Below are 57,671 nucleotides of genomic sequence, written 5' to 3' on the forward strand. Positions count from 1 at the left end.
CGGCGGCCTGCTCAATCTGCTCAAGCGGCGCAGCGCGGCATCCCAACCGACATCACACGGAGTTTCTTCATGCTAGATCCCGTCACCCTGGCGGTCCTCAAAGGACGGCTGGAGCAGATCGCCGACGAAATGGACGCGACGCTCTACCGCAGCGCCTTCAATCCCATCATCGCCGAGGCGCACGACGCCTGCCACGGCATCTACGACGCCGCGACCGGCGCGACCCTCGTGCAGGGCAAGTCCGGCCTGCCGGTCTTCGTCGGCGCGATGGCCTTCGCCGTGCAGGCGGCCGCACGCACGGCCGCCGAGCGCGGCGGCATGATCGACGGCGACGTCTGGCTCTTCAACGATCCGTACGAAGGCGGCACGCACGCGAACGATTTCAAACTCGTGCGTCCCGTGTTCCGCGACGGCAAGCTCTATTGCTTTCTGGCGTCCGCCGCGCACTGGCACGACGTGGGCGGCGCGGTGCCGGGCAACTACAACCCGGCCGCGACCGAATGCTGGCAGGAAGCGGTGCAGATCCCGCCGGTGCGCATCGTACGGCGCGGCGAGCTCGACGCGGACGTGCTCGCGATCCTCAAGGCCAATACCCGTTTGCCCGACAGCCTTTGGGGCGATCTGAACGGGCAACTCGCCGCGCTCGAACTCGGTGCGAGGCGTCTGTCCGATCTGCTCGACGAGTATGGCGACGGCACGGTGCAGGACGCGCTGGCGCAATTGCGCGAGCGCGCCGTGAAGCTCATGCGCGCGCACGTGGCCGCGCTGCCGGATGGCGAGTACGTCTATCAGGACACGCTCGACAACGACGGCGTGCGCGACGAGCCGCTGACGATCGCGCTGCGCATGCGCGTGGCCGGCGAGTCGCTCACGCTCGATTTCACGGGGACGTCGCCCGCCTGCATGGGGCCGGTGAACATCTCGCGCGCGACCGCCATCGCGGCGTGCTACGTGGCGCTCAAGCACCTGTTCCCGGACGTGCCCGCCAATGCCGGTGTGCTCGACGCGGTACGGTTTGAGCTGCCCGACGGGTTGCTGATCTCGGCGCAACGCCCGCGTCCGGTGGGCGGCTATACCGAGACCATCCTGCGCATGATCGACGTGATCTTCTGTGCGATGGCGCAAGCCGCGCCCGAGCGGGCGATGGGGCAGGCGTACGGCACCATCAATGCGCTCTCGATCGCCGGCTACCGCACCGACCCGGCGCGGCGCGGTCAGCGCTGGGTGATGTTCAGCTTCTTCGGCGGCGGCCACGGCGGACACAGCGACGGCGATGGTCTGTCGCATGGCAACGCGCCGATCTCGACGGCCACCATTCCCCCGATCGAGATTCTCGAAGCCGCGTATCCGGTGCGCTTCACGCAGTGGGCGCTGCGCCCCGACTCCGCCGGCGACGGACGGCATCGCGGTGGCCTGGGCGCCATCTACGAAATCGAACTGCTCGAGGACAGCGCGGAAGCGTTCGTGTTCGGCGAGCGCGGACGCTCGGCGCCGCAAGGCATTGCGGGTGGCGCGGCGTCGGTGCCCAACGTGTTTCGCTATCAGAACGACGGCCAGTGGCATACGCCGCCGATGGCTTCGAAGATGCTCGGCATCAAGCTCGCGCGCGGGGAGCGCGTGCGGCTCGAGACGCCGGGCGGGGGCGGCTACGGCGCGCCGGCGGCGCGTGACGCCGCGGCACGCGCGCACGACCGCGCGATGGGATATGTGACGACCGGCGCGAACGACGCGCGCGAGAAGGAGCAACAGGCATGAGCGAAGCATCAACGATCGTCGGCGTCGACGTGGGCGGCACGTTTACCGATTTGTTCGTCCTCGACGAAGCCGCCGGCGTGGCGCGTATCGTCAAGGTACCCTCCACGCGCGGCGAGGAAGCACGCGGCTTCATGAACGGCATCGAGCGTGTCGACACGCAGGGACGCGGCGCGGGCGGTATCGCCACGATCGTGCACGGCACGACCGTGGGCACGAATGCCCTGCTCGAGCGCAAGGTGGCACGCACCGGCATTATTACCACGACAGGCTTTCGCGACGTGCTCGAAATGCGGCGCCGCGATCGCCCGGCCACCTGGGGCCTGCGCGGCAACTTCACACCCATCGTGCCGCGCGACCTGCGTCTCGAGGTCGATGAGCGGGTGCTGGCCGACGGCACGGTCCATACGGATGTAGACATTGCCCAGGTGGAAGCGGCCGCGCGCGAGTTGCTCGAGGCGGGCTGCGATGCCGTGTGCGTGTTCTTCGTCAACGCCTACGCGAATCCGGTCAACGAGCAGCGCGCCGTGGCCGCGGTGCGGGCGCTGTGGCCCAACGGCAACGTGACGGCGGCGACCGAGGTGCTGCCCGAGATTCGCGAATTCGAGCGATGCTCGACGGCCACGCTCAACGCGTCGCTCCAGCCGGTGGTGGGCAGCTACCTCACGCGTCTGGAGAGCGACCTGAAGGCGCGCGGCTTCGGCGGCGAACTGCTCGTGGTACAGAGCAACGGCGGCATCATGTCGCGTCAGACGGCGTGCGACGTGCCGGTGCGCACGGCGCTCTCCGGGCCGGCTGCCGGCGTGATCGCCTGTGCGGCCATCGCGCGGGCCGCGGGCTTCGCCAACGTGGTGACGGGTGACATGGGCGGGACGTCGTTCGACGTGTCGCTCGTGGCGGGCGGCGAGGCGTCGCTCTCGGCGCAGACGTCCATCGAATTCGGCATGGTGGTGCGCTCGCCGATGATCCAGATCGAGACGATCGGCGCCGGCGGCGGCTCGATCGCATCGGTGGATGCGGGCGGCCTGTTGCAGGTCGGTCCCGAATCGGCGGGCAGCATTCCCGGCCCGGCGTGCTACGGACGCGGCAACACGCGACCGACGGTGACCGACGCCAACGTGCTGCTCGGGCGCATTGCCGCCGACCGGCCGCTGGGTGGCGGTCTGCTCGCGAAACTCGACGCGAGCCTTGCCGCCAGCGCCATCGACGAGCATGTGGCCAAACCGCTCGGCCTCGACGTGTACGCCGCCGCCGAGGCGATGCTCACCGTCGCCAACGCCAAGATGGCCGGCGCCATTCGCCTGGTGTCGATCGAGCGCGGCCACGATCCGCGCCAGTTCGCCTATATGCCCTTCGGTGGCGGCGGCGCGCTGCACGTGTGCGCGATGATGCGCGAAGTCGGCACGACCACGGGCATCGTGCCGCGCTACCCGGGCGTGACCTCGGCGCTGGGCTGCGTGATCGCCGACATGCGACATGACAGCGTGCAAACGCTCAACCAGCCGCTCGCCGCGCTCGATACGGCAGATCTCGTGGCACGCGTCGAAGCGCTGGCCGAGGCCTGCCAGGCGCGCCTCGACTCCGCCGGCGTGCGCTTCGAAGGCGTGCGCGAGATCGTCGAGCTCGACATGCTCTACGTGGGCCAGAGCCATACGGTGCGCGTGCCCGTCACGCGCGAGCAGCTCGATCGCGACGGCATTGCCCGGGCGTTCGAGACCGCGTACCGCGACGCCTTCGGTCGCGCGCTCGAGGGCATTCCGGTGCGCATCATGAACCTGCGCTACGCGCGCATCGGCGTGCGCCCGAAGTTCGACCTGGCCGTGCTCGCGCCGCAGGCCGGCGCGATGCCCGAGTCGCTCGGCACACAGCGCGTCTATCACGCCGGACAGTGGTGGAACGCCGCACGCTACGCGCGCCTGGACTTGCCGGTCGCCGCTACCGTGGCCGGCCCCGCGATCCTCGAGCAGTCGGACACCACGATCTGGCTGGAGCCAGGGTTCTCGGGACGCGTCGACGCCCTGGGCAACCTGCTGATCACGCGCGACGCCTGAGCGGCGTGCGCACAACGGAGTTTGCAATGACACAAACGACGTCCGGGCTCGACGCGACGCGCACCGCGCTTGTCATCGTCGACCTGCAGAACGACTTCATCGCGCCGGGCGGCGCCTACGACCGGGGCGGGGCGGCCACGCGCGAGGCGCAGGCATTGCCCGCGCGTGTCGCGCCGGTGGCCGCGTCGCTCAAGGCGGCCGGTGGCTTCGTGGCGGCGAGCCAGTTCACGCTCTGGCCGGATGCGTCCGGCGAGCCGATGATCTCGCCGCATCTGCGGCAGTTGCGCCCGTTCCTGCGCCGGGGCGATTTCGTCGCCGGCTCGCCGGGCCATGGCACGGTCGCGCTGCTGGCCCCGCACGTGGATGTCTCGGTGTGGAAGGTCGCCTATTCGGCGTTCTTCAACACGCAGCTCGACTGGGTGCTTCGCCGTGCGGGCATCGACACGGTCGCGGTGTGCGGCATCGTGACGAACGGCGGTGTCGCCAGCACGGCACGCGACGCGCACATGCGCGACTATCGCGTGCTCGTGCTCGGCGACGGTTGCGCCGCGCCCACGCCTGCCATGCACGACGCCGCACTGGCCGACCTTCGCACCGTGGGCGAGATCGTGACTTGCGAGGCCTTCGCCGGCCTGATTGCAGGATGAGCGGCGCGGCTTCGGCGAGCGCGCCCGTGATTCGGCGCGGACAGCCGCCGGTGGACGATCTGCCGCAGGTCAGCGTGGTGATCGTCGGCGCCGGTGCTTGCGGCCTGAGCGCCGCGCTGATATTGCAGGATGCCGGCGTCGATTGCGTGGTGCTCGAGCGCGACGCCATGCCCAGCGGTTCGACGGCGCTCTCGTCCGGCTTCATTCCGGCCAGCGGCAGCGAGGTGCAGCGCACCGCCGGCATCGACGACAGTCCCGCGCGTTTCGCGGCCGACATCATGGCGAAGACCGATGGCACCGCTGCGGCCCATCTGGTGCGCGCCTATACCGAGGCGTCGGGTCCGGCGATGGATGCGCTTGCCCGGCACGGGCTGACGTTCGAGATCCTCGATGGCTTTCTGTATCCGGGGCACTCCGTGCGGCGCATGCACAGCCTGCCCGAGCGCACTGGCGCGGCGTTGATGGCCGCGCTGGAACGCGCCGTGCAGGCAACCGACGCCGCGATCCTTACCCGAACCCTCGTGCGCGAACTCTGGGTCGACGAGACGGGGCGGGTGCGGGCGGTGGGCGGCGTGCGTCCCGACGGTGCCATGGAGTACCTCGGCTGCGACGTCCTGCTGCTTGCCTGCAACGGCTTTGGCGGCAACGCGGCGCTGCGTGCCGAATGGCTCCCCGAGATGGCCGATGCGGTCTACGGCGGCCACGAGGGCAACGATGGCAGCGCCTTGCTCTGGGGGCGCGCGCTGGGCGCGGCCCAGGCCGACCTTGGCGGGTATCAGGGGCACGGGTCCTGGGCGAGTCCGCACGGCGTGCTGATTTCCTGGGCCGTCATCATGGACGGCGGTGTGCAGATCAATCGCGAAGGGCGGCGGTTTCACGACGAAACGCACGGTTATTCGGAAGCGGCGGTGCATGTGCTCGCGCAGCCGGGCGGCATTGCCTGGAACGTGTTCGACGCGCAAACGCTGGCGCTGGCGCGCACGTTCCCCGATTTTCAGGAGGCAGAGGCCGCCGGGGCGCTCAGGACATGCCCCGACGTCGAGGCCCTCGCGGCGACCATCGGCTGCGAGGCACACGTGCTGCGCGCCACGCTCGACAGTGTGGCGCCGGGCGTCGCGGCGGCCGACGGGCGCCGCTTCTCCCGCGCGCTCACGGCTCCGTACTACGCCGTGAAGGTCACCGGCGCGTTGTTTCACACGCAAGGCGGGCTCGACATCGACGCCCACTGCCGGGTGTTGCGCCCGGACGGCACCGCGCTGCCGAACCTGCTCGCCGCTGGCGGCGCGGCGCGCGGCGTATCGGGCAACGCGGTCTGGGGCTATCTGTCGGGCAACGGGCTGCTCTCGGCCGTCGCGGGAGGCTTCATCGCCGCGCACACGGCGATCGATGCGCTCGCCATCTCGCCAACTTCACAGGAGATTTCCCCATGACGACAACGTCGTCCCTGAAGGCGCGCCTGAACGAGGGCGTGCTGCTCGCGCCGGGCGTCTATGACGCACTCTCCGCGCTGATCGCGGCGCAGACCGGCTTCGAAGCGCTGTATCTGTCCGGGGCCTCCATTGCCTACACGCGGCTCGGGCGCTCCGACATCGGGCTGACCACCTACCCGGAAGTGGAAGACACGGTCGCGCGTATTGCCGAGCGGGTGTCGGTGCCGGTCATCGTCGACGCCGATACCGGCTTCGGCAACGCGCTGAACGTCAAGCGCACGGTGCGGGGGTTCGAACGCGCCGGCGCGGCCATGATCCAACTGGAGGATCAGACCTTTCCGAAACGCTGCGGTCATCTCGACGGCAAGGGCGTGATTCCCGCACAGGAAATGGCAGGCAAGATTCGCGCGGCGGTCGATGCCCGTCATGACGCGAACACGTTGATCCTCGCGCGCACCGACGCGATCGCGGTGGAGGGGCTGGAGGCCGCGCTCGATCGCGCCGAGCAGTATCTGGCGGCCGGTGCCGATGCGCTGTTCATCGAGGCGTTGCGCACGACCGAGCAGATGACGGCGGCATGCGAGCGTTTTGCCACGCGCGTGCCGTTGCTCGCCAACATGGTCGAGGGTGGCAAGACGCCGGTGCAAAGCGCGCAGGCGCTCGCCGACATCGGCTTTCGCATCGTCATCTTCCCGGGGGGCACCGCGCGCGCCGTGGCGCATACGCTACAGGGCTACTATGGCAACCTGCTCGCGCAGGGCACCACCGCCGCGTGGCGCGAACGGATGCTCGACTTCGACGGCCTGAACGCGGTGATCGAAACCCCCGCCTTGCTGGCCGACGGTCGGCGCTACGAGTAACAACGTCTTCCCGGCGCGCCGAGCGCGCCGGGGGGGGAGGCCGTCGCGGGGTCAGACGACGCCGTCGGCGCGCAGCCGGGCGATCCGCTCGGTGTCGAAGCCCAGGCGCTCGCGAAGGATGTCGTCGCTGTGCTGCCCAAGCGTGGGTGGCGCGGTGCGCGCCTCGGGCGGCGTCTCGCTCATCTTCATCGGACTGGCCACGAGCCGGGCCGTGCCGCCCGACGGGTGCGGCAATGCCACCTCCATGCCGCGGGCCTTCACCTGGGGATGCGCGAAGACTTCCGGCAACGTGTTGATGGGCCCGCACGGCACGCCCAGCGCCTCGAGCTTGTCGATCCACGCATCCTTGCCGAATTTGCGCACCATCTGTGCGAGCAGCGGCACCAGCACCTCACGGTGACGCACACGTGACGGATTGGTCGCGAAGCGCTCGTCGTCGGCCAGCGCGGGCTCGCCGCCCGCTTCCACGAACTTGCGGAATTGTCCGTCGTTGCCGACCGCGACGATGATCCAGCCGTCGTCGCCGGTCTGGAACGTCTGGTACGGCACGATGTTCGGATGCGCGTTGCCCCAGCGCACCGGCGCATTGCCGCTGGCCAGATAATTCGTGTTGAGGTTGGCGAGCATGGCGACCTGCGTGTCGAGCAGCGCCATGTCGATGTACTGGCCCACGCCGGTGCGGTCGCGGTGCGTGAGCGCGGCCATGATCGCGAGACTCGCATACATGCCCGTCATCAGGTCCGCAATGGCGACGCCCGCCTTCTGCGGACCGCCGCCGGGCAGCGCGTCGCGCTCGCCGGTCACGCTCATGAAGCCGCCGATGCCCTGAATAATGAAGTCGTACCCCGCGCGCGAGGCGTGCGGGCCGGTCTGGCCGAAACCGGTCACCGAGCAGTACACCAGATCGGGCTTGACCGCCTTGAGCGACGTGTAGTCCAGGCCGTACTTCGCCAGTTGACCGACCTTGTAATTCTCGACCACGACATCGCTTTGCGCCGCGAGTGCCCTGACGATCGCCTGGCCCTCCGGGCGCGAGATGTCGAGCGTGAGCGAGCGCTTGTTGCGGTTCGCCGCCAGGTAGTAGGCGGCTTCGGCGGTGTCGCGGCCCTCGGCGTCGCGTTGGTAGGGCGGGCCCCAGCTGCGCGTGTCGTCGCCCACGCCGGGGCGTTCGACCTTGATGACGTCGGCGCCCAGGTCCGCCAGATTCTGCGTGGCCCACGGCCCGGCCAGCACACGCGAAAGGTCGAGCACCCGGATATGACTCAGCGCACCCATCGTTCGTTATCTCCTTCGTGTCGTTGTCGGTCCCGCAATGCGAATTCAGGAAAATCACATGCGGAACGATGTTTTGCAATGCGGAACTTGTGACGCAAAGTCTACGGCGTCGCGGGGTGCGCTGACCAGCGTCGTTTCGCACTGCGGTTGGCGCGGCGACGCGGTGGGCGGGCCGATTTCCCGTATAATCAAAAGTTTGCAAAATATCCCGCCAGACGCCTTGTCTGGCCCGGTCCCCACGCTCTCACGCACGCTATGAAAGTCGCAGACATTCGGGAAAAATTCCTCAACTTCTTCGAGTCGAAGGGGCACACCATCGTGCGCTCGTCGAGCCTCGTGCCGTCCAACGACCCCACGCTGCTGTTTACGAACTCCGGCATGGTGCAGTTCAAGGACGTCTTCCTCGGTCTCGAGACGCGTCCGTACAAGCGCGCGACCACGGCCCAGCGCAGCGTGCGCGCCGGCGGCAAGCACAACGATCTGGAGAACGTGGGCTACACGGCACGTCACCACACGTTCTTCGAAATGCTGGGCAACTTCTCGTTCGGCGACTACTTCAAGCGCGAAGCGATCCAGTATGCGTGGGAGCTGCTCACGGAAGTCTACAAACTGCCCAAGGACAAGCTGTGGGTGACCGTCTACAAGGAAGACGACGAGGCTTACGACATCTGGGCGAAGGAAGTGGGGGTGCCGACCGAGCGCATCATCCGCATCGGCGACAACAAGGGTGCGCGCTACGCTTCGGACAACTTCTGGCAGATGGCCGACACCGGTCCGTGCGGCCCGTGCTCGGAAATCTTTTACGATCACGGTGCCGATGTGTGGGGCGGCCCGCCGGGATCGCCGGAAGAAGACGGCGATCGCTACATCGAGATCTGGAACCTCGTGTTCATGCAGTTCAACCGCGACGAGCAGGGCAACATGACGCCCCTGCCCAAGCCCTGCGTGGATACCGGCATGGGGCTCGAGCGTATTGCGGCCGTGCTCCAGCATGTGCACAGCAACTACGAGATCGATCTGTTCCAGCACCTGATCAAGGCTGCCGGGCGTGAGACCGGCGTGACCGACCTGAGCGCGAATTCGCTCAAGGTGATCGCCGATCACATCCGCGCCTGCTCGTTCCTGATCGTCGACGGCGTGATCCCGGGCAACGAGGGGCGCGGCTACGTGCTGCGTCGTATCATCCGCCGCGCGATCCGCCATGGCTACAAGCTCGGCTGCAAGACGCCGTTCTTCTACAAGCTCGTGCCGGATCTGGTGGCCGAGATGGGCGTGGCCTATCCGGAACTGGCGCAGGCGCAGCAACGCGTGACCGACGTGCTCAGGCAGGAAGAGGAACGCTTCGGCGAGACCATCGAGAACGGCATGGAGATTCTCGAAGGTGCGCTTGCGGATCTGGCCAAGCGCGGCGTGACCACGCTCGACGGCGAACTCGCCTTCAAGCTGCACGACACCTACGGCTTCCCGCTCGACCTGACCGCGGACGTGTGCCGCGAGCGCAGCATCACCGTCGACGAAGCCGGTTTCGACGCTGCCATGGCGCGCCAGCGCGAACAGGCGCGCGCGGCCGGCAAGTTCAAGATGGCGACCGCCCTCGAGTACACCGGCGACAAGACGCGCTTTCAGGGCTACGACACGCTCGCGCTCGAAGGCGCGCGGATCACGGCGCTTTACGTCGACGGCACGAGCGTGGGCAAGCTCGCCGCGGGCCAGCAGGGCATCGTGGTGCTCGATACCACGCCGTTCTACGCGGAGTCGGGCGGTCAGGTGGGCGATCAGGGGCTGATCACTGCTGGCGGCGCGCGTTTCGGCGTGTCGGACACGCAGAAGATCCAGGCAGACGTGTTCGGTCACTACGGCACGCTGGAGTCCGGCGAGCTGAAGGTGGGCGACACCGTCACGGCACAGGTCGATGCGGTGCGTCGTGCGCGCACCGTGCGCAACCACTCGGCGACCCACCTCATGCACAAGGCGCTGCGTGAAGTGCTCGGCTCGCACGTGCAGCAAAAGGGCTCGCTCGTCGATGCCGACAAGACCCGCTTCGACTTCGCCCACAACGCCGCGATGACCGCCGACGAAATTCGTCGCGTGGAAGACATCGTGAATGCCGAGGTACTGGCCAACGCGCCGACGCAGGCGGCGCTGATGTCGTTCGACGATGCCGTCAAGGGTGGCGCGATGGCGCTCTTCGGCGAGAAGTACGGCGACGAAGTGCGCGTGCTCGACATCGGTTCGTCGCGCGAACTGTGCGGCGGCACGCACGTGAGCCGCACGGGCGACATCGGTCTGTTCAAGATCGTGATGGAAGGCGGTGTGGCTGCCGGCATTCGTCGCGTGGAAGCGATCACCGGCGACAACTCGGTGCGCTTCGTGCAGAAGCTCGACGATCAGGTCAACGAGGCGGCGGCTGCGCTCAAGACGCAGCCGGCCGAACTCTCGCCGCGCATCGCGCAGGTGCAGGAGCAGGTCAAGTCGCTGGAGAAGGAACTGGCGGCGCTCAAGTCGAAGCTGGCTTCGAGCCAGGGCGACGAACTCGTCGAGAAGGCCGTCGACGTCAACGGCCTGAAGGTACTGGCCGCGCAACTCGAAGGTGCCGACGTCAAGACGCTGCGCGAGACGATGGACAAGCTCAAGGACAAGCTGGGCAGCGCGGCCGTCGTGCTGGCTGCGGTCGACGGCGGCAAGGTCAGCCTGATCGCGGGCGTGACGGCCGACTTCACCAGCAAGGTCAAGGCGGGTGAACTCGTCAACTTCGTCGCCCAGCAAGTCGGCGGCAAGGGGGGCGGCCGACCCGATATGGCGCAGGCCGGCGGCACCGATCCGTCGCAACTGCCGCAGGCGCTGGCCGGCGTGCAGGGCTGGGTGGCCGGCAAGCTGTAAGCGCTGGCGGTCCGATCGGCGCGCCCGGCGTCGTCACGCAACGTCGGGAGCACAAGGCAAAACGCGCACTTCGGTGCGCGTTTTGCTTTCATAGGGCGCTCATTGCCCCTTTTTGCACAAGGGAACCTGCGCAGTGCTCGATGGTTTGCATGTAAAGTATTCGGCAAACCCGGCGCGCCGAACGAGGAGCGCCGCATGAGAATCCCCCCCCACTCACGCCATGCCAGCCACACTCGCCGATTCCGAACGGTCCGTCCCGCCGCGCCAGCCTTCACCCGAACGGGCGGCCTGGCATATCGCCCTGTCGTGCATGCTCGCCCTCGCCATCGCCATGGGCATCGGGCGCTTCGCGTTCACGCCGATGCTGCCGCTGATGCTTCACGAGAAGCTCACCGACATCCAGCACGGCAGCTGGCTCGCATCGCTGAACTACGCCGGGTACTTCATCGGCGCGCTGTCGTGCATGTGGCTGCGCTTCACGCCGACATGGATCATCCGGTTTGCGCTTGCCGCAACGGTCGTGCTCACGTTGGCCATGGGCTTACTGGATTCGTTTGCCGTCTGGGCCGTGGTGCGCACGCTCGCTGGCGTGATGAGCGCATGGGCGATGGTGTTCTCGGCCGGCTGGGGGTTTCGCAAGCTCGGTGAGCTGCGCATGCCCAGCCTGGGCGGCGTGATCTTCGCCGGCCCCGGCGCGGGCATCGTGGTGACGGGCCTGCTCGCGAGCCTGAACGACAAGCTCTCCTGGCCGGCGCGCGGTGGCTGGCTGCTGTGCGGCGGGTTGGCGATGCTCCTGCTCGTCGCGATCTGGCGCACGTTCGTGGCCGACGCACCTGCCGCCGTCAAGACGTCGGACGGCGCCGCGGGCCATGCGGCGCCGCATGCGGTCAATCACGGCAGCGGCGAGAACGTGATTCCGGTCACCGTGCTCTACGGCTTTGCGGGGTTCGGCTACATCATCACGGCGACGTTTCTGCCGGTGATCGCGCGGCAGTCGCTGCCCGGTTCGCCCTGGCCCGATCTTTTCTTTCCGCTGCTCGGCCTGATGGTGATTCCCGGCGCCATCATCGGCGCGCGTGCGCCGCTTGCGTGGGACAACCGCCTGCTGCTCGCGGCCTGCTACGTCATGCAAGGCGTGGGCGTGGGCATCGGCATCGTTCTGCCGAACGTGGCGGGCTTCGCCCTGGGCAGCGTGCTCGTGGGCCTGCCATTTACCGCCATTACGGTGTATGCGGTGCGTGAATGCCGTCGTTTGCGTGGGGACAACGCCAATGGCCTGATCGGGCTGGTCACGGCATCCTATGGGATCGGGCAGATCGTCGGCCCACTGGTAGCCGCACCGCTGGTCGCTGCCACCGGCAGTTTCACGGCCGCGTTGCTGTGCGCGACCGGTGTACTCCTGCTGGGTGCCGTCGGGTTCGTGTGGGACTGGCGGCGTTCGCGTGAACTCGCGCCTTGATTTGCTTCTGAATTTCCATCGATTCTCCACACGACAACTCCGGAAGCCTCGCGTATGTCCTTTACCTTGCAGGCGGGCAGAAAAGCCGCCACGGCCATGAGCGACGCCGAACGTCGGATGCGCGTCGATCTCGCGGCCTGCTATCGTCTCGTGGCCCTGCACGGCTGGGACGACATGATCTACACCCACATCTCCGCGATGGTGCCCGGCGAGCCCGGTCACTTCCTGATCAACCCGTTCGGTCTCTCGTTCGACGAAGTGACGGCGTCGAACCTCGTCAAGATCACGATGAACGGCGAGATCGTCGGGGAGAGCGAACATCCGGTCAACGTGACGGGCTTTGCGCTGCACGGCGCCGTGCACGCCGCGCGGGCCGATGCGGTCTGTGTCATGCATTTGCACAACACCGCGGGCATTGCCGTGTCGATCCAGCCTCACGGCCTGTTGCCGATCTCTCAGCACGCGCTGCGCTTTCACGAGCGCATCGGCTATCACGAGTACGAAGGTCTGGCGTTCTCGCCCGCCGAAGGCGAGCGGCTCGTGGCCTCGCTCGGATCGCACCCGGCCATGCTCCTGCGCAACCATGGCACGCTCACGACCGGGCGCACGGTGGCCGAAGCGTTCGTGCTGATGGCCACGTTGATCAAGGCCTGCGAGATCCAGTTGCAGGCGTTGACGGGCGGTGCCACGCCGCATTTGCCGAGCGTGGCTGTGCAGGACAGGACGGCGCTTCAACTCGAGGACGGCGGTGCCGTCGAAGGCGTGCTGGAATGGCCGGCACTGCTGCGCAAACTCGATAGAATGGACGCCTCGTTTCGCGATTGAGCGCCGCTCGCGCGCAACGCCGGGGATGTCGGGTCCCCGATTCACCGATTGCCATAATCACACAAGGAGAGAGACTGCAATGCCAACGTTTCATGTCGAGATGTTCGAGGGGCGCACGGTCGAGCAAAAGCGCGCCTTCGTGAAAGCCGTGACCGAAGCTGCCGTGACCACCCTTGGTTGTTCGCCGGAATCCGTGGACATCATCATCACCGACATCAAGCGCGAGAACTGGGCCACGGGCGGCACGCTCTGGTCGGATCCGCGGCCCGAGTGATTCCGCGCCTGCCGGTGCCAGGCAAAGTCAGTGGCGGGGCGGGTGTCGCCCCGTCCGCCGTATCGAAGAGGTTGTCATGTCGCAAGTCCCGCCCGCATCGAACGCCCACGCCGCAGCCCATCGCGCCACGAGCGACGAGGCGATTGCAACGCCACAACATTTCGCATCGGACAATTACGCGGGTATCTGTCCGGAGGCGCTGCACTATCTGATCGAGGCCAACGCCAGCGGCCATGAAGTCGCCTATGGCGACGACCGCTGGACACAGCGTGTGTGCGACGGCATTCGGCAACTGTTCGACACCGACTGCGAGGTCTTCTTCGTGTTCAACGGTACGGCGGCGAATTCGCTGGCCCTCGCGTCGCTCTCGCAGTCGTATCACTCCGTGATCTGTCACGAACTGGCACACGTCGAGACGGACGAATGTGGCGGCCCCGAATTTTTCTCCAACGGCGCCAAGCTGCTCACGGCGCGCGGACGCGAGAACAACGGCAAGCTCACGCCCGACGCCGTGGAATCCGTCATCAATCGCCGCTCCGATATCCACTTCCCGAAGCCCCGGGTGGTGACCCTTACCCAGGCCACCGAGGTCGGCACGGTCTATACGGTCGATGAGGTCAAGGCGATCGCCGCCGTGGCAAAGCGGCGCAACCTGCGAGTGCACATGGACGGCGCGCGCTTTGCCAACGCCGTGGCCACGCTGGGCTGCCACCCCGGGGATGTGACCTGGCGCGCCGGTGTCGACGTCCTGTGTTTCGGCGGTACCAAGAACGGTCTGCCGGTGGGAGAGGCCGTGGTGTTCTTCAACCGGTCGCTGGCCGAGGACTTCGCCTACCGGGTGAAGCAGGCCGGGCAACTGGCGTCGAAGATGCGTTTCATTTCCGCCCCGTGGCTCGGCATGCTGGAAAACGACACCTGGCTGCGCAATGCGCGCCATGCCAATGCGATGGCACGACACCTGGCGCAGCGGATCCGCGATCTGCCCGGCGTGTCGCTGATGTTCGAGACGCAGGCCAATGCCGTGTTCGCGGAGCTGCCTCTGCACGTTATCGAAGCGTTACGCGCGAAGGGGTGGCGCTTCTATACGTTCATCGGCGCAGGTGGCTGCCGCTTCATGTGCGCCTGGGACACGCGACCGGAGACGGTCGAACGTCTGGCGGCCGATATCCGGGAACTGAGCACGAAGACCTGAGCGCCGCACGCCCTCACGTAAGCGACGTAACGTCGGCGACCGGCGTGACGTGTGGCGTGGTGAGCGGGGGGGCGCGTCGCGCGAGAGCGGCGGCGCCGCTCGCGCGCTTATTTTCGCTTCGTCCGGCGCTAGGCCTGACGCGGTGCCGGCACCGTGGGCGTGAGGAACCGGTGCGCGAGTGTGTGGTAGAACGACGGCGCAATGGTCTTCGACACCTGGGTCGACAGCAGCGCCACGGCCATCAGCGGGATCACCATCTGATGGCCGTCGATCATTTCCATCACGATCACGAAAGACGTGATCGGCGACTGCGTGACGGCGGCGAGGTACCCGACCATGCACAGGGCGGCCATCGCCGGTAGTGGCACCACGGATGTGACGTGCGCCATGACGTTGCCCAGTCCCGCGCCAATGGCGAGCGACGGCGCAAAGATGCCGCCGGGAATGCCAGACAGATACGACACGCTCAGTGCCGCGAACTTCAGCAGGGCGTAGAACGGCGACAGCGCCGCATGCGATTCGAGCAGACCGCGTGCCTCGGCGTAGCCGCTGCCGAAGGTCGTGCCGCCGGAGACGATGCCGATGACGGCGATCGCCAGCCCGCACAGGAAGGCAAACCGCACCGGATACGCGCGACGCAGGCCGACGAGCGGCGCCGGCATCCAGCGCGGTACGTTCAGCATCAGCCAGCCAAATGCCCCGCCCGCCACCCCTGTCAGCACACTCGCGCCGATAAGCACCGGGATCAGCGCGAAGGTGAGGTCGCTGAGCGCCTTGATGTGTCCGAAATACAGATAATTGCCCTGCAAGCCGAGTGCCACGATGCCGGAAAAAATGATCGCCGTGATCAGCGTGCCGCTGCTTCGTGCCACGAAACTGCGGCTCAACTCTTCAATGGCGAAAACGACACCGGCAAGCGGTGTGTTGAACGCTGCCGCCAGCCCCGCGGCAGCGCCTGCGAGTGCCAGTTGTCGCTCGATGTGCACGCTGCTGCGGCGATAGCCGCGTCGCATGGCATACATCAGCGACGCGCCGATCTGGACGGTCGGCCCTTCGCGTCCAATGGTGAAACCGCACAGAATTCCAAGAAACGACACGATGATCTTGCCGATCATGATGCGCAGGGAGAGCAGCGTCTTGGAAAGGCGTGCGTCCTGCAATGTGGCGATGACCTGCGGTATGCCGCTGCCTTCGGAGCCCTGGAAGAACTTCTGCGTCAGCCAGATCGCCAGAGAGGCACCGAGCGGCGTAATGACGAGCGGCAGCCAGAAGCCATGCGACAGCATGCGCTGGAACAGCTCGAAACCGAAGTCCACCAGCTTGGCGTACGCCACGGACACCAGACCCACGAGTACCGCGCCAAGCCAGAACACACCGTAGTTGTGCCAGAGTCGCTGGGAGCGCCGTGCGCCGCGTCGTGCCAGTCGTGCCGCATGTGAGCGAGCGTTTGAGGCGGACGATGATGCCGATGCCTCGGACGAAGTCGACGCGCCGGACTGGCCCGACGTCGCGGATGCGTCGGAAGGGGACGGCGACGTGTGAGCCGATGCGTTGCCGTCTGCGGCAGACGGGGAATTCGGTGGGAAATCTGACACGGGACCGAGAGCGATAATTGAAAGACGTTGGCCGATTATACGCGTGAGGCCCCTAGGGGGTTGGTCCGATGCGGTCCCGGAATCTGCCGAATGTGCAGCGCGTCATGAGTTCATTTAAGATATTCGGATTCGCCGAAGAACGATCATGAACGAACTCCATTTCTGTCCCCGCTGCGCTTCGCCGCTCGACTCCCGCGATGTCGCGGGGCGTATTCGCCGCGCTTGTCCCGATGCGGCTTGCGGTTTCATCCACTGGGACAATCCGCTGCCGGTGGTGGCCGGTCTCGTCGAATATCGCGGTCAGATCCTGCTGGCGCGAAATGCCGCCTGGACCGAAGGAATGTTCGCGCTCATCACGGGTTTTCTCGAGCGCGACGAAACCCCGGAAGACGGTATCCGCCGGGAGATCAAGGAAGAGACCAATCTGGACGCCAATGCGATCTCGCTGCTCGGTGTCTACGAATTCATGCGTAAGAACGAGTTGATCATCGCCTATCACGCGGTTTGCGACGGCGATATCTGCCTGTCCGAGGAGTTGGCCGAATTCCGCCTCGTCGCGCCAGAGCGCGTGCGCCCGTGGCCCGCGGGCACCGGCCACGCGGTCGCCGAGTGGCTGCGTCGGCGCAATCTTCCGGTGGAGTATGTCGAATCGGCTCGTCTGTCCATCGCCGGCTAATGAACCTCGGGCACATCGACACGTCGGGCGCGAGCATCGACTGCGGTAGAATCGGGGGTTTGCGGGGCCATCCCGACACAAGATTCGAACGAGACTGAAACGAGGGACACAAGCATGGAATTCCAGAAAGAAGTCGACGCGAGCGGCCTGAACTGCCCGCTGCCGATCCTGCGTGCGAAGAAGGCACTGGCCGAAATGCAAAGCGGCGAAGTGCTGCACATCATCGCCACGGACCCGGGCTCGGCGCGCGATTTCAGTGCATTCGCCAAGCAGACGGGCAACGAACTCATCGAGTCGCGCGAAGAAGGCAAGACATTCCACTTCCTGATGCGTCGCCGCTAACGATGCAACGGCCGGCGGGCGCGCCCATCGGCTCGCCATTGCGGTCGCCTTCCCGAGGGATCGCGGCCCGGTCGCAAGACCCGTAATCGCCCCGCCGCGGGCACAAAAAAGCCGACGGACATGCCGTCGGCTTTTTCATTGGCGTACACGCCGCGCGATCCTCGCATCACACGAGGTCGCCGCGCACCTCGCGCAGGTAGTCGCGGAAAGCGTCCTTGAGTTCGGGGTGACGCAATGCGAACTCCACCGTGGCCTTCAGATAACCGAGCTTGCTGCCGCAGTCGAAGCGCTTGCCCTGATAGCGATAGGCAAGCACGACTTCATCCTGCATGAGCTTCTGGATGGCGTCGGTGAGCTGGATTTCTCCGCCCGAGCCCGGATCGATCTCGCGAATGCAATCGAAGATGCGCGGACGCAGCACGTAACGGCCCACCACACCCAGGTTCGACGGCGCATTTTCCGGTGCTGGCTTCTCGACGATGTTCGTGAGCTTGACGATATCCTTCTCGCCCCACTCGTTGCCTGCGACGATCCCGTACGAGCGGCTTTGCTCGATGGGGATCTCTTCCACGCCGATGATCGAGTTGTGATACTGGTTGTACAGATCGACCATCTGCTTGAGCACCGGCGGCTGGCCGTCGAGCAGGTCGTCGGCGAGGATGACCGCGAACGGTTCGTCGCCCACCAGCTTCTCCGCACACAGCACGGCGTGGCCCAGGCCGAGCGCCTTGGGCTGGCGCACGTAGAAGCAATCGATGTGCGGGGGCTTGATCGAGTGCACCACGTCGAGCAGCGCCTGCTTGTTCTTCGCCTCGAGTTCCGCCTCGAGTTCGAAGGCCGTGTCGAAGTGGTCTTCGATCGCGCGCTTGTTGCGGCCCGTGACGAAGATCATTTCGGTGATGCCGGCGGCCGCCGCTTCTTCCACCGCGTATTGAATCAGCGGTTTGTCCACCACCGGCAGCATTTCCTTCGGGCTGGCCTTGGTGGCGGGGAGGAAGCGGGTGCCGAGGCCCGCCACGGGGAACACGGCTTTGGTCACAACGGTTTTCATTGGTATCTCCCTGATGGATTCAAAGCGTCTCAGGCAGGCAGGCGGGCGAGCTGCGCCTGCAATTTGCCGAGAACGGCTTCAAAGTCGACCAATCGTTGCTTCTCGAGTTCCACGACATTTGCCGGCGCGCGTGCCACGAAGCTCTCGTTGGACAGCTTGCCGTGGCATTTCGCGATCTCGCCTTCGAGACGCTTCACTTCCTTGCCGAGACGCTCGCGCTCGGCTGCCACGTCGATTTCCACCTTCAGCGCCAGCTTGTTGGCGCCCACCACGGCCAGCGGTGCGCCGGCGGCTTGCGCGTCGAGCGTCGCCTCGTCGGCCAGCACCTGCACTTCGGACAGCTTCGCCAGCGTTTGCAGATACGGCGCGATGGACGTCAGGAAGTCCACGTCACCCGCGACGAGCAGCGGCACGCGTTGCGCGGGTGACAGGTTCATCTCGCCACGCAGATTGCGGCACGCGTCGACCGCGGCCTTCAGTTGCTGCATCCAGGCTTCGTCGGCTTCGTCGATCTTGCTCATGTCGGCCACCGGATACGGCTGCACCATGATGCTGGCTTCGCCCGCGGCCTTGTCCGCCGGATAACGGCCGGCCAGCGGCGCGACCTTCTGCCAGAGCGCTTCGGTGATGAACGGAATGATCGGGTGAGCCAGGCGCAGTACCGTCTCGAGCACGCGCAGCAGCGTGCGGCGCGTGGCGCGTTGCTGCGCCGGCGTGCCGTTCTGGATCTGCCACTTGGCCAGTTCGACGTACCAGTCGCAATACTCGTCCCACACGAACTTGTAGATCGCGCTGGCGATGTTGTCGAAGCGATAGTCGGCGAAGCCCTTCTCGACGTCGGCTTCCACGCGCTGGAGCAGGGACACGATCCAACGGTCGGCGCGCGAGAAATCGAGCTGGCCGTCGGGGCCGCAGTCGCCCACGCAAGGGGCCAGGCCGCAATCCTGGCCTTCGCAGTTCATCAGCACGAAGCGCGTGGCGTTCCACAGCTTGTTGCAGAAGTTGCGATAGCCTTCGCAGCGCGCGAGATCGAAGTTGATGTTGCGGCCGAGCGTGGCCATCGACGCGAACGTGAAGCGCAGCGCATCGGTACCGAACGGCGCGATGCCGTCCGGGAATTCCTTGCGCGTCTTCTTCTCGATGCTCGCTGCCTGCTTCGGATTCATGAGGCCGGTGGTGCGCTTGGCGAGCAGCGCGTCGAGCGACACGCCGTCGACGATGTCGATCGGATCGAGCGTGTTGCCCTTCGACTTGGACATCTTCTGACCTTCGGCATCGCGCACCAGACCGTGCACGTACACGGTCTTGAACGGCACCTTGCCGGTGAAGTGCGTGGTCATCATGACCATGCGCGCCACCCAGAAGAAGATGATGTCGAACCCGGTGACCAGCACCGAAGATGGCAGGAAGTGCTTCAGTTCCGGCGTTTCCTGCGGCCAGCCAAGCGACGAGAACGGCACCAGCGCCGACGAGAACCATGTGTCGAGCACATCCTCGTCGCGCTTGAGCGCGCCGGTCGAACCGGCGGCGCGCGCCTTCTCGAGGGCTTCTTCCTCGCTGCGGGCGACGAACACGTTGCCGGCGTCGTCGTACCACGCCGGGATCTGGTGGCCCCACCAGAGCTGACGGGAAATACACCAGTCCTGGATGTTCTCCAGCCACTGGTTGTACGTCGTGGTCCAGTTCTCGGGGACGAACTTGATTTCGCCGCTGCGCACGACGTCGAGCGCGGTCTCGGTGATCGACTTGCCCGGATGGAACGTGCCCTCCGGCGCCGGCTTGCTCATGGCCACGAACCACTGATCGGTGAGCATCGGCTCGATGACCGTGCCGGTGCGGTCGCTGCGCGGCACCATCAGCTTGTGCGGCTTGACGGACTCGAGCAGGCCCTGCGCGTCGAGATCGGCCACGATCTGCTTGCGCGCGTCGAAACGGTCCAGGCCGCGGTACTTTTCCGGTGCGTTGTCGTTGATCTTCGCGTCGAGCGTGAGGATGTTGATCTGCGGCAGGTTGTGACGCAGACCGACGGCATAGTCGTTGAAGTCGTGCGCGGGCGTGACCTTGACCACGCCGGTGCCGAACTCGCGATCGACGTAATCGTCGGCGATGATCGGGATTTCACGCTCGGATAGCGGCAATTTGGCCGTCTTGCCAATGAGATGGCGGTAGCGCTCGTCTTCCGGATGCACCATCAGCGCGGTGTCGCCGAGCATCGTTTCCGGACGCGTGGTGGCGACCGTAAGCGCGCCCGAGCCGTCGGCGAGCGGGTAGCGGATGTGCCACAGCGAGCCTTCTTCTTCCTCGCTCACCACTTCCAGGTCGGACACGGCGGTGAGCAGCGTCGATTCCCAGTTCACGAGACGCTTGCCGCGGTAGATCAGGCCTTGCTCGTAGAGCGTGACGAACACGTCGCGCACCGCCCGCGACATCTTTTCGTCCATCGTGAAGTACTCGCGACTCCAGTCGATGGAGGCGCCCAGGCGTCGCACCTGACGCGTGATCGTGCTGCCCGATTGCTCCTTCCACTCCCAGACGCGCTCGACGAACTTTTCCCGACCGAGGTCGTGGCGCGAGACCTTCTGGGCGTCGAGCTGGCGTTCGACGACGATCTGCGTGGCAATGCCCGCGTGGTCGGTGCCCGGCACCCATAGGGTGTTCGCGCCCTTCATGCGGTGATAGCGGGTCAGGCCATCCATGATCGTCTGGTTGAACGCGTGACCCATATGCAGCGTGCCGGTGACGTTCGGCGGCGGCAACTGGATGCTGAAATCTTCACGGGCGTCGTCGAAAGTCGGCCGGGCATAGCCGCGGCGCTCCCATTCGGGGCCCCAGTGGGCTTCGACGTCCTGCGGCTCGAAGCTCTTGGCAAGCGTATTGTCGCTGTCGCTCATGGATTGGATGGACCGTGTAATGCGTGAAACCCTGAATTATAAAAGATTCGGTGCCATTTCCGCGCCGCAGCAGGATTTATAATCGGGCTTCACTCGAAATTCCTTCCCGACATGCCCGATCTGCTCGCCAACCTGAACCCCGAACAACTGGCCGCCGTGACCCTTCCGGACGAGCCGGCCCTCATTCTGGCGGGGGCGGGTTCCGGCAAGACGCGCGTGCTCACCACGCGCATCGCCTGGCTGATCCAGCAAGGCCACGTGAGCCCGGCCGGCATCCTGGCGGTGACCTTCACCAACAAGGCCGCCAAGGAAATGCAGGCCCGTCTTGGCGCCATGTTGCCGATCAGCACGCGCGCGATGTGGATCGGCACCTTCCACGGCCTGTGCAACCGCATGTTGCGCGCCCACTTCCGCGACGCCGGACTGCCGCAGAGCTTCCAGATCCTCGATCAGGCCGACCAGCTCTCGGCCATCAAGCGGATGATGAAGGCGGCCAACGTCGACGACGAGAAGTATCCGCCGAAGAACCTGCAATATTTCATCAACAACGCCAAGGAGCAGGGCCTGCGCCCGCATGAGGTCGAGGCCAACGATGCCTTCAACCAGAAGTTCGTCGAGCTGTATTCGGCCTATCAGGAGCAATGTCAGCGCGAGGGCGTGGTCGATTTCGCCGAGCTGCTGCTGCGCTGCTTCGAGCTGCTCAAGCACAACGAGCCGTTGCGGGTGCATTACCAGACGCGCTTCCGGCACATCCTCGTCGACGAGTTCCAGGACACCAACAAGCTCCAGTACGCCTGGCTCAAGATGCTCGCAGGTTCGAATGCCGCGGTTTTCGCGGTGGGCGACGACGATCAGAGTATCTACGCGTTTCGTGGCGCCAACGTCGGCAATATGGCCGACTTCGAGCGTGAATTCCGGGTTCGCCACCTGATCAAGCTCGAGCAGAACTACCGCTCGCACGGCAACATTCTGGATGCGGCCAACGCGCTGATCTCGAACAACGCGCGGCGCCTTGGCAAGAACCTGCGCACCGATGCAGGGCATGGTGAGCCGATTCGTGTGTACGAGGCGCCGACGGATCTCCAGGAAGCGAGCTGGCTCGTCGACGAGATCAAGGCGCTGGTCGCCCAGGGGTTGTCGCGGCAGGACATCGCCATCCTGTACCGCAGCAACGCCCAGTCTCGCGTGATGGAACATGCGCTCGTGGGCGCGGGCATTGCCTATCGGGTGTACGGTGGCCTGCGCTTTTTCGAGCGTCAGGAAGTCAAGCACGCGCTCGCCTACCTGCGCCTGATCGAGAATCCGAACGACGACACGGCCTTCGCCCGCGTCGTGAATTTCCCGACGCGCGGCATCGGCGCGCGCTCGCTCGAGCAACTGGCCGACGCCGCGCGTCTGTACAACTGCTCGATGTACGCGGCGGTGCCGTACATGACCGGCAAGGCGGGCACGAACCTGACATCGTTCGTGCGTCTGATCGAGCAGATGCGTCACGCCACGGAGCGCCTCACGCTGCCCGAAGTCGTCACGCATGTGATCGACGCGAGCGGGCTGGTGGCGCACTATCAGACGGAGAAGGAAGGGCAGGATCGCATCGAGAACCTGCAGGAGCTCGTGCACGCCGCCACCGCGTTCATTGCGGAGGAGGGCTATGGACTCGATGCGCCGGCACGGCTGATCGCGATGCGTCCGGCGTTGCCCGGTGCGCCCGACGTGCTGGCGTCGCCCGACGGCGTGGTCGACGCCGACACGCCGGTCGAGATGACACCGCTGGCCGGATTCCTGTCGCATGCGTCGCTCGAAGCGGGTGACAACCAGGCCGAAGCCGGACAGGACGCAGTGCAGCTCATGACCGTGCACGCGGCCAAGGGCCTGGAGTTCACGGCCGTTTTCGTCACCGGCCTGGAAGAGGGGCTGTTCCCGCACGAGAACAGTGCGCTCGAACTCGACGGGCTCGAGGAAGAGCGCCGGCTGATGTACGTGGCGATCACACGCGCGAAGGAGCGCCTCTACCTGTCGTTCACGCAAAGCCGCATGCTCCACGGCCAGACGCGATACAACATTCGCTCGCGCTTCTTCGACGAAATTCCCGAGGAAGTCCTCAAGTTCCTCACCCCGCGTGCCCAGCCGGGCGCGCGCTTGCCGCAGGCCGAGCCGGCCTGGGGCGTGACTGGTTTGCGCGGCCGAGTGCGCCGAAGCAGGACGAGTGGGCGGCCACCCGGTCGGAAAAGGCGCTGGCCGATCGGTCGCGTGCCTCCGAGACCGGCTTCAAGCTGGGTCAGGGCGTTTTCCACACCAAGTTCGGCGAGGGCAAGATCATCGGTCTGGAGGGCACGGGCGACGAAGCGCGGGCGCATGTGAAGTTCGGCCGTCACGGCGAGAAATGGCTGGCGCTGGCTGTGGCGAAGTTGCAACCGATCGAGTGAGCCCGGGAGGCGGGCGCTCGCATCAGGCTCCCACGGAGCCCGAATGATGAAAAAAAGGCACCCACGGGTGCCTTTTTTCATGGTCGTTCGAACGCTTACGCCTCGGGCGGTGCGACGTTCGGATCGATGGCGCCGATTTCCTGGACGCCAAAACAGCCGCGATAGCTTGCGTAAAAGGAGCAATACAGCACGGCCGTGAACAGGATCGAATACGGCATGAGCACGAGCATCGCGTATTGATGAACGCCCATGGCAGCCATCAACAGCGCGAAGACGAGCGGAACGGCAGTCGCCACGACGGCCGTGCAAAGTCCGTAGACGATGAATGCGCGCAGATTGCGCACGCACGCCGTCCAGCTGAAGAACAACGCCTTGATGGGCGGAATGTCGTGCCAGGCGACGAGCACCGGCGCGAACCAGAACATCATCGCGACCGGAATGTAGGCCACGGCGGCGGCGAGCATCGCCTGGCCCATCGAACCGTTCATCAGCGATTCCTCGCTGATGCGTCCGCCGAAGAGCATCTTGCCCAGCAGGTCCCCGCCGTCGAACAGGGCCGAGAACAGGAACACAAAGGCCATGGCCACGATGTAGTAGCCGCCGAGCATGAGCAACCGGCGCGAGACTTCCTTGCCGTGGCCGCGGAAGCCGTCGAGCAGTACCGGGGGCAACACCGGCTTGTTCTTGATGATGTCGCGGCAGGCCGCCATGAAGCCGACGGACAGGCCGGGGATGAACAGCAGCGGCAGGAAGGCGCCCACGATCGGCAGGATCGACAGCACCATCACGCCGAACAGGTAGGCGAAGAGCAGCGTCAGAATGGCGAGCGGATTCTTGCGGAACAGCCAGATGCCCTGGCGTAGCCACACATAGCCACTCTTCGGCGGGACTTCAAGCAATTGCATAGGGTTCGAATGACTCCGGTGGAGCGTCGGGTTACAGCCAGGGAATGGAAACGGCTTCGATGCGTTGGCGCAGGATTCGTTCGAAATGCCGGGGATCGTGCGGCTTGAGCATCTCGGCGGCCCGCGGCAAATGAAAATCATACAGGCGCGAGAGCCAGAAGCGCAGCGCGCCCGCACGCAGCATGTCGCGCCAGTGCGACGCCTCGCCGTCGGTGAGCGGCCGCACGGTCTCGTAGGCGCGCAGCATCGCATGCACCCGGGCGTCGTCAAGCATGCCGCTCGACAGGTCGCAGCACCAGTCGTTGACCGTCACGGCCAGATCGAACAGCCACTTGTCGCAACCGGCGAAATAAAAATCGAAGAATCCGCCCAGCCGCGGCGAGCCGTCCGGCGCGGTGTCGAACAGGACATTGTCGCGAAACAGATCGCAGTGGCACGGCCCGGCCTGCATCGCGCGATAGGCGTCCGACGCGAAGAAGGCTTCCTGATGCGCCATCTCGCTCTCGAGCAATGCGCGCTCGGCGTCGCTCAGGAAGGGGAGCACTTCGGGCGCGGCCTCGCGCCACCACGGCAAGCTGCGCAGGTTGGCCTGCTCCAGCGTGTAGTCGCGGCCCGCGAGGTGCATGCGCGCGAGCATCGCCCCAACGTGGGCGCAGTGTTCCGGCGTGGGGGCGAGTTCGGAGCGGCCGGCGAGCTTGGTGACGATGGTTGCCGGCTTGCCGTTCAATTCGCCGAGAATCTCGCCTGCGCGATCCGGCACGGGGTCCGGCACCGGCACGGCGTGATGCGCCAGATGCCCCATCAATTGCAGGTAAAACGGCAATTGCGTGGCCGTGAGCTTCTCGAACAGCGTCAGCACGAACTCGCCGCGCTCGGTCGTCAGGAAGTAATTGGTGTTCTCGATGCCGGAACTGATGCCCCGGAAGTCCAGGACTTTCCCCAAATCGTAGCGTTGCAGCCACTGTGCGAGCTGCTCGGGCGAGACGGAAGTGAAAACGGCCATGCGTGCGTTGAGTGGAGGTGCCTCAGACAAACGGCCCGCGCATGGGCAGCGGGCCGTGGGTTCGAGGCAGAAAAAAAGCAGGCGCGCCGCACTTCGGTACGCGGCGCGCGCAAGCGCGTCAGATTACCAGAGGCGTCAGAACTTCAGGCCGACGGACGGCAGGCGGTCGTTTTGCGACGTGTTGTCGCGCGAACGCGGCGCGTTGTCGGGCGGCGTGGTCAACTGGTAGTTGGTCCCGAAACGTGAGTGAACGTCGATTTCGGTCGGCTTGCCGCGATCGCGGTACTCGGTCACGGTCGTGCCCTGATCGTTGACGTAGAAGGCCGGTTTGCGCTCCTGGTTCACATCGACGGACGAATTGCTGGAGGCCGCGGCACGGGCGTCGGCTTCGCGTTTGGCGGCTTGCGCGGCGGTTTCCTTGCCATTCTGGGCAAACGCATGACCGGCGAGCAGTAGGCCGGCACCGAACAGCAGGGGCAGGGCACGGGAAAAGCGCGTTTTCATCATTATTCTCCGAGGGCGGGAACCTGCGGGTGCCGTGCGGCGCAAACCGGATGCGTGAGGCGGGTTCCAATGTCTCCATTCTATCAAACGTCCCCCGCTTCGCATCGTGAAATCGCGCGGAATCCGCCGTGGTTGCTTGGCTGCGGCTCGTCCATGCGCGAGCGCGAAGCGGCGGGGCGGGCATTCGGAGTGAATGACGGCCTTGCTGCGAAGATTTTCCATATTTCCGTCGGTTATATGTGAATCACGAAACCATCGTTTTCGTCGGGGTCGGATTCTGGCATTCTGCGCTATTGTCCCAATGGGCGGCCACGTGCCGCCCATCTGCATTCCGGAGTCAGAACGTCATGTCGTCTTCCACTGCCTCGGCCGCCATCAAAACGGCCCCGCCTTCCCCCTCGTCTTCCTACAACGCCCGCCCGCTCGTTGTCGCGCTCGTGCTGATCGCCGTGGGCATCGCCTACTTGCAAGCCACGGTCGGACCCAGGCAGGCCGCGCTTGCCGGCGTGGGGGCGTTGCTCGGCGTGACCCTGTATCACGCGGCGTTCGGCTTCACGTCGGCCTGGCGTGTCTTTATCGCCGATCGTCGCGGCGCCGGTCTGCGCGCGCAGATGATCATGCTGGCCGTCGGCGTAGTGCTCTTCTTCCCCGCGCTGGCCGACGGCACGCTGTTCGGCAACAAGGTGGCCGGGTTCGTGTCGCCGGTGGGCGTGTCGGTGGCGTTCGGTGCGTTCATGTTCGGTATCGGCATGCAGCTCGGTGGCGGTTGCGCGTCGGGCACGCTATATACGGTCGGCGGTGGCAGCACGCGCATGATCGTCACGCTCGCGGCCTTTGTCGTCGGCTCGGTGGTGGCCACGGCGCATCTGCCGTGGTGGGAGGCGCTGCCGCACATCAAGCCGGTCTCGCTGGTGAAGGCCTGGGGCCTGTGGCCCGCGCTCGTGGCGAACCTGGCGTTGTTTGCCGCTATCGGCACGTTCACGCTCTGGGCGGAAAAGCGTCGCCATGGCCGTATCGTCGGTGCGCCGATGACGCGCAGCGCCAAGGGCACACCCGCGCTGCTGCGCGGCCCATGGCCTTTGCTCTGGGGCGCGTTGGCACTCGTGCTGCTGAACTACGCGACGCTGGCGTTGGCCGGTCGTCCGTGGGGCGTGACATCGGCGTTTGCGCTGTGGGGTGCGAAGGCCTTCATGGCGATGGGGATCGACGTGGCGTCGTGGCCGTATTGGGCCAAGCAGGCGAATGTCCTCAATGCGCCGGTGGCGCAGGACGTCACCACGGTCATGGACATCGCCATCATTCTCGGCGCGCTCGCGGCAGCGTCGATCGCCGGCAAGTTCGCGCCGGTCTGGAAGATTCCGGTGCGCTCGCTGATCGCGGCGGTCGTGGGCGGCCTGCTGCTCGGCTATGGCGCGCGTCTCGCGTATGGCTGCAATATCGGCGCCTATTTCAGCGGTATCGTCTCGGGCAGCCTGCACGGTTGGCTGTGGCTTGTCGCGGCATTCCTGGGCAACGTTCTGGGCACACGCCTGCGTCCGCTGTTCGGCCTCGAGGTGGAGACGACGCCGCGCGAAACCGGCTGCTGATCCCGGGCGGGCAAATCGCCCTGTGCGGCTGACCGGTCGTCGAGGATCGGTCGGCGATAAAAAAATACGGCGCCTGCGAGAGTCTCGCGGCGCCGTATTCGCTTGGGGGCTCGCCGGTCGGCCGCCCGCTCACAGATAGAACATCTTCTCGCTGGTTTCCGTCTCGGGTTCGATGTGACCGTCGTAGAACGCGAAAACGGCCTTGAGGATGTCGTCCGGGTCGTCGATGACCTGAACCAGATCCAGATCCTTCTCTCCGATGAGCCCCATCGGCAACATGGTCGAGCGCACCCAGTCGAGCAGGCCTTTCCAGAATTCGGTGCCCACGAGAATCACGGGGACTTGACGCGACTTCTGTGTCTGGATGAGGGTCAGGACTTCGGACAGTTCATCGAGCGTGCCGAAGCCGCCGGGCATGATCACGAAGGCGTCCGAGTTCTTCACGAACGTGACCTTGCGCGTGAAGAAGTGGCGAAAACGCAGCGAGATGTCCTGCCACTGATTGCCCTTCTGTTCGTGCGGCAGTTCGATGTTCAGCCCCACGGTCGGCGAAGCCCCGCCGTGCGCGCCCTTGTTGGCCGCTTCCATGATGCCGGGGCCGCCGCCGGAGATCACCGCAAACCCGTTGTCGGAGAATTTGCGGGCGATGGTCATCGTCAGTTTGTAGAACGGTGACTTCGGTTTGATGCGTGCGCTGCCGTAGATGCTCACGGCCGGCCGGATCTCGGAGAGGTACTCGGTGGCCTCGATGAACTCTGCCATAATCGTGAACATCTGCCACGACGCGCGCGCCTTTTTGGCTGTGGCGCGCTCATGGTCTGCCAGCATGCGCAGACTCGGTATTTCTTTTCTTCTCTTGGTCATATGTCGGAACAGCAAAGTCTGGAAGGTAAGACGCTCTTATTGGTCGATGGTTCGAGTTATCTGTATCGAGCCTATCACGCCCTGCCGGATTTGCGCGGCCCCAACGGTGAACCCACCGGGGCCCTTCACGGCATCGTCAACATGCTGCGCCGCATGCGTAAAGACGTACACGCAGAGTATAGCGCCTGCGTTTTCGACGCCAAGGGCAAGACGTTTCGCGACGATTGGTACCCCGAATACAAGGCGCATCGACCGGCGATGCCCGACGATCTGCGTGCGCAGATCGAGCCCATTCACGAGGCCGTGCGCGCCATGGGCTGGCCGCTGCTGATGATCGACGGCGTGGAAGCCGATGACGTCATCGGCACACTGGCCAGGCAGGCCGTCGCGCGCGGCATGCGCGTGGTCGTCTCGACCGGCGACAAGGATCTGGCGCAGCTCGTCAACGAGAACGTGACGCTCGTGAACACGATGACCAACGAGACGCTGGACATCGCCGCCGTGACCGCGAAGTTCGGCGTGCCGCCCGAGCGCATCGTCGACTACCTGACCCTCGTGGGCGATACCGTGGACAACGTGCCGGGGGTCGAGAAGTGCGGCCCCAAGACGGCCGTCAAATGGCTCACGCAGTACGGCGATCTCGACAACCTCGTGGCCAATGCGGAGCAGGTCAAGGGCGCGGTCGGCGAGAACTTGCGCCGCGCGCTGGACTGGCTGCCGATGGGCCGCAAGCTCGTGACGGTCGCGGTCGATTGCGATCTCGCCCCTCAGGTCACCTCCATCGAAGCCAGCCTCCAGACCCAGCCCGAAGATGCCGAGACGTTGCGCGACTTCTTCGCGCGCCACGGCTTCAAGACATTGCTGCGTGAAGCGCAGACCGCGGTAGCGGTCCAGGCCGGCGAGGCGGCACCGGCGCCGGTGGCCGACACCATCGAACGAGAATACGACGCCGTGCTCACGTGGGCGCAGTTCGACGCGTGGCTCAAGATCATCGAGGCCGCCGAACTCACGGCATTCGACACCGAGACGACGTCGCTCGACGCGATGCAGGCGCAGCTCGTCGGCCTGTCGTTCTCATGCGAGCCGGGACGCGCAGCATACATTCCCGTTGCCCACCGCGCGCCGGGCGAAGTCGAGCAATTGCCGCGCGATGAAGTGCTCGCGCGCCTGAAGCACTGGCTGGAAAGTCCGGACCACAAGAAGGTCGGGCAGAACCTGAAGTATGACGCGCACGTGCTGGAGAATTACGGCATCGAGCTGGGCGGTATCGCCCACGACACGCTGCTCGAGTCGTACGTGCTCGAGTCGCATCGCAATCACGACATGGACAGCCTCGCGTCGCGCCATCTGGGTGTGACGACGGTGAAGTACGAGGACGTGTGCGGCAAGGGCGCCAAGCAGATCGGGTTCGACGAAGTGAGTGTCGAGCGCGCGACCGAGTACGCCGCCGAGGACGCCGACATCACGCTGCGCCTGCATCGCGCGCTCTACCCCGATGTCGCGCGCGAGGCCACGCTCGAATTCGTCTACGCCAATATCGAGATGCCCACCGCGCGCGTGCTCCAGCGCATGGAGCGCAACGGCGTGCTCGTCGATACGGCGCGCCTGGCCGCGCAGAGCGACGAAATCGGCCACAAGCTCATCGCGCTCGAAGCCGAGGCGTTCACGCTCGCCGGGCAGCAGTTCAATCTGAACTCGCCCAAGCAGATCGGCGACATCTTCTTCACGCAGTTGCAGTTGCCCGTCGTGAAGAAGACGGCGAGCGGCGCGCCGTCGACCGATGAAGAAGTACTTCAGAAGCTGGCCGAGGATTACCCGCTGCCGAAGGTGCTGCTCGAGTATCGAGGTCTGGCCAAGCTCAAGTCGACGTATACGGACAAGCTGCCGAGGATGGTCAATCCGTCGACTGGCCGGGTCCACACGAACTACGCGCAAGCCGTGGCGATCACCGGGCGTCTGGCATCGAACGATCCGAACCTGCAGAACATTCCGGTGCGCACCCCCGAGGGCCGGCGCATTCGCGAGGCATTCGTGGCACCTCCGGGCAGTCAACTGGTTTCGGCCGACTACTCGCAGATCGAGCTGCGCATCATGGCGCACATTTCGGGCGACGAAAGCCTGCTGCGCGCGTTCGCCAACGGCGAGGACATTCACCGTGCCACCGCGGCCGAGATCTTCGCCGTCACGCCGCTGGAGGTATCTTCCGAGCAGCGCCGCTACGCCAAGGTCATCAACTTCGGTCTGATCTACGGCATGAGCGCGTTTGGACTGGCAGCGAACCTCGGTATCGAGCGCGATGCCGCCAAGCAATACATCGACCGCTACTTCATGCGATATCCGGGTGTGGCGCGTTACATGGACGAGACACGCAAGAGCGCCAAGGCGCGCGGCTACGTGGAGACGGTCTTCGGGCGCCGCCTGTGGCTGCCGGACATCAACGGTGGCAACGGCCCGCGCCGTCAGGCGGCCGAGCGCGCTGCCATTAATGCGCCCATGCAGGGAACGGCCGCCGACCTCATCAAGCTGTCGATGATCGCCGTGCAGCGCTGGCTGGACGACAGCGGCATGCAGACGCGTCAGATCATGCAGGTGCACGACGAACTGGTGCTCGAGGTGCCCGATCACGAATTGGCGGAAGTTCGCAAGCGCTTGCCGGAGCTGATGTGTGGCGTGGCGAAGCTTCGCGTGCCGCTCGTGGCCGAAGTCGGCGTGGGCGAAAACTGGGAGCAGGCGCACTGACGCGGCGGCGCGCTGTGGCGATCAGCGGCACGCAATAGCGGGAATAGGGTGGGCGGCATACCCGAAGTCCGTACTCTGCGGTAAGGTAATCGCTATCGCCGGTCGAGCGGACGCCGACCGGCCGGACGGTTTTCCAGGCACGGGGAGTTATCGTGAGTGTGCATCGTATCGTTGTGGTCGGCGGTGGCGCCGGCGGTCTCGAACTCGTCACCCGGTTGGGCGACAAGTACGGGCGTGGCAAGGACGTTCGGATTACGTTGGTCGATCGTTCGTCCTCGCACATCTGGAAACCGTTGCTGCACGAGGTCGCGGCCGGTGTGATGGACACCGCGACGCATCAGCTCTCCTACGTCGCGCAAGCCAACTGGCATCACTTCGAGTTCGCGGCGGGCGAGATGATCGGGCTCGATCGCGAGGCGAAGACCATTCGCCTGGCGGCGCTGCCCGCGGCGCCCGACGAAGGCGAGGGCGATCTGCTGCCCGAGCGCACGCTGCCGTATGACACGCTCGTGCTGGCCATTGGCAGCACGACCAACTTCTTCGGCGTGCCCGGCGCGCAGGAAAACACTATCGCGCTCGATACCGTCGAGCAGGCCGAACGTTTCCGCCGTCGCCTGATGGCGGCGTGCGTGCGGGCGCAAAACGCGGCCGAGGAATTCCCGTCACCGGGCGGCCAGACCGCGGCGAACGGTGCGGGTACGACGAACGATGCCGCTGTGGACGGGGCGCCGCTCCCGGGGCAGCCGCCCGCACGCCCGAAGGTCAATCTCGTCATCGTCGGGGCGGGCGCCACGGGCGTGGAGCTGTCGGCCGAGCTGCGCAATACCGCTGAAGTGCTGCGCTCCTACGGGCTCAGGCTCGACCCGCGCAAGGATGTGCGCATTACCATCATCGAATCGAGCCCGCGCATTCTGAAGGCGTTGCCCGAACGTGTGTCGGGCGCCGTGGCCGGCCTGCTCGGCAAGCTCGACGTCGACATCCTGTGCGGCGATTCCGTGGCCGAGGTCCGCAAGCATGAAGTCACGACCACCGGCGGCAAGGTGCTGCCGGCCGACATCACCGTCTGGTCGGCGGGGATTACGGCGCCGGCAGTGCTCGGCACACTGGGGCTTGCCGTCAATCGTCTGAACCAGATCGAAGTGCTGCCCACGCTGCAGAGCAAGTCCGATCTCGACATCTTCGCGTTCGGCGACTGCGCCAGTTGCGAGTGGCCCGAGCACGGATTCGTGCCCCCGCGCGCGCAGGCCGCGCACCAGCAGGCGAGTTTCCTGGTGAAGGCCATCGACGCGCGCCTGAAGGGGCAAGCCCTGCCGACGTTCACCTATCGCGATTTCGGCTCACTCGTGTCGCTGGGCAAGTTCAGCGCGGTGGGCAACCTGATGGGCGGGCTGATCGGCGGCAGCATGTTCATCGAGGGCTTGTTCGCCCGGGTGATGTACACGTCGCTCTATCGCATGCACGTCGCCGCGCTGCACGGCGTGTGGCGCATGATGCTCGATACGGTCGCCAACCGCCTGCGTCGCTCCACCGTTCCGCGTGTGAAACTGCACTAGTTCCGGGTAATATCCGAACGTCCGGCCTTCGGGCCGGTGACCCGTCTCGCCTTTTCAATTCTCTCTGGAGTGCGACATGACGCAAGCGGATCTGGATAGTCTCGTGCCCGAAGTGGCGCCGCGCAATCGCCGTGATTTCCTGAAGACGGCCGTGGGCTCGGCGTTCGCGTTGGCGGTATTGCCCGTGGCTGCAGAAACGATCACCACCGACACGCAGGGACTCGACGCGGGCGAGACGCTGCTCGACGTGCCGGGCGTCAAGATGCCGGTGTACTACGCCAGGCCCGCCGGCAAGACGCACCTGCCGACGGTGATCGTCGTCTCCGAGATCTTCGGCGTGCATCAGCACATCGCCGATATCTGTCGCCGCTTCGCCAAGCTCGGCTACTTTGCGCTCGCGCCCGAACTGTTTTCTCGGGCCGGCGATCCGCAGTCGCTCGGCACGATCGCGGAAATCCAGTCGCAGATCGTTGCCAAAACACCGGACAACCAGGTGCTCGGCGACATCGATGCCACGGTCAAGTGGGCGGTCGCCAATGGCGGCGACGAAAAGCGCCTCGGGATCACGGGCTTCTGCTGGGGCGGGCGCATCACCTGGCTGTATAACGCCCATAACCCGAACGTGAAGGCGGCGGTGGCCTGGTACGGACGCATCGTCGGCGACAAGAGCGCGAACTTCCCGGCCAACCCGATCGACGTCGCCGGCAGGCTGCACGGCCCGCTGCTCGGCCTGTACGGGGGCAAGGACACGGGGATTCCGGTGGCGAGCGTCGAGCAGGCGCGCGAAGCGCTGGCGAGGGGCGACGCCGCGTCGAAGGCGTCCGAGCTCAAGGTGTTCCCGAACTCCGGTCACGCCTTCTTCGCGGACTACCGGTCGAGCTACGTCGAGGCCGATGCCCGGGCGGGCTGGAAGGACGCGCTGGCGTGGTTCCGCAAGCACGGTGTAGCCTGAGCACGAGGCAGCCGCACGGCGGGGGCGACGCGCCATTGCCCGCCTGTTTGCCTGTCACGGCAAAAGCTGGTTAAATCGCCGGCTTGCCCGCGGGAGAACGACCATCGACGCCACTTTTCTTTTCATCGTTATCGCCACGCTTGCCTCTGGCGTCCTGAGCCTTGCAGGCGCGGCGTCGCTGCCCCGGGCGTGCTCTCCAGGCTCATCGACAAGATGGTGAGTTTCTCGGCGGGCGTATTGCTCGGCACGGCGTTGCTGCATCTGCTGCCGGAGAGCCTGGAGTCTCACGTCGACGCGCACGTCATCACTCGGTGGCTCCTGGGCGGATTGCTTGGGTTTTTTCTGCTGGAGAAGCTGGCGCTGCTGCGCCACAGTCACCATCATGAGGGCGACGGGCATCATCACGAACACGGACACGACGCCCACGAAGCCGGCAAGGGCGGCTGGATGATTCTGGTGGGCAGCGCGATCCACAACTTCGCCGACGGCGTGGTGATCGCGGCGGCGTTTCTGACCGACCCGCGCCTTGGGGTGGCGGCAACCGTGTCGATCACGGTGCATGAGGTGGCGCACAAGCTGGGCGACTTCATGGTGCTGCTCAACGCGGGGTTCAAGCGCCGCAAGGCCCTGGTGCTGACGCTGGCGTCGAGCCTGACGGCCTTGCTCGGCGGCGTGCTCGGCTACTTCATGCTCGACCGACTGCAGAGCCTGATCCCCTACCTGCTGGCGCTCGCGGCGAGCAGCTTCCTCTACATCGCCGTGTCGGACCTGATGCCGCAGATGCAGCGCCGCACGTCGCCGCGCGACGCGCTGCCGCAGATCCTGCTGATCGGCGTAGGCCTCGCTCTGGTGATCTGGCTCAACGGGCACGATCACGAACATGGCCATGGACACGGGCGTGAACGGGACGAACCGGGCAGCGCGCTCGCCATGTCCGCGCCGAGGCGCTAGTCGCTGGCCGACCTTGACCCGTGGACGCCAGCCGGCGTTGAGCGCCAGGCGGTAGGGCCGTGGGCAACGCGCCCCGCTGGCTGTCGGGCAGAAGCAAAAATGGGCGTCCCGAGGGGCGCCCATTTTCGTTCACGTGGATTCACGTGCAATTTTCACGTGCAATCGCGGGCAACTGCGCGTGCGATGCGTCGTGGATCAGGGTTGCGCGCCCGTCGCGACGGGGCGGCGCTTGTCGGCGCACCATTCGCTCCACGATCCCGCATACAGACTTGCGCCGTGCAGTCCGGCGACTTCCATCGCAAGCAGGTTGTGGCAAGCCGTCACGCCGGAGCCGCACTGCGCGATGACGCGCTCGGGCTGGCGCTCCTTGCCGAGGACCGTCATGAAATCCTCGCGAAGCGCGGCGGCGGGCTTGAAGCGGCCGTCGGGCCCAAGGTTGTCCTTGAAGAAGCGATTGACGGCGCCGGGAATGTGGCCGCCGATCGGGTCGATGGTCTCGTTCTCGCCCCGATACCGATCCGGCGACCGCGCGTCGACGATGAGCCGTTCGTGCGAGCTCAGGTTACGCTCGATCGCGGCGGCATCGGCGGTCGTGGCGAGCGGCTCGCCGGGGGTGAAGTCGCCCGGGGGCGGGGCTTCCGGCGGGGCGGCATCGAGCTTGAAGCCCGCCGCCTGCCAGGCCTGCAGTCCGCCGTCGAGCACCGCCACCGACTCGTGGCCCAGCCAGCGTAGCAGCCACCAGAGCCGGGCCGCGTACATGCCGCCCTGCGCGTCGTAGGCGACGACCTGCTGCTTCCTGGACAACCCGCACGCGGCGAGCTGGCGCACCAGCGCATCGCGCTCGGGCAGTGGGTGACGGCCATTCTTGCCGGTTGGCTTGCCGGAAAGGTCGCGCTCGAGGTGAGCATAGAACGCGCCGAAAATGTGGCCCTCGACATAAGCCGCTTCGCCGGCCGCCGGGTTGGCGAGATCGAAGCGGCAGTCGAAGATGACCACCGGGGCGCCGCCACCGGCGGCGGTTTGCATCAGCGCGTCGAGATTTTGCGCACTGATGAGCGTGGTGAAGTGCGTGTGAGTCATGACATCTCCGCAGACGGGCGTGGGGGAAACGTTCAGCGGGAACGGATCGGGTTGCCTGCTTGCCGGAGCGAGCGCCTGAGCGGCCGAGCGCGACGGTGCGTGCGATCAGGCCGTCGGCTGCGGCCGTCGCAGCGCCGTCATGCCGCTCGCCACGATCAGCAGCATGCCGATCCAGCCGGCCAGCGCGGGCCAATCGCCCCAGACAAGCATGCTGATCAGTGTAGCGAAGATTACGCCGGAATATTGCAGATTCGCGGTGACCAGCGTGTTGCCCAGGCTGAACGCCCGGGTGAGTGCGGTCTGCGCGATGAGCGCGGCGATGCCGATGCCCAGCATCAGGCCGGCGCCACGCCAGGTGAGGGCGTGCATGCCGTCGATCGCCACCCAACCCAGCCCGAGCAACACGCCGCCGAGCGAGAAATAGAAGACGATGCGCCAGTCCGGTTCGCCGGCGGCGCCGAGTTCCTTGACCTGCATGTAGGCTACGGCCGAGAACACGCCGGAAATCACGCCCGCCACACCGCCGCCCCATGCCTGGCTGTCGATGGTCGGCTGCAGCAGCAGCGCGACGCCCACAAACCCGGCGAAGATCGCGGCGACGAGACGGAAGTCGGTGCGCAGGCTGCCTCGCATCGCCGCGGTCGCCATCACGATCAGCGAGATCCAGATCGGCGACATGTAATTGAGCGTCATCGCCGTGGAGAGCGGCAGTTGCGTCAGCGAAAAAAACCACAGGCCCAGCGAGATCACGCCGGCCGTGCTGCGCTTGATGTGGGAGCCAAGGTGTCGAGTGCGAATCGTCTGGCCCCGCGCCCGGGCGATCACCAGCAGCACGATCACGCCGATCAAACTGCGATAGAGCACGATTTCGCCGGTGTTGTATTCGTTTGCCGCCAGCTTGATGCAGAGCCCCATCAGCGTGAACATGAAGGCGGAGACCAACATCCAGAGCGATTGCATGGCAAATTGGGTGAATTGGGCGAATGGGGCCGGTGATCGGCCACAAAGTGCAGGGCCGACGCGGCGCGGGGTGTGCGATGCGTGAGCGACGCGTGCGGCACACGGGGTGACCGAGCGGTCATGGCTGAAGCATGGCGACGATTCTAACGAAAACGGCGGGCGCATGGCCCGCCGTTCGGCGAATTTTCGGCAAATATTTAATTCAGTCTCGCCCGCGCCACACGTTCACCCGAAAATGTCCGTGGCCCGGGGCGACGTCTCACGCGGTGAGACGTGCGCGTTCCCGGTGCTTCAGAAGTCCCCCATCTGGCGACGGAGGAATTCGTGGAAGTGCTGCATGCCGTCTTCCATCGGGCTCTGGTAGGGGCCGACTTCCGACACGCCGCGCTCGTATAGGGCGCGACGACCGGCATCCATGCGCTCGGCAATCTCGTCGTCCTCGCGTGCCGTCTCCATATAGGCGGCACGCTCGGCTTCGATGAATTCGCGCTCGAACAGTGCGATCTCCTCAGGGTAATAGAATTCGACGATGTTGGTCGTCTTCTGCGGCCCTCGGGGAATCAGCCACGATACCACCAGCACGTGCGGATACCACTCGATCATCAGATGCGGGTAGTACACCATCCAGATCGCGCCGAAGTCGGGCGGAACGCCTTCGCGATAACGCAGCAGCACGTCATGCCACTGGCGATAGATCGGACTGCCGGGCTTGGCGAGGCCTTCGTGCACGCCCACCGTCTGCACGCTGTACCAGTCGCCGAATTCCCAGCTCAGGTCTTCGCACGAGACGAAGCTGCCCAGCCCGGGGTGGAACGGCACGACGTGGTAGTCCTCGAGGTAGACCTCGATGAACGTCTTCCAGTTGTAGTTGCATTCGTGAACTTCGACGTGATCGAACATGAAATTCGAAAAGTCGAGATGGTGCTTCACGCCCAGACGGGCGAGATCGGCCTGCACATCGCGGCCCTCGGCTTCGAACAGCAAGCCGTTCCAGCGTTGCAGCGGGAACTTGGCGAGGTTCAGGCAGGGCTTTTCCGGGAAGTGCGGCGCGCCGAGCAGTTCGCCCTTCGTGTCGTACGTCCAGCGATGCAGCGGGCACACGATGTTGGGCGTGTTCCCGCGACCATTGAGCATGACCGCCTGACGATGACGACAGACGTTCGAGAGCAGTTCCACGCCGCCTTGCCCGTGTGCGCCGTTGCGCACGAGCATGCGCCCTTCCTGCTCCGCCGGGAGGGCGAAATAGTCGCCCGCTTCCGGCACCATCAGTTCATGGCCCACGTAACGCGGGCCGTGTTTGAAGAGGACTTCACGTTCGCGAGCAAGGAGCGCCTCGTCGAAATACGTGTAGACCGGCAATTGGCTCGAGGCCGGTTTCAATTGCAAAGCGCTGCTTAGATTGGACATTCCCACTCCCGTCTAGCTTGAAAGCAGTGAACAACCCAACCATCGAAAATTCGATTTAGGGGAACCGACGATTATACCCGGTATGTGTCTCAGGGGGCCGCTAAGTCCATGATTTGCGTTAAATAATGTCCGAAAATTGTCATCCGGACCGGATTTCAGGCAATTTACGCTCTGCGAGCTAGTCCGCTTTTGCCGTAAAATGGAACATTCGACCCGAATTTTGCGTTTATGGCCAAGACTGCAAAGTCGCAAGACGCGGCGCCCGAGGTGCCGCAAGACCTGCCCGAGACCTACGAGGCTGCGCTTGCCGAGCTGGAAAAGCTCGTCGGGCGCATGGAGGGCGGTGAGCTGGGACTGGAGGAATCGTTGGGCGCCTATCGGCGCGGCGCCGTGCTGGTGAAGTATTGCCAGGGCCTGCTCGAGAAAGTCGAGCAGCAGGTCAAGGTGCTCGAAGGCGAGACGCTCAAGCCGCTCGAGCCGACGACGCGCGACGAGTTCTGACCGGCATCCGGCAGGACACGGCAAGACCCACGACCCAAAGCGCGCCCGGGCTGCCCCGGGCGACGCAATAACACGCACGGCCCGGTCGGGTACGTGCAGGACGAAGACGATGGCGGATCAGAATATCAAGGCCTGGATGCAGGCGGTACAGGCCCGTGTGGAACAGGCGCTCGACGCCGCGCTGCCGGGTGAGGCCGACGGTGGCTCGGCCCGGCTCAATGAATCGATGCGATACGCTGTGCTCGGCGGCGGCAAGCGGGTGCGCCCGCTACTGTGCTTCGCGGCCGGCGAGGTGACGCAGGCGAGCGAGACCGCGCTCGCGCGAGCCGCCTGCGCCGTGGAAATGATCCATGCCTACTCGTTGGTGCACGACGATCTGCCGTGCATGGACGATGACGATCTGCGCCGGGGCAAGCCCACGGTGCACGTGCAGTACGACGAAGCGACCGGCCTGCTGGCGGGCGATGCGCTGCAAACGCAGGCATTTGTGCTGCTGGGCGAGGCGACCGGCGACCTGAGCGCGGCGCAGTCGCTCGCGCTGGTGCGCGAACTGGCGCTCGCCTCCGGTGCGCTCGGCATGGCGGGTGGCCAGGCGATCGATCTGGAGAGCGTGGGCATCAAGCTCACGCAGTCGCAACTGGAAAACATGCATCGGCTGAAGACGGGTGCGCTGCTGCGCGCGTCGTTGCGCATGGGCGCCATTTGCGGCCGTGCGCTGTCGGACGACGAAACGGTGGCGCTCGATGCGTACGCCGCCGCCGTCGGTCTCGCGTTCCAGGTCGTCGATGACATTCTCGACACGACGGCCGATTCGGCGACGCTGGGCAAGACGGCCGGCAAGGACGCCGCCAACGACAAGCCGACCTATGTGTCGCTGATGGGGCTGGACGGCGCGCGCGCCTACGCGGAAAAGCTGCGAGCGGACGCCCACGCCGCGAGCGTATCGCTGGGCAACGCGGAACGTCTGCGCGCGCTGGCCGATTACGTGGTGGATCGCATCAACTGACCTTCATTCCCCGGGAATGGCAGGGCAGGGAAGTTTGAGACGGCCTCCGGTGGCACGAATTACGGGATCCGGGGCGGTTTGCAGTAGAACAAGCAAGGGGCAAGGAGGGTCGGCGCGGTCTCCCCACAGAGCGCACCGGCAGGAGATCGGAGCGGGTGCACTGGGGGCGCCGGCCGATAAAACGCCTATCTATGGAACGACGATGTACGAACTGTTAAATACCATCGATGACCCGGCCGCGTTGCGGCGTCTGGAGCGTCGTCAACTTGCGCCGTTGGCCGAAGAGCTGCGCGCCTTCGTGCTCGAGAGTGTGTCGCGTACGGGCGGTCACTTGTCGTCCAATCTCGGTACGGTCGAGCTGACGATTGCGCTGCACTACGTTTTCAACACGCCGGAAGACCGCATCGTGTGGGACGTGGGGCATCAGAGCTACCCGCACAAGATCCTGACCGGGCGTCGCGAGGCCATGGGCTCGCTGCGTCAGCTCGGCGGCATCTCGGGTTTCCCGAAGCGCGACGAATCGCCGTACGACACGTTTGGCACGGCGCATTCGAGCACGTCGATTTCGGCGGCGCTCGGCATGGCGCTCGGTGCGCGCACCAAGGGCGAGGATCGCTTCGGCATCGCGGTGATCGGCGACGGCGCCATGACGGCGGGCATGGCCTTCGAAGCCATGAACAACGCCGGCGTGCACGAGGACGTGCCGCTGCTGGTCATCCTGAACGACAACGACATGTCGATCTCGCCGCCCGTCGGCGCGCTCAACCGGTACTTGGCGCGTCTGATGTCGGGCCGTTTCTACGCCGCCGCGAAGAAGGGCGTGGAGAAGGTGCTGAGCGTGGCGCCGCCCGTGCTGGAGCTTGCGCGCAAGCTCGAGGAACACGCCAAGGGCATGGTCGTGCCGGCCACGATGTTCGAGGAGTTTGGCTTCAACTACATCGGCCCGATCGACGGGCACGACCTCGATTCGCTGATCCCGACGCTCGAGAACATCAAGAATCTGAAAGGGCCCCAGTTCCTGCATGTGGTCACGCGCAAGGGCTATGGCTACAAGCTGGCGGAAGCCGATCCGGTGCTGTATCACGGCCCCGGCAAATTCAATCCGGCCGAAGGCATCAAGCCGAGCACCAGCAGCAAGAAGACCTACACGCAGGTTTTCGGCGACTGGCTGTGCGACATGGCCGCCGCGGACAAGCGGATCGTGGGGATCACCCCCGCCATGCGCGAAGGCTCGGGCCTGGTTGAATTCGAGAAGCGTTTCCCGGACCGTTATTACGATGTCGGCATCGCCGAGCAGCATGCGGTGACGTTTGCGGGCGGCATGGCGACCGAAGGGCTCAAGCCGGTGGTGGCGATCTATTCGACGTTCCTGCAGCGCGGTTACGATCAACTGATTCACGACGTCGCGCTGCAGAATCTTCCGGTACTGTTCGCGCTCGACCGTTCGGGCCTGGTGGGCGCCGACGGCGCCACCCATGCCGGCGCCTACGACATCGCGTATCTGCGTTGCATCCCGAACATGGTCGTGATGGCGCCCTCGGACGAAAACGAGTGCCGCCAGATGCTGTACACGGGCGTGCAGATCGACGGCCCGTCGGCCGTGCGTTATCCGCGTGGCGCGGGCACGGGGGCGGTCATCGAACAGACGATGACGGCGCTGCCGATCGGCAAGGGGGTTGTGCGTCGCGAAGGTCAGGCACCGGCCGGGCGTCGCGTGGCGATTCTCGCCTTCGGCAGCATGGTCGCGCCGGCCATGGCGGCAGCGGCGCAACTCGACGCCACGGTGGCCGACATGCGCTTCGTCAAGCCGATCGACGACGCGCTGATCGCCCGCCTCGCGCAGACGCACGACTATCTGGTGACGGTCGAAGAGGGCAGCATCATGGGCGGTGCGGGTTCCGCCGTGGCCGAATCCCTGCTCGCCGGTGGGGTTACCCGCCCCGTACTACAATTGGGGCTGCCCGACCGCTTCATCGATCACGGCGATCCGGCCTTGCTGCTGGCGGCCGAAGGACTCGATGCTGCCGGTATCGCGAAGTCGATCTGCGAGCGTTTCGATCTCAAGCCGGTCGAAGCCGCGCCGGCGGGCAAAGTTACGACGAAGCTCGTCGCCTGAGCGTCCGGTCGTCCTGAGCACGCGAACGATCCGGCTGCCATGCCGGATCGTTTCGTTTTGCGTTTTGCGTTTCGCATTTCTCGTCCCGTGCCGGGGATCTCCGGCACGTTCCCGATGACACGCGCCGGAGGCCCGCAAGCCGTGCGTCGGACACGTTTGCCCATTGCCTCCCCCCGAAGTCGGCTTGCCGGCAAAGAAGGAAGAATTCGATGAACCAGATGAACCCCGCTTTCGTCATGCCCGACGTGCAGAGCACGGTCGATACCCGGCAGATCCCGATTCAGCGCGTTGGCGTGCGCGGTGTACGTCATCCGCTGACGGTGCGCCTGACCGGTGGCGATACGCAGGCCACGGTCGGCATGTTCAATCTCGACGTGCATTTGCCGGCCGACCAGAAGGGCACGCACATGTCGCGCTTCGTGGCCTTGCTCGAGGAGAATCGCGTACCGATGGATGTCGCGGGCTTCCGCGCCATGCTCGACGGCATGCTGGAGAAGCTGGAGGCGCAAGCCGGGCGCATCGAAGTCACATTTCCGTACTTCATCAACAAGACGGCGCCGGTGTCGGGGGTGCGGAGCCTGATGGATTACGAAGTCACGCTCACGGGCGACGTGCGCGATGGCCAGACTCGCGTGTGGCTCAAGGTACTCGTGCCGGTCACAAGCCTTTGCCCGTGCTCGAAGAAGATCTCGCAGTATGGCGCGCACAATCAGCGCTCGCACATCACGATCGACGCCGAAATCGATGGCGATATCGCGGTCGAGGCGCTGGTGAAGATGGCAGAGGAGGAGGCGTCGTGCGAACTCTGGGGGCTTCTCAAGCGCCCGGACGAGAAGTACGTCACCGAGCGCGCGTATGAAAATCCGAAGTTCGTCGAGGATCTGGTGCGTGACGTGGCGACGCGTCTGAACGATGAACCTCGCATCGTCGCCTACGTACTTCAGGCCGAAAACTTCGAGTCGATCCACAATCACAGCGCCTACGCCGTGATCGAGCGCGACAAGCGTACGACCGTCTGATGCGGTGGCGTCCGCGTGGACGCGCCAGTGACAAAAAACCGCTCCGAGGAGCGGTTTTTTCATGCGTATTCGCCAATGCCCGGTGGGGGCGAGTCCGCGCAGTGTCAGGCGGCGCGGACGATGTCGGCGAGATCCCAGCGTGGGCGAACGGTGTAGGCGTACTCGCTGTCGGCTTCATCGGGCCAGTGCTTCAGCCGCATGGCGCCCGCGAAGGCAATCATTGCGCCGTTGTCGGTGCAAAACGCGAGATCGGGGTAATGCACGCGGTAACCGCGCCGACGCGCCGCTTCGTTGAGTCCGGCGCGAAGCTGTGCGTTGGCGCCCACGCCGCCCGCCACGACCAGCGTCTTCATGCCGGTTTGCTTGAGCGCGGCCATCGACTTGGACACGAGCACGTCGACGATGGCGTCGACGAAGCCGCGTGCGAGATCGGCTTTCTCCTGCTCGCACACGTTGCCGCCGAGATTGCGCACTTGCGTGAGCACGGCGGTCTTCAGGCCGCTGAAGCTGAAGTCGAGGTTGCCCGAGTGCTTCATCGGACGCGGCAAATCGAAGCGGCCCGGCGTGCCGAAGTCGGCCAGTCGCGAGACCGCGGGGCCGCCCGGATAGCCCAGGCCGAGCAGCTTGGCCGTCTTGTCGAATGCCTCGCCGGCGGCGTCGTCGAGGGTCTCGCCAAGCATCGCGTACTGACCGAACGCGCGCACTTCCATCAACTGCGTGTGTCCCCCCGAGACCAGCAGTGCCACGAACGGAAACGCGGGAGCGTCGGGCGCGAGCAGCGGCGAGAGCAGATGACCCTCGAGGTGGTGCACGCCGACGACCGGGCGATCGAGCGCAAACGCAAGGGCGTTCGCCACGCTGGCGCCCACCAGCAACGCACCGGCGAGTCCGGGGCCTTGCGTGTACGCGATGGCGTCGATTGCGCTCAGCGGCTTGCCGGCCTGCGCCAGCACCGCTTCGGCCAGTGGCAACGCACGGCGGATGTGATCGCGCGAAGCCAGTTCGGGCACCACACCGCCGTATTCGCGGTGCATGGCGATCTGCGAATGCAGGGCGTGCGAGAGCAGGCCGGCCTCGGTGTCGTAGAGGGCGAGCCCGGTTTCGTCGCAGGAGCTTTCAATGCCTAGAACCAGCATGGCGGAAGGAGTGCGTGCAGCAAATTGAGGGACAACCGGGAAGTATACCAGCGGCCCCTGCCGCCTGCCGGGGATTGCAGTATTCCCGCTTTCGGGGCGTTGTGCCTCGCGCTATCGGGTACGCGTTTCAATACGTCAAGCCAGTGAAAATGCCGTAGTGCGACGGCGGTTGCGCGCGCGTTTTCACCCGCGGCGGCGCTAAGTCAGCGCTAAGTGTCGTGCCGCAGAATCCGCATTCGGGAGCGACGGCAATCGGGCCGTCGGCAGACCCATCGACGTTTTCCATCGGTGGAAGAGAGGTCGTCATGAATCAAGCTGTCACGCGCTACGACACTGCGTCGCGCTATCTGCACTGGTTGACCGCGGCGTTGTTGGCCGCACAATTCGTCGTCGCCTGGACGATGCCCGACATCACGCGGCAAACGCCCGCGATCGGACTCGTGGCCTGGCACCTGTCACTTGGCGTGACGATTCTGGGGCTGGTCGCGATCCGGCTGATGTGGACGCGCGTTCGCCGCGCGCCGGCTCAAGGCGTGAAGTCGCGCCTGCAAGCGCTGGCCGCCGTGGCACACAAGGGCATCTACGCGTTGCTCGTGCTCGTGCCCGTATTGGGCTGGATCAATGCCTCCTCACGCGGCTACGGCGTCTCGCTACTTGGTGTGGTGCCATTGCCGGCGCTCGTGGCGCGCGGGTCTTCCTTCGGTCATAGCATGGGCGACGTCCATTCGTTGCTTGCCTACGGCTTGCTCGGCGCCATCGCCCTGCACATTTGCGGCGCACTCTATCACCACTGGGTACTGCGCGACGGCACCCTGCACAAGATGCTGCCCGTTCAGAAGCAGCCCAAACCCGGCGCTTATCAATAACGTTGGGTAACTTGGCCGCAACGGCGCGGCGATCGAATCGTCAATTTCATGGAAAACCTTAACGACACGCTTTTCCTGATGCTCAATGCCGGCGCGACGCCGGCTCCCTGGGCACTGGCGGTCGCGACATGCCTGGCCCAATACCTCATCATGCTTGTGCCGATCGGCCTGGGCGCGATGTGGTTGCACGCCGACGCTTCACGGCGGCGTGCGCTGGTCACGGCGGCAGTGGCCGGCGCCGTGGGGATGGCGATCAATCAGATGATCGGCTGGGTGTGGGTGCATCCCCGCCCGTTCATGGTGGGCCTGGGGCACACCTATCTCTTGCATGCCGCCGACAGCTCGTTTCCGAGCGATCACCTGACGCTGATCTGGTCGGTGGCGTTCGCGCTCCTGCTGCACCGGCGCACTCGTGCTGCGGGTGTGGCCGCGACACTGCTGGGTTTGCCGGTCGCCTGGGCGCGTATTTTTCTCGGCGTACACTTCCCGATGGACATGGCGGGCTCAGCCATCGTCGCCGTCATCTCGAGCTGGCTGGTGGCCCGGCGCATGCCGTGGCTGGTGGCGCCCGCGTACTGGCTGGCCGTGGGTGTGCATCAGAAGGTGTTTGCACGATGGATTGCGCGCGGTTGGGTGAGGGGATAGTCTCGCCATCATGACGAAACGGTGATATCGGTTGCGGAGCGTGAAGCGTGACAGGCTTGTCCAATGCGGCGGAGAAACGCCTTCATGGTCTTTTCGAGACGAGTTTGTGGATCAAGGCGCTCTTCGCATTGTCCGAGATCGTCGCCGGTGCGGCCGCCTACTTCATCCCCAGTCACGTCGTCCTGACGTTCGTGCTGCGAATCACGGGGCATGAACTGCGTGAGGATCCGCACGACGTCGTGGCCGGCGTCCTGCTCCATGCGGCTCAGCATTTGTCGCTCGGTTCGCAAGCGTTCGCCGCCGTTTATCTGCTTGCGCACGGCGTGCTCAAACTTTGGTTGATCGTGGGCCTGCTGCGCGAACGGCTCTGGATTTTTCCGGTTTCCGTCGTCATATTCGCGTTGTTCATTGCCTACCAGTTGTACCGGTACGCGCACACCCATTCGGTCTGGCTGATATTGTTATCGGTGCTCGATCTTGGCGTCATCGCGCTGACCTGGCATGAGTTTCGCCGAATCCAGCGCCGGGGGCGGCCCTGACCCGCTGAATGTCGGTTGGATTGCCGGCGTCGGTGGCGACATCGGATCATTGAGTTCTCGGCCGGTTCCTGTATCATTCGCCCCTTCTCGCGGCGTCCTTCTGCCGCAATCTAAGATTCTGATAAATATACAAATTTTGACTTGTCCTGGTCGGACTCCCAGGCAACGCGCGCCATGGAAAAGTACGATGTAGCGATTGTGGGTGCCGGCGCGGCCGGCCTGATGTGCGCGGCGGCGGCCGGGCAGCTCGGGCTGCGCGTGGTGCTTATCGATCATGCGACGCGCCTGGCGGAGAAGATTCGCATCTCGGGCGGCGGACGCTGCAACTTCACCAATATCAATGCCGGGCCGGGCAATTATTTGTCCGAAAATCCCCGTTTCTGTCGTTCCGCGCTGGCACGCTACACGCCCCGCGACTTTCTGGAGTTGCTCAGGCGCCACCGAATCGCGTGGCACGAAAAGCATCGCGGGCAGCTCTTCTGCGACGAAAGTGCCGAGGACATCATCGAAATGCTGCGCAAGGAGTGTGCTGCCGGCCATGTCCACTGGCGCATGCCCTGTGCGGTGCACACCGTGGCTTACACAGATGCCGGAGGCGCACATCGCTACCATTTGACGACAGATGCCGGGCATATCGCCGCAAAACGTCTGGTTATTGCGACGGGTGGCCTGTCCATTCCGAAAATCGGCGCTACGGACTGGGGATATCGCATCGCGCGGCAGTTCGGGCTGGACATCGTGGAGCCGCGTCCGGCGCTGGTGCCGCTGATGTTCGATGCCTCGACCTGGGCGCCGTTTGCGGGCCTGTCGGGATTGTCGCTCGAAGTCGAGGTGAGCACGGGCAAAGGCAAGGCGGCGGGGAGCTTCCTCGAGGATTTGCTGTTCACGCACCGGGGGTTGTCGGGCCCGGCCATTCTGCAGATCTCCAGTTTCTGGGCACCGGGGCAGTCGATCACCCTCGATTTGGCGCCATCGTCGGATATCGAGGCGGCATTGTTCGATGCGAAGGCCTCATCCAGGCGTCAGTTGGCGAATCTGCTGGCGCAGTGGGTGCCGGCACGCTTGGCCGACGCGTGGGTCGCCAACAGTGGCCTCTCGCCGCAGGCGCGTGTGCAGGAGCTGCCCGACAAGGCATTGCGTTCGCTGGCGCAGGCCTTTTCCGGCTGGACGCTCAAGCCGTGCGGCTCGGAAGGGTGGCGCAAGGCCGAAGTCACGCGCGGCGGCGTGGATACCCGGGGGCTTTCGTCGGCGGCGCTCGAGGCGCGTTCGCAGCCGGGATTGCATTTCGTCGGGGAAGTGGTGGACGTGACGGGGTGGCTCGGCGGCTACAACTTTCAGTGGGCGTGGGCGTCGGCGGTGGCGTGCGCGCAGGCAATGTCCGAAAGCGTGCGAGCCGAGCGGGCGGGCGAGGACGCCCTGTCGTAGACGGCCGCGATGGCGCTGTGATACGCTCTCCCCTTCGTGGAGACGACGCGCTCAAGGTGTCGCGGTCTCCGGCGAGCCCGCTTGTGATCGCGTTCGCGGTCGTCCGCCAAGCGGGTTTTGTGCTTTCTGCCCCCGCTCGTTCCCGGCGCTGCTTCTCTGGCTGCGGCTGCGCGCGGCGAGTGTCTGGCGGCGGCCGTCCTTTTCTTTAAGGCGGCATGCACTACACTGAAACGTATTCGAATTCCGGAACCCCTGCTCATGAGTCTGAAAGAACGCATCAACGAAGACATGAAGACGGCCATGCGTGCCAAGGCCGCGGACAAACTGGGGACCATCCGGCTGTTGCTCGCCGCGATCAAACAGAAGGAAGTCGACGAGCGCATCACTCTCGACGACACGGCCGTCGTTGCCGTGGTCGACAAGCTGATCAAACAACGCAAGGATTCCATCGGCCAGTTTCAGGCTGCCGGCCGCACCGACCTGGCCGACAAGGAGGCCGCCGAACTCGAAGTGCTCCAGGTCTATATGCCGCAGCAGCTCTCGGCGGAGGAAGTCGCGCAGGCCGTCAAGGCAGCGGTAGCCCAGACCGGCGCCGCCGGTCCCCAGGACATGGGCAAAGTCATGGGGGTGCTCAAGGGCCAGTTGGCCGGACGTGCCGACATGACGGCCGTTTCGGCGCAGGTGAAGGCCGCGTTGACAGCGTAATTCGGTTGCGCGGTACGGCGCCGTCGCACATGTGACGGTGCGAGGCCGCGTTGCGATGGCATCGATCCAGTGATTCCCCAGTCGTTTTTGCAGGACTTGCTCAACCGCGTCGACATTGTCGAGGTGGTGGGCCGTTATGTGCAGTTGAAGAAGGGTGGGGCGAACTTCATGGGGCTATGCCCCTTTCATAATGAGAAGTCGCCCTCATTTACGGTAAGCCCCACCAAGCAGTTCTATCACTGCTTCGGGTGCGGCGCGCACGGCAGCGCGATCAGTTTTCTCATGGAGCATGCCGGGCTTGGTTTTGTCGAAGCTGTCGAGGAGTTGGCCCGCAACGTCGGGCTGGATGTGCCGCGTGAGGCGCCGATGCCGGGCGCGCCGGCGCCTGCCGCGCAACGGGCGCAAACCCTCGGGCTGGTCGACGTGATGACGCGCGCGTGCGATTACTACCGCAAGCAGTTGCGCAGCGCGCCGGCCGCCATCGACTATTTGAAGCGACGTGGCCTGACAGGCGAGATCGCCGCGCATTTCGGACTGGGATATGCCCCGGATGCCTGGCAGAACCTGGAGGCCGCGTTCCAGAATTACCGCGATGACCAGCTGCTCGATGCAGGTCTCGTCATCGAAAGCGAGAAGGGCGAGGCCGGCGGTGCCAGGCGTCGCTACGACCGATTCCGCGACCGGATCATGTTCCCGATCCGGAATACGAAGGGGCAGGTGATTGCCTTCGGCGGGCGCGTGCTTGACAAGGGCGAGCCCAAATACCTGAATTCGCCCGAGACGCCGCTGTTCAGCAAGGGCAGCGAGTTGTACGGATTGTTCGAGGCGCGGGCCGGCATTCGCGACGCGGGCTACGTGCTGGTGGTCGAAGGGTATATGGATGTGGTGGCGCTGGCGCAGCTCGGTTTCCCGCAAGCTGTGGCGACGCTGGGAACGGCCTGCACGCCGATGCATGTGCAGAAGTTGTTGCGTCAGACCGAGACGGTCGTGTTCAGCTTCGACGGCGATGCGGCAGGCCGCCGGGCGGCCCGTCGCGCGTTGGAAGCCTGTCTGCCTCATGCCGACGACAACCGGAGCTTCAAGTTCCTGTTCCTGCCGAGCGAGCATGACCCGGACAGCTACGTGCGGGAATACGGTGCGCAGGCGTTTGCGGACGAGGTCTCGCGGGCCATGCCGATGTCGCAGTTCCTGATTGGCGAGGTGACGTCCGGCAAGGAAATGCATCAACCCGAGGGCCGGGCGCGGGCGCTGTTCGAGGCCAAGCCATTGTTGCAGCAAATGCCGGCGAACGCGCTGCGGGGCCAGATCCTGCATGCCTTGGCCGAGCGCGTGGGCAGCTCGATCGAGGAAGTCGCTGAATTGTGCGAATTGCAGATTGGCGCGGCCCGTCGGCATAACGCGTGGGACAAGACACCGGCCAAGCGCGAAAAGCGCCGTGTCGTGGGGACGGAACACCGTGCCTTGCAGAATCTGTTGATGTTTCCGGTGCTCGGAAACGAACTGACCGAAGAAGAGACCAAGATATTACGGGAAGTGCGTCATCACGCCGAGATCTTCTCGGAGGTGCTCTCGCACTGCCACGAGATGGGCGCGCAGGCGGATTTTCGCTTTATGTCGGATCGTCTGCGAGCGTCGCCGAACTGGGCGAGTTTCGACGACATCATTCGCGAAATTCTGTCTTTTGAGGAAAATGCACGCGATTTGCTGTTATTCGACCCGGCCGACGAGGCTCAGGTCGAGCGTCGTGAAGAGCAGATATCGTTGCGGCTCGCCGAGTTGCGTAGCGCCATCCGGCGGCTGCAATACGACGGGCTGTGCGAGGAACTGGAGACGATTTTCAAGCGGGCGTCACTGACGGCCGATGAAATGCGCCATGCGCAGGCGCTGTCGCGGCAACGCGACGAATTGAAGCGGTGGCTGGCTACGGCCGGCACAGGAGGCACGCGAAGTTGAGGTAAGCCCGCGTGCTATAATGGAAAGTTTTCAGTGGGCTGTTTTCTGGCAAGCGAGATCGCTATGGCAAAGATGACAACGACCAGCGGAAAAAAGACGGTTATCCCTTCACCGAAGGCAAAGCGCGCGCCAAGCGCGGCGGCGGCAACAGGTGGGAAGGGGGCGTCTCGCTCTGCGACGGCTGGCGTTGGAAAGAAAGCCGGTGTGGTTGCGCAAGCCTCGAAGAAGACAGCCAGCCAGGCAAGTTCGGCGAAACGTACTACGCAAGTTAAGGCAGCCGCCGGCGCAACGAAGACGACCGGCAAGACGGCTGCGAAGGTGACCGATGTCACCAAGCGCAAGAGTGCGACCGCCGCGAAGGTGGGGGCTGCGAAAGCGGCCAGGCCGACGGTGAAGTCCGAGCCGCCCGTCAGACCGACGAAGGCAGCAAAGGCGGCAACGGCCACCAAGGCGACGGCAGGCGGGAAACCGCAGGCCCGACAACCCGCTGAAAAAAGCGCGAAGAGCGCAACTACCGCCAAGGCCGCGAGCCAGGCGGGCCGCAGTACACCTGCGACGCAGGTCCCACGCAAGACCGGGGCTTCCCGCAAATCCGAAGCTGTAGAGGTCACGCCGGTTGCCGTCGTGCCGCCCGTCCAAAAGACGCGGGGCCGTGCCGCGAAGACTGCTGCTCCGGAGGCGCAAGGCGTCGCAGAGAATACTTACGATCAACCCGTGAACGAAGATCAGACCAAAGTGGAAAAGCAGAAGGCGCGTGATCGCCGGGCAAAAGAGAAAGCACTGCTCAAGGACGCATTTTCCTCGCACCAGCCCGGTACGGCCGAGGAACTTGAGGAGCGTCGTGGCAAACTGAAGGCACTGATCAAGCTGGGCAAGGAGCGAGGCTTCTTGACCTTTGCCGAGATCAATGACCACCTGCCCGACGAGCTGGTGGAAAGCGAGGCGCTCGAGGGCGTGATCGGCACGTTCAACGACATGGGCATTGCTGTGTACGAGCAGGCGCCCGATGCCGAAACGCTGTTGCTCAACGACAACGCGCCGAACGCCGCGTCGGACGACGAAGTCGAGGAAGAAGCCGAAGCGGCTTTGTCGACCGTCGACTCCGAGTTTGGTCGCACGACCGACCCGGTGCGTATGTACATGCGCGAAATGGGGACGGTCGAGCTGCTGACGCGCGAAGGGGAAATCGAGATCGCCAAGCGCATCGAGGAAGGGCTCAAGCACATGGTGCAGGCCATTTCCGCGTGCCCGACGACGATCGCCGAGATCCTGGCGATGGCCGAGAAGGTCGAGCGTGAGGAGATGCGCATCGACGAGGTGGTCGATGGCCTGATCGATCCGAATGCGGAAGCCGAGGCGGCGGCCGCTTCCTCCGACGACGAGGACTTCGACGCCGATGCCGACGCCGAGGCGGAAGAAGAGGAAGAAGAAGCCGAAGAGGAAGATGACAGCAACAGTGGCGCGGGTGCTTCGGCTGCGCAGGTCGAGCAGCTCAAGCGCGACTCGCTGGCCAAGTTCGCCGTGATTGCCGACTGGTTTGGCAAGATGCGTCGTGCGTTCGAGAAGGAAGGCTACCAGTCCAAGCCGTACGTGAAGGCTGGCGAGGCGATCCAGGCCGAGTTGATGACGATCCGCTTTACGGCGCGCACGGTCGAGCGTTTGTGCGACACGCTTCGTTCGCAGGTGGACGAAGTGCGCAACATCGAGCGTGCGATCCTGAACATCGTGGTCGACAAGTGCGGCATGCCGCGCGCGGATTTCGTGTCGCGTTTCCCGGGCAACGAAACGAATCTCGACTGGATTTACACGGTGGTGGCCGATAACAAGGCGTACAGCTCGGTGGTCGAGCGCAACGTGCCGGCCGTGCAGGAGCTTCAGCAAAAGCTGATCGACCTGCAGGCGCGTGTGGTACTGCCGCTGGCCGAATTGAAGGACGTGAACCGCAAGATGTCGGAAGGCGAGCGCCGTGCCCGCAAGGCCAAGCGTGAGATGACCGAAGCCAACTTGCGTCTCGTGATTTCGATTGCGAAGAAGTACACGAACCGTGGCTTGCAGTTCCTGGATCTGATCCAGGAGGGCAACATCGGCCTGATGAAGGCGGTGGACAAGTTCGAATATCGTCGTGGTTACAAGTTCTCGACGTACGCGACGTGGTGGATCCGCCAGGCCATCACGCGTTCGATCGCGGACCAGGCGCGTACCATTCGTATTCCGGTGCACATGATCGAAACGATCAACAAGATGAACCGGATCTCGCGTCAGATTCTGCAGGAGACCGGTGTCGAGCCGGATCCGGCGACGCTGGCCGAGAAGATGGAAATGCCGGAGGACAAGATCCGCAAGATCATGAAGATCGCGAAGGAGCCGATCTCCATGGAAACGCCGATCGGTGACGACGACGATTCGCACTTGGGTGATTTCATCGAGGATACGGGCACGGTAGCGCCTGCTGACGCCGCATTGCATGGTAGTATGCGCGACGTCGTGAAGGACGTGCTCGATTCGCTGACGCCGCGTGAGGCGAAGGTGCTCCGCATGCGTTTCGGCATCGAGATGAGCACGGACCACACGCTCGAGGAAGTGGGCAAGCAGTTTGACGTGACGCGTGAGCGTATTCGTCAGATTGAAGCCAAGGCGCTGCGCAAGCTGCGTCACCCGAGCCGTTCCGACAAGCTCAAGTCGTTCCTCGAAGGCAATTGATTGCTGCTGAGCGAGCGCCGGTAGTTGAGGGCCGTTAGCTCAGCGGTTAGAGCAGGGGACTCATAATCCCTTGGTCGCTGGTTCGAACCCAGCACGGCCTACCAAAGAAGCAAGAAAGCCCCTGACGGTGACGTCAGGGGCTTTTTTTATGTCAATAAGTTGCGTAGAAATTCTCGCCCCGGGTGCCCACGCTCATTCCGATGGGACGAGAGTGCCGGTAGCGTGATCTCTCCACCAAAAAATGGCCCTTGGTTGGTGCACCTGCGGCGACATCCTCGGATGCCATCGGCGGTCGCCGCGCATGCTCAGGTCTGGGCGTCGAACACTTCGCGTGCGACACGGAAGCTGTCGATCGCCGCAGGCACACCGGCGTAGATCGCGGCTTGCAGGAACACCTCGGTGATTTCCTCCTTCGTCACGCCGTTGGTCAGCGCGCCGCGCACATGCAGCTTCAGCTCGTGCGGACGATTCATGACCGTGAGCATGCCCAGATTCAGCAAGCTCCGGGTGCGCCGGTCGAGACCCGGGCGATTCCATATCTCGCCCCAACAGTACTCCGTCACCAGTTCCTGCATCGGGCGATTGAAAGCATCGGCCGACGCAATCGACTTATCCACGTACTCGCTGCCGAGCACCTCGCGGCGCGTCTTCAGCCCCTTCTCGAACAATTCCGGATTCATTGGACACCTCCCTCATTTTTCATTTCGGCAATTACTTCGCCTTGGCCGCGGTCGCCACCCACTGATCCATCTGCGCCTTGTTGGCGGCGATCCACTCGTCCGAGAGTTTCGTTATCAGCGCCGGCGAGCCGCCTTCCTTGCTGATGGTAGCCTCCCACTGCGACCACGTCTTGCCTGGGAAGCGGATCTGCTCGATGAGCGCCTTCACGGCCGGGTTAGCGGCAATGAACTGCTTGTTTGCGACCGAGCCCCAGTTCCAGGACGCCATCGCCATGCGGCACGGATTCGCCCCGCCAGCGCACCCCTCGACGTTGTTCACGAGCGCCGAGCCCTTGTTGGGGACGTTCGGCGGGAGTGCGTCAGCCGGGGTCGGGAGCCACACCACATCCACGCCCGGCACGAGCGCGTTCGTCACCCATGACGGACTCCACGCGTAGAAAAATGCCGGCTTGCCCTGTCTGACCTTCGTGACCGCCTCGACCATCAGCGCTTCGTACTTGCCTCGCACTGCCTTGACCGTCGGCTTCAGGCCGAACTTGTCGAGCTGGTAATCGACGACATCGCCGCAACTCCAGCCCGGATCGCAACTGATCAGCTCGGCCTTGCCGTCCTTGCCGAAGAGTCCGGCGATCTTCGGATCCTTCATCTGCTCGAGACTGGTGATGTGATACTGCAGCGCCGTCTTCTTGTCGATCAGATAGCCGTTGATGCCATCGCCCGCGATGAGGCCCGAGCCCACGATCATCGCCTGCGACGCCACCGCGCGGAAGCCCGGTTCACGTTGCGGGAAGTTCACATCGGTGGCGATGTCGATATCGCCTTGCGCAACCGCCTGGAAGAACAGCGTCGTATTCATCGTACTGAGCTTGACGTCGTACCCCAGCCCCTTGAACGCCTTCGAGACGATCTGGGCGACGACGTAATTACCGCCGAAGCTGTCGCTTTGCGCGTAATGGATCGTCTTTCCCGTGCCCGGAAGCGTCTGGGCATGCAACGCGCCCGCCGCGACCAGCGAAAACGTGAACGAAGCAACCGCCTTTGCGAATCCTTTCATTGCTGCTCTCCAAGACCTGTTCGATCTTTCCGATCGTCGAGTTATCGGCCCGCGGGACTTCCGCCCGAGGGCTCGGGTGCCGATCCCTGACACCGTCGTCATGGCCGGCGTTTCTGTGCTGCCAAACGTACGAAAACCTGATGCTCCGCCGCTTCGTTCAGAGCGCTTCACGCGCATCCGCCGCACGCGCCGTCGGCGGCACTTCGGCCCCCGCCCGACGCTCCCCACGAAACAATCGCGAGATCACCGCCCGAAACGTCTGCTGATCGCGCGGCTTCGTGCGTGCGAGCTTCTGTGTGAACCGGTCGAGCATCATGGCCAGCAACACGATGGCGATGCCACCGACAGCCGCGCGTCCCACATCGAGTCGCCCCAGCCCCTGCAGCACCACCAGCCCGAGACCTTCCGCGCCGATCATGGCCACCACGACCGACATCACCATCGCCGTGAGCACGGTCTGGTTCAGGCCACCGAGAATCGTCGGCACCGCGAGCGGCAATTGCACCTCCCACAGCAACTGACGCTTGTCCGCCCCAAACGCGAGACCGGCTTCCACGATTTCATGCTCGACCATGCGAATGCCCAGATGCGTGAAGCGGATGAGCGGTGGCATCGCGGCCGTCACCACGGCGACTTCGCCCGGCACGTTGCCCACGCCGAAGAGCATCACCACCGGCACGAGATATACGAACGTCGGGGTCGTCTGCATGATGTCGAGCACCGGTCGCACCACCAGCCACGCTCGCTCGCTGCGCGCGCTCCAGATGCCGATGGGAATGCCAATGAGCGCACAGAACAGAATGGCGGTCATGATGAGCGAGAGCGTCGTCATCGCTTCGCCCCACACCCCGAGCATGGCGATGACCACGAACACGACGGCGCTGAATGCCGCGACGCCAAGACTGGCCAAACGCCAACACAGCAGGAACGCGATCACGACCATCACCGGGAACGGCGCGGCGTGAAATACGCTGTCGTTGAACGTCAGCAACCGCTCGACAGGCCATTTGATGACCAGGAACAGCGGACGCATGTGCAGCGCCATCCATTGCACGCCCTCCTGAATCCATTGATCGAAGGGGAATACCGCAAGTTGGTCGGCATTAAGCATGATGGTCTCCTGCGCCGGCAGTGGCGCCAATCCGGGCAAGCAACTGCCCCACGTCCAGCACTCCGATCAGCTTGCCGTCGTCGTCGGTCACACCCATCGGTCCGTCGGATTTGAAACGCGCGGCCACATCGACCAGGCGCATGTCGGCCGGCACGCATGGCAACCCGTGCTCGCATTGGGCGAGCACCGCGGGCACGGGCGCCATCACCGAACGTGCATCGAAAAGGCGGGCACGGTCGACGTCACGGGTGAACGCCGCCACGTAGTCGCTGCCCGGATCCAGCACGATCTGTTGCGGCGTGCCTTCGCGCACAAGGCGACCCTCCGACATGATGGCGATGCGCGTGCCGAGCTTCAGCGCTTCCTGAAAGTCATGCGTGATGAACAGAATGGTCTTGTTGAGCGTGTGCTGAAGACGCAGCAGCTCGTCCTGCATTTCCGTTCGGATGAGCGGATCGAGCGCGCTGAAGGCTTCATCCATGATGAGGACGTCCGCCTCGGTAGCGAGCGCACGGGCCAGCCCCACGCGCTGCCGCATACCGCCGCTCAGTTCGTGCGGCATGTGATACGCCCAGCGCGCCAGTCCAACCACGCACAGCACCTCCTCGGCGCGACGGCGCCGCTGTGCTGCCGGCATGCCACGCAGCTTGAGTCCGAACTCCACGTTTTCGATGACACGGCGATTCGGTAGCAGCGCGAAGTGCTGGAACACCATCGATATGCGATTGCGACGCACCTCGCGCAGCCCCCCCTCGTGAAGCGCACACAGGTCCTCGCCGTCAAGCAGAATCCGGCCGTCGGAAGGCTCGTTGAGGCGGTTGATGCAACGCGCGAGCGTCGATTTCCCGGAGCCGGAGAGCCCCATGATCATGTAGATCGCACCGGACGGAACCGTCAGGGAGACGTCGTCGAGTCCCACGACCTGGCCGAGCGTTTCGAGCACCTCGGACTTGCGTTTGCCGTCGCGCAACATGGCCAGCGCTCGCGCCGGCTTGTCGGCGAAGACCTTGTACAGGTTTTCGATTCTCAGTCGGTCAGTCATGGCCAACCTCCTTTGGGTCCGTAGAATGATGGTCCGTGGCAGCCTGTGGCGTGAACGCCGTGAGCGGGGAAAAATCGGTCGGTACCAGAATGCGGTTCTCGGCGGTTTCGATCAATTCGGACAGACGCGGAATGAACGCCTGCCAGCGCTTGTCTTGCGCCAGGCGCGCGCGACGCCTGGCACGCTCGTCCAGACTCGGATACGCCCAGAGATGGGTCACCTGACTGAGCACACCGATCTCCGTCGTGAAATACCCGACGAGATGCCCGAGGATGGGCTGCTGAATCGCCAGCCCTTCGGTCCGCACGAGATTCAGGTACAGACTCATGCAACCGTTGCGAATGCGGTAAATGCGCTCTTCGACGATCATGCTGGGGGCCCCTTCTTTTCCGGGTCATCAACAAGGAAATCCAGCAACAGCCCCGCGACCGGCGCGGCCGCTTCGACCAGAATCGAATGCCGCATGCCCGGCAGGATGGCGAGTTGCGAGCCGACGATGCACTCATGCATAAAGCGGGCCATGCGCGGGTTCGAGCCCTGATCGTCTTCGCCGGTGACGATGAGCGTCGGCACGCGGATCTGATCGATGAACCCGCCGAAATCGGTCTCCGCCAGCACGCGGTAGGCCGACGCATAACAATCCGGATCGTTCTGCGCATTGCGATTGCGCAGATAGACGATCCGCTCCGGATGTCTCGCCTGAAAGTCTTCCGTCAGCCAGCGAGACAGCGAGGCGTCGTAATGGGCGCCACGCTCGCCGCCCTGCAACGCGGCGAGCCTCGCGAGTACGCGCTCGCGCTCCTCTTTGGTCCGGCCCGACACCGTGGCGAGCAGCGCAAGACGACGCAGGCGCGTCGGATACGAGAGCGCCAGCCGCTGTGCGATCAGCCCGCCCAGCGAGAAGCCCGCGAGATCGAACGTGGCGAAGCCCACGTGATCCGCAAGTGCCAGCGCGTCGGCGACGAAATCGTCGATCTCGTATCGTCCCTTTACCCGCGACGAGTTGCCGTGACCGCGCAGATCGAAGGTGAGGATGCGGAAGT

Annotated in this window: 47 protein-coding genes, 1 tRNA gene and 1 pseudogene (2 of these 49 running past the window's edge); 31 read left to right on the top strand and 18 right to left on the bottom strand. The window is 64.9% G+C overall.

Annotated features, from left to right (window positions below; genetic code table 11):
- The 6 genes in view from LV28_RS32545 to LV28_RS32570 are tightly spaced (at most 26 nt apart) and all read left to right on the top strand, a layout consistent with a single transcriptional unit that may run on beyond the window.
- A protein-coding gene (locus LV28_RS32545) for a LeuD/DmdB family oxidoreductase small subunit (protein ID WP_023595250.1) crosses the window boundary here: on the top strand, positions 1-76 show its 3' portion. It extends 497 nt beyond the left edge of the window; the window shows 76 of its 573 coding nt (coding positions 498-573); its start codon lies off the left edge, out of view; it ends in the stop codon at positions 74-76.
- Entirely contained in the window at positions 70-1,755 is a 1,686-nt protein-coding gene (locus LV28_RS32550) for a hydantoinase B/oxoprolinase family protein (RefSeq protein ID WP_023595251.1), read from the top strand. The genes LV28_RS32545 and LV28_RS32550 overlap by 7 nt, the downstream gene beginning before the upstream one ends.
- Entirely contained in the window at positions 1,752-3,803 is a 2,052-nt protein-coding gene (locus tag LV28_RS32555; RefSeq protein WP_023595252.1) for a hydantoinase/oxoprolinase family protein, read from the top strand. The genes LV28_RS32550 and LV28_RS32555 overlap by 4 nt, the downstream gene beginning before the upstream one ends.
- 26 nt (positions 3,804-3,829) lie before the next feature.
- Positions 3,830-4,450, top strand: a complete 621-nt coding sequence (locus tag LV28_RS32560; RefSeq protein ID WP_023595253.1) for a cysteine hydrolase family protein — start codon at positions 3,830-3,832, stop codon at positions 4,448-4,450.
- Positions 4,447-5,880, top strand: coding sequence for an FAD-dependent oxidoreductase (locus LV28_RS32565; protein WP_038618080.1), 1,434 nt, complete (start codon positions 4,447-4,449; stop codon positions 5,878-5,880). The genes LV28_RS32560 and LV28_RS32565 overlap by 4 nt, the downstream gene beginning before the upstream one ends.
- The gene (locus LV28_RS32570; protein WP_023871756.1) at positions 5,877-6,740 is read left to right on the top strand and encodes an isocitrate lyase/PEP mutase family protein; all 864 of its coding nucleotides are present in this window, start codon (positions 5,877-5,879) and stop codon (positions 6,738-6,740) included. Before LV28_RS32565 ends, LV28_RS32570 begins: the two co-directional genes overlap by 4 nt.
- Before the next feature lie 51 nt (positions 6,741-6,791).
- Here the strand turns inward: LV28_RS32570 and LV28_RS32575 are convergent, their stop codons facing one another.
- Positions 6,792-8,015: a CaiB/BaiF CoA transferase family protein gene (locus tag LV28_RS32575; RefSeq protein WP_038618078.1), complete on the bottom strand. Its 1,224-nt coding sequence runs from the start codon at positions 8,013-8,015 to the stop codon at positions 6,792-6,794.
- Between the two features lie 255 nt (positions 8,016-8,270).
- Between LV28_RS32575 and alaS the strand changes: the two genes are divergently transcribed.
- The 5 genes from alaS to LV28_RS32600 all read left to right on the top strand — a co-directional run bounded on the left by alaS (position 8,271) and on the right by LV28_RS32600 (position 14,645).
- Positions 8,271-10,895: an alanine--tRNA ligase gene (gene alaS, locus LV28_RS32580; RefSeq protein WP_023871754.1), complete on the top strand. Its 2,625-nt coding sequence runs from the start codon at positions 8,271-8,273 to the stop codon at positions 10,893-10,895.
- A gap of 220 nt (positions 10,896-11,115) precedes the next feature.
- Positions 11,116-12,354: a YbfB/YjiJ family MFS transporter gene (locus LV28_RS32585; RefSeq protein WP_038618075.1), complete on the top strand. Its 1,239-nt coding sequence runs from the start codon at positions 11,116-11,118 to the stop codon at positions 12,352-12,354.
- A gap of 54 nt (positions 12,355-12,408) precedes the next feature.
- Positions 12,409-13,179, top strand: a complete 771-nt coding sequence (locus LV28_RS32590; RefSeq protein WP_038618072.1) for a class II aldolase/adducin family protein — start codon at positions 12,409-12,411, stop codon at positions 13,177-13,179.
- A gap of 79 nt (positions 13,180-13,258) precedes the next feature.
- The gene (locus LV28_RS32595; RefSeq protein ID WP_038618069.1) at positions 13,259-13,453 is read left to right on the top strand and encodes a 4-oxalocrotonate tautomerase; all 195 of its coding nucleotides are present in this window, start codon (positions 13,259-13,261) and stop codon (positions 13,451-13,453) included.
- A 142-nt stretch (positions 13,454-13,595) separates the two neighbouring features.
- Complete coding sequence (locus LV28_RS32600; RefSeq protein ID WP_038621264.1) at positions 13,596-14,645, top strand: threonine aldolase family protein; 1,050 nt, start codon at positions 13,596-13,598, stop codon at positions 14,643-14,645.
- 128 nt (positions 14,646-14,773) lie between these two features.
- Here the strand turns inward: LV28_RS32600 and LV28_RS32605 are convergent, their stop codons facing one another.
- The gene (locus tag LV28_RS32605; protein ID WP_024788772.1) at positions 14,774-16,018 is read right to left on the bottom strand and encodes a chloride channel protein; all 1,245 of its coding nucleotides are present in this window, start codon (positions 16,016-16,018) and stop codon (positions 14,774-14,776) included.
- Between the two features lie 367 nt (positions 16,019-16,385).
- Between LV28_RS32605 and LV28_RS32610 the strand changes: the two genes are divergently transcribed.
- Together LV28_RS32610 and LV28_RS32615 are read left to right on the top strand one after the other, a co-directional pair.
- A complete protein-coding gene (locus LV28_RS32610) occupies positions 16,386-16,916 on the top strand; it encodes an NUDIX domain-containing protein (RefSeq protein ID WP_023595261.1) in 531 nt (176 codons plus the stop codon).
- 114 nt (positions 16,917-17,030) lie between these two features.
- A complete protein-coding gene (locus LV28_RS32615; protein WP_010806302.1) occupies positions 17,031-17,258 on the top strand; it encodes a sulfurtransferase TusA family protein in 228 nt (75 codons plus the stop codon).
- 166 nt (positions 17,259-17,424) lie between these two features.
- Here LV28_RS32615 and galU read toward each other — a convergent pair whose 3' ends face one another.
- Together galU and LV28_RS32625 are read right to left on the bottom strand one after the other, a co-directional pair.
- The gene (gene galU, locus LV28_RS32620) at positions 17,425-18,309 is read right to left on the bottom strand and encodes a UTP--glucose-1-phosphate uridylyltransferase GalU (RefSeq protein ID WP_025248915.1); all 885 of its coding nucleotides are present in this window, start codon (positions 18,307-18,309) and stop codon (positions 17,425-17,427) included.
- A gap of 29 nt (positions 18,310-18,338) precedes the next feature.
- Entirely contained in the window at positions 18,339-21,200 is a 2,862-nt protein-coding gene (locus LV28_RS32625; protein ID WP_038618065.1) for a valine--tRNA ligase, read from the bottom strand.
- Between the two features lie 111 nt (positions 21,201-21,311).
- On the opposite strand from LV28_RS32625, the pseudogene LV28_RS32630 reads away from it, so the two are divergent.
- Positions 21,312-23,626: pseudogene (locus tag LV28_RS32630) on the top strand (UvrD-helicase domain-containing protein).
- A 95-nt stretch (positions 23,627-23,721) separates the two neighbouring features.
- Here LV28_RS32630 and LV28_RS32635 read toward each other — a convergent pair.
- The 3 genes from LV28_RS32635 to LV28_RS32645 all read right to left on the bottom strand — a co-directional run bounded on the left by LV28_RS32635 (position 23,722) and on the right by LV28_RS32645 (position 26,038).
- Entirely contained in the window at positions 23,722-24,531 is an 810-nt protein-coding gene (locus tag LV28_RS32635) for a BPSS1780 family membrane protein (RefSeq protein ID WP_023595265.1), read from the bottom strand.
- Positions 24,532-24,562: 31 nt separating this feature from the next.
- Positions 24,563-25,534 (bottom strand): homoserine kinase, encoded by a 972-nt coding sequence (locus tag LV28_RS32640; protein WP_038618059.1) that lies wholly within the window; start codon positions 25,532-25,534, stop codon positions 24,563-24,565.
- A gap of 135 nt (positions 25,535-25,669) precedes the next feature.
- Positions 25,670-26,038 (bottom strand): hypothetical protein, encoded by a 369-nt coding sequence (locus LV28_RS32645; protein ID WP_023595267.1) that lies wholly within the window; start codon positions 26,036-26,038, stop codon positions 25,670-25,672.
- Between the two features lie 347 nt (positions 26,039-26,385).
- On the opposite strand from LV28_RS32645, the gene LV28_RS32650 reads away from it, so the two are divergent.
- Positions 26,386-27,624 carry a YeeE/YedE family protein gene (locus tag LV28_RS32650; protein WP_081326846.1) on the top strand — a complete coding sequence of 413 codons (1,239 nt, stop codon included), beginning with the start codon at positions 26,386-26,388 and terminating at the stop codon, positions 27,622-27,624.
- A 129-nt stretch (positions 27,625-27,753) separates the two neighbouring features.
- On the opposite strand, the gene LV28_RS32655 is transcribed toward LV28_RS32650, so the two are convergent.
- Positions 27,754-28,488 (bottom strand): LOG family protein, encoded by a 735-nt coding sequence (locus LV28_RS32655; protein WP_023595269.1) that lies wholly within the window; start codon positions 28,486-28,488, stop codon positions 27,754-27,756.
- On the opposite strand from LV28_RS32655, the gene polA reads away from it, so the two are divergent.
- The 4 genes from polA (at position 28,489) to LV28_RS32675 (ending at position 34,683) form a co-directional block, all read left to right on the top strand.
- A complete protein-coding gene (gene polA / locus LV28_RS32660; RefSeq protein WP_038618056.1) occupies positions 28,489-31,227 on the top strand; it encodes a DNA polymerase I in 2,739 nt (912 codons plus the stop codon).
- A 158-nt stretch (positions 31,228-31,385) separates the two neighbouring features.
- Entirely contained in the window at positions 31,386-32,780 is a 1,395-nt protein-coding gene (locus LV28_RS32665; protein ID WP_038621255.1) for an NAD(P)/FAD-dependent oxidoreductase, read from the top strand.
- Between the two features lie 76 nt (positions 32,781-32,856).
- Positions 32,857-33,732 (top strand): dienelactone hydrolase family protein, encoded by an 876-nt coding sequence (locus tag LV28_RS32670; RefSeq protein ID WP_038618053.1) that lies wholly within the window; start codon positions 32,857-32,859, stop codon positions 33,730-33,732.
- Positions 33,733-33,921: 189 nt separating this feature from the next.
- Positions 33,922-34,683: a ZIP family metal transporter gene (locus LV28_RS32675; protein ID WP_257125744.1), complete on the top strand. Its 762-nt coding sequence runs from the start codon at positions 33,922-33,924 to the stop codon at positions 34,681-34,683.
- Between the two features lie 195 nt (positions 34,684-34,878).
- On the opposite strand, the gene LV28_RS32680 is transcribed toward LV28_RS32675, so the two are convergent.
- The 3 genes from LV28_RS32680 to LV28_RS32690 all read right to left on the bottom strand — a co-directional run bounded on the left by LV28_RS32680 (position 34,879) and on the right by LV28_RS32690 (position 38,130).
- Positions 34,879-35,763 carry a sulfurtransferase gene (locus LV28_RS32680; RefSeq protein ID WP_025248921.1) on the bottom strand — a complete coding sequence of 295 codons (885 nt, stop codon included), beginning with the start codon at positions 35,761-35,763 and terminating at the stop codon, positions 34,879-34,881.
- A 105-nt stretch (positions 35,764-35,868) separates the two neighbouring features.
- Positions 35,869-36,723 carry a DMT family transporter gene (locus LV28_RS32685; RefSeq protein ID WP_023595275.1) on the bottom strand — a complete coding sequence of 285 codons (855 nt, stop codon included), beginning with the start codon at positions 36,721-36,723 and terminating at the stop codon, positions 35,869-35,871.
- A gap of 291 nt (positions 36,724-37,014) precedes the next feature.
- Positions 37,015-38,130: an aromatic ring-hydroxylating oxygenase subunit alpha gene (locus LV28_RS32690; RefSeq protein WP_023595276.1), complete on the bottom strand. Its 1,116-nt coding sequence runs from the start codon at positions 38,128-38,130 to the stop codon at positions 37,015-37,017.
- Between the two features lie 228 nt (positions 38,131-38,358).
- Here LV28_RS32690 and LV28_RS32695 point away from each other — a divergent pair, with 228 nt between their 5' ends.
- The 4 genes from LV28_RS32695 to folE2 all read left to right on the top strand — a co-directional run bounded on the left by LV28_RS32695 (position 38,359) and on the right by folE2 (position 42,772).
- Complete coding sequence (locus LV28_RS32695; protein WP_023595277.1) at positions 38,359-38,631, top strand: exodeoxyribonuclease VII small subunit; 273 nt, start codon at positions 38,359-38,361, stop codon at positions 38,629-38,631.
- 109 nt (positions 38,632-38,740) lie between these two features.
- The gene (locus LV28_RS32700; RefSeq protein WP_023595278.1) at positions 38,741-39,637 is read left to right on the top strand and encodes a polyprenyl synthetase family protein; all 897 of its coding nucleotides are present in this window, start codon (positions 38,741-38,743) and stop codon (positions 39,635-39,637) included.
- Positions 39,638-39,839: 202 nt separating this feature from the next.
- Entirely contained in the window at positions 39,840-41,753 is a 1,914-nt protein-coding gene (dxs, locus tag LV28_RS32705; RefSeq protein WP_023595279.1) for a 1-deoxy-D-xylulose-5-phosphate synthase, read from the top strand.
- 209 nt (positions 41,754-41,962) lie between these two features.
- Positions 41,963-42,772 (top strand): GTP cyclohydrolase FolE2, encoded by an 810-nt coding sequence (folE2, locus tag LV28_RS32710; protein ID WP_023595280.1) that lies wholly within the window; start codon positions 41,963-41,965, stop codon positions 42,770-42,772.
- A gap of 104 nt (positions 42,773-42,876) precedes the next feature.
- Here folE2 and tsaD read toward each other — a convergent pair whose 3' ends face one another.
- Positions 42,877-43,908: a tRNA (adenosine(37)-N6)-threonylcarbamoyltransferase complex transferase subunit TsaD gene (tsaD, locus tag LV28_RS32715; protein ID WP_023595281.1), complete on the bottom strand. Its 1,032-nt coding sequence runs from the start codon at positions 43,906-43,908 to the stop codon at positions 42,877-42,879.
- Positions 43,909-44,213: 305 nt separating this feature from the next.
- On the opposite strand from tsaD, the gene LV28_RS32720 reads away from it, so the two are divergent.
- From LV28_RS32720 to LV28_RS32760, 8 genes are all read left to right on the top strand, one after another.
- Positions 44,214-44,774, top strand: coding sequence for a cytochrome b (locus tag LV28_RS32720; protein WP_023595282.1), 561 nt, complete (start codon positions 44,214-44,216; stop codon positions 44,772-44,774).
- A gap of 48 nt (positions 44,775-44,822) precedes the next feature.
- Positions 44,823-45,419 carry an undecaprenyl-diphosphatase gene (locus LV28_RS32725; protein WP_038618048.1) on the top strand — a complete coding sequence of 199 codons (597 nt, stop codon included), beginning with the start codon at positions 44,823-44,825 and terminating at the stop codon, positions 45,417-45,419.
- A gap of 47 nt (positions 45,420-45,466) precedes the next feature.
- Positions 45,467-45,958: a DUF2127 domain-containing protein gene (locus tag LV28_RS32730; RefSeq protein ID WP_029753827.1), complete on the top strand. Its 492-nt coding sequence runs from the start codon at positions 45,467-45,469 to the stop codon at positions 45,956-45,958.
- A 174-nt stretch (positions 45,959-46,132) separates the two neighbouring features.
- Positions 46,133-47,383 carry a BaiN/RdsA family NAD(P)/FAD-dependent oxidoreductase gene (locus tag LV28_RS32735; protein ID WP_038618045.1) on the top strand — a complete coding sequence of 417 codons (1,251 nt, stop codon included), beginning with the start codon at positions 46,133-46,135 and terminating at the stop codon, positions 47,381-47,383.
- A gap of 258 nt (positions 47,384-47,641) precedes the next feature.
- Positions 47,642-48,088: a GatB/YqeY domain-containing protein gene (locus tag LV28_RS32740; RefSeq protein WP_023595286.1), complete on the top strand. Its 447-nt coding sequence runs from the start codon at positions 47,642-47,644 to the stop codon at positions 48,086-48,088.
- A gap of 69 nt (positions 48,089-48,157) precedes the next feature.
- The gene (gene dnaG, locus LV28_RS32745) at positions 48,158-50,041 is read left to right on the top strand and encodes a DNA primase (protein WP_023595287.1); all 1,884 of its coding nucleotides are present in this window, start codon (positions 48,158-48,160) and stop codon (positions 50,039-50,041) included.
- Positions 50,042-50,245: 204 nt separating this feature from the next.
- Positions 50,246-52,741, top strand: a complete 2,496-nt coding sequence (rpoD, locus tag LV28_RS32755; RefSeq protein WP_023595288.1) for an RNA polymerase sigma factor RpoD — start codon at positions 50,246-50,248, stop codon at positions 52,739-52,741.
- 28 nt (positions 52,742-52,769) lie between these two features.
- Positions 52,770-52,845: transfer RNA gene (locus LV28_RS32760), tRNA-Ile, on the top strand.
- A gap of 201 nt (positions 52,846-53,046) precedes the next feature.
- Here the strand turns inward: LV28_RS32760 and LV28_RS32765 are convergent.
- The 6 genes from LV28_RS32765 to LV28_RS32790 all read right to left on the bottom strand — a co-directional run.
- Positions 53,047-53,421 (bottom strand): carboxymuconolactone decarboxylase family protein, encoded by a 375-nt coding sequence (locus tag LV28_RS32765; RefSeq protein ID WP_023871736.1) that lies wholly within the window; start codon positions 53,419-53,421, stop codon positions 53,047-53,049.
- Positions 53,422-53,452: 31 nt separating this feature from the next.
- Positions 53,453-54,475: a glycine betaine/L-proline ABC transporter substrate-binding protein ProX gene (gene proX / locus LV28_RS32770; protein ID WP_023871735.1), complete on the bottom strand. Its 1,023-nt coding sequence runs from the start codon at positions 54,473-54,475 to the stop codon at positions 53,453-53,455.
- 157 nt (positions 54,476-54,632) lie between these two features.
- Complete coding sequence (locus tag LV28_RS32775; RefSeq protein ID WP_025248925.1) at positions 54,633-55,586, bottom strand: ABC transporter permease; 954 nt, start codon at positions 55,584-55,586, stop codon at positions 54,633-54,635.
- The gene (locus LV28_RS32780) at positions 55,579-56,628 is read right to left on the bottom strand and encodes a quaternary amine ABC transporter ATP-binding protein (protein WP_023595292.1); all 1,050 of its coding nucleotides are present in this window, start codon (positions 56,626-56,628) and stop codon (positions 55,579-55,581) included. The genes LV28_RS32775 and LV28_RS32780 overlap by 8 nt, the downstream gene beginning before the upstream one ends.
- Entirely contained in the window at positions 56,621-56,998 is a 378-nt protein-coding gene (locus LV28_RS32785) for an NIPSNAP family protein (protein WP_023595293.1), read from the bottom strand. Before LV28_RS32785 ends, LV28_RS32780 begins: the two co-directional genes overlap by 8 nt.
- On the bottom strand, positions 56,995-57,671 hold the 3' portion of the coding sequence (locus tag LV28_RS32790; RefSeq protein ID WP_038621252.1) for an alpha/beta fold hydrolase. The gene runs 187 nt beyond the window's last position; 677 of the gene's 864 nt are visible here — the last part of the coding sequence; the start codon falls outside the window, past its right edge; the stop codon is at positions 56,995-56,997. The genes LV28_RS32785 and LV28_RS32790 overlap by 4 nt, the downstream gene beginning before the upstream one ends.

This window comes from Pandoraea pnomenusa (assembly GCF_000767615.3).
GTDB classification, from domain to species: Bacteria; Pseudomonadota; Gammaproteobacteria; order Burkholderiales; family Burkholderiaceae; genus Pandoraea; species Pandoraea pnomenusa.

Bases quoted from the DNA above. Each gene is read 5' to 3' on its own strand.
- LV28_RS32550 (WP_023595251.1), top strand. From the start codon at position 70: ATGCTAGATCCCGTCACCCTGGCGGTCCTCAAAGGACGGCTGGAGCAG.
- LV28_RS32555 (WP_023595252.1), top strand. From the start codon at position 1,752: ATGAGCGAAGCATCAACGATCGTCGGCGTCGACGTGGGCGGCACGTTT.
- LV28_RS32560 (WP_023595253.1), top strand. From the start codon at position 3,830: ATGACACAAACGACGTCCGGGCTCGACGCGACGCGCACCGCGCTTGTC.
- LV28_RS32565 (WP_038618080.1), top strand. From the start codon at position 4,447: ATGAGCGGCGCGGCTTCGGCGAGCGCGCCCGTGATTCGGCGCGGACAG.
- LV28_RS32570 (WP_023871756.1), top strand. From the start codon at position 5,877: ATGACGACAACGTCGTCCCTGAAGGCGCGCCTGAACGAGGGCGTGCTG.
- LV28_RS32575 (WP_038618078.1), bottom strand. From the start codon at position 8,015: ATGGGTGCGCTGAGTCATATCCGGGTGCTCGACCTTTCGCGTGTGCTG.
- alaS (WP_023871754.1), top strand. From the start codon at position 8,271: ATGAAAGTCGCAGACATTCGGGAAAAATTCCTCAACTTCTTCGAGTCG.
- LV28_RS32585 (WP_038618075.1), top strand. From the start codon at position 11,116: ATGCCAGCCACACTCGCCGATTCCGAACGGTCCGTCCCGCCGCGCCAG.
- LV28_RS32590 (WP_038618072.1), top strand. From the start codon at position 12,409: ATGTCCTTTACCTTGCAGGCGGGCAGAAAAGCCGCCACGGCCATGAGC.
- LV28_RS32595 (WP_038618069.1), top strand. From the start codon at position 13,259: ATGCCAACGTTTCATGTCGAGATGTTCGAGGGGCGCACGGTCGAGCAA.
- LV28_RS32610 (WP_023595261.1), top strand. From the start codon at position 16,386: ATGAACGAACTCCATTTCTGTCCCCGCTGCGCTTCGCCGCTCGACTCC.
- LV28_RS32615 (WP_010806302.1), top strand. From the start codon at position 17,031: ATGGAATTCCAGAAAGAAGTCGACGCGAGCGGCCTGAACTGCCCGCTG.
- galU (WP_025248915.1), bottom strand. From the start codon at position 18,309: ATGAAAACCGTTGTGACCAAAGCCGTGTTCCCCGTGGCGGGCCTCGGC.
- LV28_RS32625 (WP_038618065.1), bottom strand. From the start codon at position 21,200: ATGAGCGACAGCGACAATACGCTTGCCAAGAGCTTCGAGCCGCAGGAC.
- LV28_RS32635 (WP_023595265.1), bottom strand. From the start codon at position 24,531: ATGCAATTGCTTGAAGTCCCGCCGAAGAGTGGCTATGTGTGGCTACGC.
- LV28_RS32640 (WP_038618059.1), bottom strand. From the start codon at position 25,534: ATGGCCGTTTTCACTTCCGTCTCGCCCGAGCAGCTCGCACAGTGGCTG.
- LV28_RS32645 (WP_023595267.1), bottom strand. From the start codon at position 26,038: ATGAAAACGCGCTTTTCCCGTGCCCTGCCCCTGCTGTTCGGTGCCGGC.
- LV28_RS32650 (WP_081326846.1), top strand. From the start codon at position 26,386: ATGTCGTCTTCCACTGCCTCGGCCGCCATCAAAACGGCCCCGCCTTCC.
- LV28_RS32655 (WP_023595269.1), bottom strand. From the start codon at position 28,488: ATGACCAAGAGAAGAAAAGAAATACCGAGTCTGCGCATGCTGGCAGAC.
- polA (WP_038618056.1), top strand. From the start codon at position 28,489: ATGTCGGAACAGCAAAGTCTGGAAGGTAAGACGCTCTTATTGGTCGAT.
- LV28_RS32670 (WP_038618053.1), top strand. From the start codon at position 32,857: ATGACGCAAGCGGATCTGGATAGTCTCGTGCCCGAAGTGGCGCCGCGC.
- LV28_RS32680 (WP_025248921.1), bottom strand. From the start codon at position 35,763: ATGACTCACACGCACTTCACCACGCTCATCAGTGCGCAAAATCTCGAC.
- LV28_RS32685 (WP_023595275.1), bottom strand. From the start codon at position 36,723: ATGCAATCGCTCTGGATGTTGGTCTCCGCCTTCATGTTCACGCTGATG.
- LV28_RS32690 (WP_023595276.1), bottom strand. From the start codon at position 38,130: ATGTCCAATCTAAGCAGCGCTTTGCAATTGAAACCGGCCTCGAGCCAA.
- LV28_RS32695 (WP_023595277.1), top strand. From the start codon at position 38,359: ATGGCCAAGACTGCAAAGTCGCAAGACGCGGCGCCCGAGGTGCCGCAA.
- LV28_RS32700 (WP_023595278.1), top strand. From the start codon at position 38,741: ATGGCGGATCAGAATATCAAGGCCTGGATGCAGGCGGTACAGGCCCGT.
- dxs (WP_023595279.1), top strand. From the start codon at position 39,840: ATGTACGAACTGTTAAATACCATCGATGACCCGGCCGCGTTGCGGCGT.
- folE2 (WP_023595280.1), top strand. From the start codon at position 41,963: ATGAACCAGATGAACCCCGCTTTCGTCATGCCCGACGTGCAGAGCACG.
- tsaD (WP_023595281.1), bottom strand. From the start codon at position 43,908: ATGCTGGTTCTAGGCATTGAAAGCTCCTGCGACGAAACCGGGCTCGCC.
- LV28_RS32720 (WP_023595282.1), top strand. From the start codon at position 44,214: ATGAATCAAGCTGTCACGCGCTACGACACTGCGTCGCGCTATCTGCAC.
- LV28_RS32725 (WP_038618048.1), top strand. From the start codon at position 44,823: ATGGAAAACCTTAACGACACGCTTTTCCTGATGCTCAATGCCGGCGCG.
- LV28_RS32735 (WP_038618045.1), top strand. From the start codon at position 46,133: ATGGAAAAGTACGATGTAGCGATTGTGGGTGCCGGCGCGGCCGGCCTG.
- LV28_RS32740 (WP_023595286.1), top strand. From the start codon at position 47,642: ATGAGTCTGAAAGAACGCATCAACGAAGACATGAAGACGGCCATGCGT.
- LV28_RS32765 (WP_023871736.1), bottom strand. From the start codon at position 53,421: ATGAATCCGGAATTGTTCGAGAAGGGGCTGAAGACGCGCCGCGAGGTG.
- proX (WP_023871735.1), bottom strand. From the start codon at position 54,475: ATGAAAGGATTCGCAAAGGCGGTTGCTTCGTTCACGTTTTCGCTGGTC.
- LV28_RS32775 (WP_025248925.1), bottom strand. From the start codon at position 55,586: ATGCTTAATGCCGACCAACTTGCGGTATTCCCCTTCGATCAATGGATT.
- LV28_RS32780 (WP_023595292.1), bottom strand. From the start codon at position 56,628: ATGACTGACCGACTGAGAATCGAAAACCTGTACAAGGTCTTCGCCGAC.
- LV28_RS32785 (WP_023595293.1), bottom strand. From the start codon at position 56,998: ATGATCGTCGAAGAGCGCATTTACCGCATTCGCAACGGTTGCATGAGT.